We start from the raw sequence: 55,308 nt of genomic DNA, 5'->3' as shown, positions 1-55,308 counted from the left end.
ACGAACCACGCCAGCACCGTGCACGCGAGCGTCGCGCCGAGGGCCACGACGGCGGCGGTGCCGCGCACGCTCGAGCCCGTCCGGCGGGTCGATCGCGCCGGCGCGGGAGCGACGTCGGGGTCCACGAGGGTCATGCCTCCTACGATGACGGACAGGGTCAACTGCGTCGCGGCGCGCCAACGGGCCTCAGACGCCCGAACGCCCCCCGGGGACGATCGGGGCATGGGGCCCCACCCCGCGCGGCGCTCCTGGAGGGGCTGCGAGCCCGCTCAGCACTACTCTGGACCCGCCGGGCCCGCGGTGACACGAGGGCAGGTGCGCTGGGAGCCACACAATCGCCCGTATACTGGAACAGTGACCACCTCTCCTGACGACGAGACCACGCCCGAGCCCATCGCGGAGGAGCTGGTCTCCCGCTCCCAGGTCGAGGGTTCGTACGACGCGAGCAACATCCAGGTGCTCGAAGGTCTCGAGGCCGTCCGCAAGCGTCCCGGCATGTACATCGGCTCCACGGGCGAGCGCGGTCTGCACCACCTCGTCTACGAGGTCGTCGACAACTCCGTCGACGAGGCGCTCGCGGGCCACGCCACCCACATCGAGGTCGTGCTGCAGGACGACGGCGGCGTACGCGTGGTCGACGACGGTCGCGGCATCCCCGTCGACATGCACCCGACGGAGAAGATCCCGGCCGTCACGCTCGTCATGACGTCGCTGCACGCGGGCGGCAAGTTCGGTGGTGGCGGCTACAAGGTGTCCGGCGGTCTGCACGGCGTCGGCATCTCCGTCGTCAACGCGCTGAGCACCACGATGCACACGGTCATCAAGCGCGACGGCTTCGTCTGGCGCCAGACGTTCGACAACGGCGTGCCCACCGGCGAGCTCGAGCAGGGCGAGGCGACCGACGAGACCGGCACGACGCAGACCTTCTACGCCAACGCCGACATCTTCGAGACGACGGACTACTCCTTCGACACCCTCAAGAGCCGCTTCCGCGAGATGGCGTTCCTCAACAAGGGCCTGGAGATCCACCTGCGCGACGAGCGCGACCTCGGCAGCGACGACGAGGACGGCGCCGACGACCTCGAGCGCGAGGTGCGCTTCCGCTACGACGGCGGACTCGTCGACTACGTGCACCACATCAACGTCGGCACCCGCTCGCCGATCCACAACGACGTCATCTCCATCGAGCGCGACGACGAGGAGAACGGCCTCTCCCTCGAGCTGGCGATGCAGTGGAACGACTCCTTCAGCGAGTCGGTACACACGTTCGCCAACACGATCAACACGCACGAGGGCGGCACCCACGAGGAGGGCTTCCGCACCGCGCTCACCACGACCGTCAAGCGGTTCGCCGACACCAACAACCTGCTCAAGGGCAAGGAGGAGCTGTCGGGCGAGGACATCCGCGAGGGTCTCACTGCGATCATCTCCATCAAGCTCGCCGAGCCGCAGTTCGAGGGCCAGACGAAGACGAAGCTCGGCAACTCCGAGGCACGCAGCTTCGTCCAGAAGGTCGTCAACGACGAGCTCGCCGCCTGGCTGGAGCGGAACCCGGCCGAGGGCAAGGTCGTCATCCGCAAGGCCATCGACGCCGCCTCCGCCCGGCTCGCCGCGCGCAAGGCCCGCGACCTCGCCCGCAACCGCAAGGGCTTCCTGGGCGGCGGTGGCCTCCCCGGCAAGCTGGCCGACTGCTCGAGCCGCGACCCCGAGAAGTGCGAGCTGTTCGTCGTCGAGGGCAACTCCGCCGGCGGCTCGGCCAAGAACGGCCGCGACCCGGGCACGCAGGCGATCCTCCCGCTGCGCGGCAAGATCCTCAACGTCGAGAAGGCGCGGATCGACAAGATCCTGCAGAACGCCGAGGTCCAGGCGATCATCAGCGCGCTCGGCACCGGCGTCCACGACGACTTCGACATCGCCAAGCTGCGGTACCACAAGATCGTGCTCATGGCCGACGCCGACGTCGACGGCCAGCACATCTCCACCCTGCTGCTCACGCTGCTGTTCCGCTTCATGAAGCCGCTGATCGACAACGGCCACGTCTACCTCGCGCAGCCGCCGCTGTACAAGATCAAGTGGACCAACCACGCCCACGAGCTCGCCTACTCCGACCGCGAGCGCGACGCGCTGCTCGCGGCCGGCGACGAGGCCGGCTACCGCCTTCCCAAGGAGGCGCCGGTGCAGCGGTTCAAGGGTCTGGGCGAGATGAACGCCGGCGAGCTGTGGGAGACCACCATGGACCCCGACGCGCGTGTGCTGCGCCAGGTCACCCTCGCCGACGCCGCCATGGCCGACGAGATCTTCACGATCCTCATGGGCGAGGACGTCGAGCAGCGTCGCAGCTTCATCCAGCGCAACGCCAAGGACGTCCGCTTCCTCGACATCTAGGCCGTCCGGCCGCCAGCCCGCTCCCGCGACGCCTTCCTGAAACGAGAACCGACACATGACCGACACCCCCATCGAGCGCGACCGCATCGAGCCCGTCGAGCTGCAGGACGAGATGCAGCGGTCCTACATCGACTACGCGATGAGCGTCATCGTGTCGCGGGCCCTGCCCGACGTGCGCGACGGGCTCAAGCCGGTGCACCGGCGCGTGCTCTACGCGATGTTCGACGGCGGATACCGTCCCGACCGCGGCTTCTCCAAGTGCAGCCGCATCGTCGGTGACGTGATGGGTCAGTACCACCCGCACGGAGACACGGCGATCTACGACACCCTCGTCCGGCTCGCGCAGCCGTGGGTCATGCGGGCGCCCATGATCGCCAGCCAGGGCAACTTCGGCTCCGTCGGCGACGACCCGGCGGCCGCCATGCGGTACACCGAGTGCAAGCTCGCGCCGATCGCCATGGAGATGGTGCGCGACATCGACGAGGACACCGTCGACTTCAAGCCCAACTACGACGGCCGCTCCTCCGAGCCGACGGTGCTGCCCGCGCGCATCCCGAACCTGCTCGTCAACGGCTCGGCCGGCATCGCGGTCGGCATGGCCACCAACATCCCGCCGCACAACCTGCGCGAGGTGGCCGACGGCGTCCAGTGGGCGCTCGCCCACCCCGACGCCGGCAAGGCCGAGCTGCTCGAGGCGCTCATCGAGCGGGTCAAGGGTCCCGACTTCCCGACCCACGGCCTCATCGTGGGCACGCGCGGCATCGAGGACATGTACCGCACGGGCCGCGGCTCGGTGCAGATGCGTGCCGTGGTCAACATCGAGGAGGACACGAAGGGCCGCATCCAGCTCGTCGTGACCGAGCTGCCCTACCAGGTGAACCCCGACGCACTCATGCGCAAGATCGCCGACCTGGTCAACGCCGGCCGTGTGCAGGGCATCTCCGACCTGCGCAACGAGTCGTCCGACCGTGCCGGCATGCGGATCGTCATCGAGCTGCGTCGCGACGCCGTGGCCCGGGTGGTGCTCAACAACCTCTACAAGCACACCGACCTGCAGTCGAACTTCAGCGCCAACATGCTGGCGCTCGTCGACGACGTCCCGCGCACCCTCACCCTCGACGGGTTCGTGTCGCACTGGATCGCCCACCAGATCGAGGTCATCCAGCGGCGTACCGCCTACCGTCTCAAGAAGGCCGAGGCCGAGGCCCACATCCTGCGTGGTCTCGTGAAGGCGCTCGACGCGCTCGACGAGGTCATCGCACTCATCCGCCGCAGCCCCACCGTCGAGGAGGCGCGCGACGGCCTGATCGCGCTGCTCGAGATCGACGAGCTGCAGGCACGCGCCATCCTCGACATGCAGCTGCGCCGCCTCGCGGCCCTCGAGCGGCAGAAGATCATCGACAACCTGGCCGAGCTCGAGGCCAAGATCGCCGACTTCAAGGCCATCCTGGCCAGCGAGGAGCGTCAGCGGGCCATCGTCAGCGAGGAGCTGGCCGAGATCGTCGACAAGTACGGCGACGACCGCCGCACGCCGATCGTCCCCGGTGACGGCGACCTCTCGATGGAGGACCTCATCCCCGACGAGGACGTCGTGGTCACCATCACCCGCGGCGGCTACGCCAAGCGCACCCGCACCGACCAGTACCGGGTGCAGGGTCGCGGCGGCAAGGGGGTGCGCGGCGCGCAGCTGCGCGACGGCGACTTCGTCGAGCACCTGTTCCCCACCACGGCGCACCACTGGATCCTGTTCTTCACGACGGCCGGCCGCGTGTACCGCACCAAGGCCTACCAGCTGCCCGAGGCCGGACGCGACGCCAAGGGTGGTCACGTCGCCGGGCTGCTGAGCTTCCAGCCCGACGAGGAGATCGCGCAGGTCCTCGCCATCCGCGACTACGACCAGGCGCCCTACCTGGTCCTCGCCACCCGCAAGGGCCTGGTGAAGAAGACGCGGTTGGCCGACTACAACAGCCCGCGCCAAGCCGGTGTCATCGCGATCAACTTCCGCGACGAGGACGACGCCCTCATCGGCGCCGACATCGCCGGACCCGACGACGACCTCCTGCTCATCAGCAAGAAGGCGCAGGCCATCCGGTTCCGGTCCGACGACGACCAGCTGCGGCCCATGGGTCGCGCGACGTCCGGCGTCACCGGCATGAAGTTCCGCGACGACGACGCCCTGCTGTCCATGACGGTCATCCGGCACGAGCACGCAGACGTCGCCCTCGAGGACGTGCCCGAGGAGGACCGCCTCTACGTCTTCACCGTCACCGACGGCGGCTACGCCAAGAAGACCTCGATCGACGAGTACCGCCTGCAGGGTCGCGGCGGCCTGGGCATCAAGGCCATGCAGATCACCGAGGCCCGCGGCGAGCTCGTCGGCGGACTGGTGCTGAAGGACTCCGACGACGTCATCTCCGTCACCGCTGGAGGCCAGGTCACGCGCAGCCAGGTCGCGGGCGTGCCGGCCAAGGGTCGCGGCACGATGGGGGTCACCTTCGTCAAGTTCAAGGGTGACGACCGGGTGGTCACGATCGCACGGAACACCGACCTGAGCGGCGCGGCGGAGCCTGACAGCGAGGCCGACGACGCCCCGGCCGGTACGGTGGACCCGGTGACGCCCGACGACGCGGGCACCGAGGTCACTGACACGACTGACGAGGGGCACGACGAGTGAGCGACCAGCAGAAGCCTCAGGACCGGGCACCCAGCTCGGGCGCCGGTGACGCCGCGCGGACGCAGCAGATCCCGCGCCTCGACCGTGACGGCAAGCCCGTCGGCGGCGGCAAGGACGCAGCGCAGGGCGGCGCGAACCGCCGTCCCGCCGGTCCCGCCCGCCCGGCCTCCGGCCGTGGTCGCCCGAGCGGCTCGACGTCGGGGAGCGCCACGCCCGCGAAGCCTGCGGCGTCCAAGCCGTCCACCGACGGTCCCAGCACGGCGAAGAAGGCGACGCCGAGCCCGGTCGGCCGGCCCGACCCTGCCAAGAAGTCCGCTCCCGCCAAGAAGGGCGCGGCTGCGCGCGAGAAGACCCCGACGGCTGCCGACTACGCCGGCACCACGTCGCAGTCGCCCGACAGCACCGCGGTCATCCCCGCCGTCAAGGACGAGCCGAAGGCTCCGGCCGCCCCTGCCTCGCCGGCAGCGGCGTCGGCGTCCGGTCGTCAGGCACGGCTGCGGCTGACGCACGTCGAGCCGTGGTCGGTCACCCGTCTGGCGTTCGTCGTCTCGGTCGCGCTGATGATCGTCTCGGTCGTCGCGGTCACCATCTTCTGGGTGGTCCTCGACCTCACCGGCATCTGGGACCAGCTGAACGGCACGGTCTCCAACGTGCTGTCCGACAGCGCCGGCAGCTTCGACCTCACCGACTACCTCGGGCTGGGTCGCCTGGTCGGCCTCACACTGATCTTCAGTGCGGTCAACGTCGTGCTGATGACGGCGATCGCCACGATCGCCGCGCACCTGTACAACCTCGCCGCCCAGCTGCTGGGCGGCATCGAGGTGACGTTCACGGATCACTGATCCGCGAACTGCGGCGGTGCTGCCCCCGGTTCGCCCGGTCACCCGGGCGTGGGGTAGAGTTCATCGCTGTTGCGGGCCTATAGCTCAGCTCGGTTAGAGCGCTTCCCTGATAAGGAAGAGGTCGCTGGTTCAAGTCCAGCTAGGCCCACCACCGGACGCCCGAGGAGGACGGCGATGAAGAAGCTTCTCGCGGTCGTCCTCGCCGCGCTCGGGGTGCTGTGGGCCGTGGCTCGTCGCGACGACGGGACCGCCGCCACGCGCACCACCTGGGAGCAGGCCACCGACTCGGTCTGATCCCGCGAGGGGCTGTGGCGCAATTGGTAGCGCACCTGCTTTGCAAGCAGGGGGTTAGGGGTTCGAGTCCCCTCAGCTCCACCGAAGGTGGTTCGCGCGACGCCGACAGCTCTGCGCCTCGTCCACCGCCCGGACGAACGGATCGCCCGCACCGCGTGGGCGGTACGGGCGATCCCTTCGGTCGCCTGCCTACATCCGCGTCGCGGTCACGACCTTGCTCACCTGCTGGCAGTCGGTCGACGTGAACCCGGCGGTCCCGCCCGAGGCGAGGGCCGAGCAGGAGGACTTCAGCGTCTGGCCGAGCTGGGCGTAGTTCGACGAGCTCGTCAGTGCGTTGAGCGTGCGCCAGTAGAGCTGCTCGGCCTTGGCCTGGCCGAGACCCGTGATGGTCTGGCCGTTGAACGTCCCGCCGTCGGTGATGAGGTACGCCGCCTTGTTGCCCACGCCCGAGTTGGTGTGGACACCGCCGTTGTCGCTCGAGCCGCTCTGCCAGTACTGGCCGCGGTAGCTCGACGGCTGGCTGCCGCGCTCCGGGGTCTTCATGTCGCGGATCGCGCCGATGGGCAGGTCCTCACCGAGCAGCCACCGCGCCGAGGACGTGTCGTTCCCGGTGCCGTTGTCGAGGTCCTCGAACTCGCCGAACACGTCGGCCATCGACTCGTTGATGGCCCCGGGCTCGTAGGAGTACACCAGGTCCGCGGTGTTCTGGATGACACCGTGCGTCAGCTCGTGGGAGACCACGTCGTCGGCCGAGGCGAAGCCCTGGCCGAAGACCATGCTGCGTCCCGTCCAGAACGCGTTCTCCATCGGGCAGCCGTAGTCGCCGCCGGAGTCGCGGTAGCACGCGCGCACGGTCGCGCGAAGCGCTCCGCCACCGATCTGCGTCGACAGGTCGTACCCGAACCGGCTGGTGTAGAACGACGACGTCGCGCCGAGCTGGTCGTAGGCCACGTTGACCTCCGAGACGCTGCTCGCCGCGGACCCCTCGGTCCGCACCGGGCTCGGGCAGTCGAGGTTGGTGACGTACTGGTTGCGGGCGTCGCACACGCGGCGGTTGGTCGCGTCACGCTGCGTGGTCTCGGTGTAGACCGGCGTGCCGTCGTTCGCGTCGACGAGCACCCGACCGCCGACGGCGTCGACCGCGGTCGGCGTCACCTCGACGTCGTGCACGAGCGTCACGGCCCCCTTCGACGCCGCGCCCTTGAACAGGCCCGCGTCGTACCAGGCGAGGTCGGTGGCGGCCGCTGCGGTCGCGTCGACCTCCGGGGCGCCGGCCTTGCGCAGCGACGCCTTGGCCGTCGTCTCGGCGCTCGCCTCGGTGCGTGCGGGTGCCGCCGTGACGCTGCGCGGCGCCGACGTGACGGCGCCGGTGGTGCCGTGGATCTTCCCGCGGGCGTCGAGCTGGACGACGACCTCGGCACCGATCACCGGCTTGCCGGCGAGGTACTGCTGGAAGTGCGCGACGCTGCCGCCCGGCACCTGGACGGTGCGGTCCAGACGCAGGTCCGCTCGCGGTGCACCGTGCTGCCGGGCGTAGGAGTCGGCGGCGGCCACCGTCGGCGCCTCGCCGCGTGCCGACGCACTCGTGCTCCCGAGACCGACGATCCCTGCTGCTGTCGTCGCGGTCACGAGGGCCGCGACGCAGCCCATCATCTTTCGTGTCATGAGTTCCCCCGAACTGTGGGTGCCGGGCGTGTCCCGGCACCGCTGGCGACACTCTAGGACTCCGGCCTGGCGAAGGTCGACGTTCTCGACCTGTGCTGGCCGACACGTCCGGCGACCGCTCCGCGGCGCAGTGACTCAGAGACGCTTGCGCATCTGGAGGATGGTGACCTCGAACCCCATCTGCTCGTACAACGCCCGGGCGCCGGAGTTGAACCCGAAGACCGACAGCCCGACCTCGACCACCCCGCGGTCGCGACAGACCTGCTCGGCCGCCTCCATGATGGCCCAGCCGTAGCCCTGACGGCGTCGGTCGGAGGTGACCAGGAAGTCGTACCCGAAGGCGACCAGCCCGTCCGACCTCTCGGTGAACCCGAGCCACAGCATGCCGACCTCGAGGTCGCCGTCCCGCGCGGTCCAGAGCTCGTGGTCCGCGGTGTCGACGCCGTCGGGCAGGGAGCTCGCGAAGTCGTCGGCGGCCTTCCGCCGGGCCTCGGTCTCGGGCATCATCCCCGCCGCCACGATGTTCTCCGCGTACTCCCGCTCGGCCAGCTCGCGATAGGCGGGGAACTGCTCGGCGGTCATCGGGACCAGGCGCACGGAGGGGGACACACCGCGATGCTACGAGCAGTGCGCGGTCTTGAAGGTCACCGCTGCGGGACGGCGTCGCGCGGGGTGTCGTTGACGGGGGTACCGCCCGCGCCGGCATCGCCCGTCTCCCGGTCGACGGCCCTGTCCACGGCGCTGTCGACGTCGCGGTGGGTGAGGGCCAGGTAGGTGACGAGCCCGGCGAACAGCACGAGACCGGCGAGCGTCACGGACCCGGTGCCCCAGCCGACCCCGCCGTCCTTCGTCCCCTTGCCGAGCCAGTCGGCCACCGACGCGCCGAGCGGGCGCGTCATCACGTAGGCCGACCAGAACGTGATGGTCGGGTTCAGGCCCGCGCGCCACAGGCCCCAGGGCACGAGGATGGCGGCCCCGAAGACGAGGATCGACCAGACGAAGCCGAGGCCGGCGTCGACGGCGGCTGCGTCGCCGAGCGCGGTGCCGAGGCCGAACGTCAGCAGCACGACGCCCCAGTAGAAGCGTTCGCGTCGGGCCGTCGTGATCGAGTGGACCGAGATCGTGCCCTCGCTGCGCCGCCACCACGCGAGCACCACGCTGAGCAGCGCGAGGTAGACCAGCGAGTCGACCCAGTAGGGCGTGCCGAGGACGACGTGCGGACCGTCAGCGATCATCGTGCCGAACACCGCGACGGCGAGGACCGTGGTCCAGTAGCGGACCGGGTGGTACCGGTCTGCCCGCAGCTGCGTCCACAGCGCCAGGGCGAAGCCGCCGATGCCGATGGCTGCGGCGAGCGCGATGCTCACCGTGCCGAGGTAGTCCGACCCGGTCTCGCCGATGCCGGTGGTGAGCAGCTTCACCACCCAGAACGTCGCCAGGACGGAGGGGACCTTGGAAGCGGCGAAGGTTCGCGTCGTCATGGGTGGGACCGTAGGGACGCGAACCTGCCGACAACCTGAACAGGGCGCGGCGCAGGCTGCCGCGCGCCGTCGTCGACCGTGCGGCCCGGGCTGGTCTACTGCCGTCATGCGTCTGCGTCGCCCCGCCCGTGTCCGCGTCGTCGTCGCGGGTGCCGCACCGCTGCTGGCCGCAGGCGTACTGGCCGGGTGCAGCCTCGGCGGCCCCGACCCCGACGACGCGGCCCGGACGCTCGCCGCGGGACTGTCGAAGGGCGACGTCACGTCGGTGCCGACGACGGGCGACGGGACCCGCAACCAGGCCGACCTCGAACGGGTCGTCGGCGACGTCGGCGGGACGCAACGGGTGCGGGTGACGTCGGTGGAGGAGGACGACGGCGTCACCACCGCCGAGCTCCGGCACCGGTGGACGATCGGCGGGGCCAGTTGGACGTACGACACCGCTGCGACCCTCGTGGAGCAGGACGGGGCCTGGCGCGTGCGCTGGGAGTCGTCCGTCGTGGCGCCCGTCGAGGAGGGCGAGACGCTCGGCGTGCGCACGACGCCGGCCGAGCGAGGCGACGTGCTCGGCGCCGACGACGCCGTCCTCGTCACCGCACGACCGGTCGTGCGGGTCGGGATCGACAAGACCGACGTCGACCCCGACGCTGCCGGGACGTCGGCCGAGCGGCTGGCGCGACTGCTCGGCATCGACCCCGGGGCCTACCGCCGGCGGGTCGAGGCGGCCGGCGACCAGGCGTTCGTCGAGGGGCTCGTCCTGCGTGCCGACGGTGACGTGCCCACCCGGCAGGAGCTCGCCGCGATCCCCGGGTCACTGGCCGTCGAGGGCACGCTGCCGCTGGCCCCGACGCGGGCGTTCGGGCAGCCGCTGCTCGGAACCGTCGGCGAGGCCACCGCAGAGGTCGTCGAGGCGTCCGACGGTGCCGTCCGCCCGGGCGACCCGGTGGGGCTGTCCGGGCTGCAGGCGCGCTACGACGAGCAGCTGCGCGGCACCCCCGGCGTGGAGGTGCTGGCCGTCGACGACGACCCGGACACCGAGTCCCGGCGACTCTTCTCCAGCGACCCGAAGGCCGGGAAGCCGCTGCGCACCACGCTCGACCCCGACCTGCAGGGCGCGGCGGACCGGATCCTCACCGACGTCGGCCCGGCCAGCGCGATCGTCGCGATCCGGCCGTCGACGGGTGCGCTGCTGGCGGTCTCCAGCGGCCCCGGCGGCGACGGCGCCGACACAGCGTTGACGGGTCGGTACGCACCGGGCTCGACCTTCAAGGTCGCAACGGCGCTGGCCCTCCTGCGCTCGGGCCTCACCCCGGACAGCCAGGTGCCGTGCACCCCCACCCTGACGGTGGACGGCCGACGGTTCACGAACTACTCCGACTACCCCGCCTCGGCGGTCGGCGACGTGCCCCTGCGGACCGCCTTCGCGCAGTCCTGCAACACGGCCATGATCGCCGAGCGGGATCGGGCGTCGCAGGAGGAGCTCGCGGCCGCGGCAGCCGGGCTCGGGCTGGGCCGCGACGTCGACCTCGGGATGCCTGCCTTCCTCGGGCAGGTGCCGACGCAGGCCGACGGCACCGAGCGCGCCGCCTCGGTCATCGGCCAGGGCCGGGTGGAGGCCTCCCCGCTGGCCATGGCCGTGGTCGCCGCCTCCGTCGCCCACGGCGGCACGGTGACCCCGGTGCTCCTGCCCGACCGCCGGGCGAAGGAGGCGCCGGAGCCCGAGGAGCCGGTGACCCGGGCGCAGGCCACGAGCCTGTCCGGACTGATGCGGGCGGTCGTCACCGACGGCAGCGGTGCGTTCCTGCGCGACCTGCCGGGCGGCCCGGTGGGGGCCAAGACGGGAACCGCCGAGTACGGCGACGACCAGCCGCCCCGCACGCACGCCTGGATGATCGCGACGCAGGGCGACCTCGCCGTCGCCGTGCTCGTGGTGGACGGCGACTCCGGCTCAGGCACCGCCGGCCCGCTGCTCGAGCGGTTCCTGCGCCGCTGACCCGATGGCGCGACCCCTGACATCCGTCACGGCGAGGTCGTGACGCGCGATCCGGGGCCGGACCCGCCGTGCGGGCCATGCTCGAGGCATGAACCAGACCAGACCCGACGCGGTGCGCCTGCAGCAGGTGCGTCGCTCCTTCGGCGACGTCGAGGCCGTGCGCGGCATCGACCTCGTCGTCCGCCCCGGTGAGGTGGTGGCCTTCCTCGGCCCCAACGGCGCCGGGAAGACCACGACCCTCGACATGGTCCTCGGCCTCGGTCGACCCACCTCCGGCACGGTCCACGTGCTCGGCCTCGAGCCGCGCGAGGCCGTCGCCCAGGGTCGGGTCGCCGCGGTCATGCAGAGCGGCGGGCTGCTGAAGGACCTGACGGTCGCCGAGACCGTCCGCTACGTGCGCAGCCTCTTCACCCACGTGCGCGACGTCGACGACGTGCTCGAGCGTGCCGGGCTCACGCGCCTCGCGGACCGGCGGGTCGGGCTGTGCTCCGGTGGTGAGCAGCAGCGCCTGCGGTTCGCGCTCGCCCTGCTCAGCGACCCCGACCTGCTGCTGCTCGACGAGCCCACCACCGGCATGGACGTCGAGGGGCGCCGGACCTTCTGGAGCGCGATCCGTGACGACGCGCGGCACGGTCGCACCGTCATGTTCGCGACCCACTACCTCGAGGAGGCCGATGCCTACGCCGACCGGATCGTTCTCGTCAGCGGCGGTCGCGTCGTCGCCGACGGGACGGCGGCCGAGATCAAGGCCCGTGCCGTCGGCCGCACCGTACGAGCGACCTGCCCCGACGTCGACGACGCGACGGTGGCCGAGATCGCCGCGCTGCCCGGCGTGGACGGCGTCGACGTACGAGGCAGCAGCGTCGTCGTGCACGCCACCGACTCCGACGCCGTGGCGCGTCACCTGCTCACCCGCACTACCGCACACGACCTGGAGATCGTCGGACGGGGCCTGGAGGACGCGTTCCTCAGCCTCACCGGCACCGACGAGAGGACCCCCGCATGAGCACCCCCGCCACCCCGTTCGACACCGCCACCCCGGTCGACGGGGCCACCCCCGGCACCCGCCGGGCCCCTCGCCTCGGAGGCTTCAACCGGGTCCTCCTGTCGCTCGAGCTGCGCCGGATGCTGCGCAACCGACGCACCGTCTTCTTCTCGCTGCTGTTCCCCGCGGCGCTGTACTTCGCCTTCGCGGGCAGCAGCGGCAGCGACGAGCGGGTGGGTCACGGCAACGTGGCGGCCTACGTCATGGTCTCGATGGCGCTCTACGGCGCCGCGCTGACCACCGCGTCGGCGGGCTCGTCGGTCGCGCTCGAGCGGTCGGTCGGCTGGTCGCGGCAGCTGCGCCTGACGCCGCTGCACCCGCTCGCCTACATCGCCACGAAGGCGGCCTGCGCACTGGTGCTCGGCGCCCTGGCGGTCGCGGTCGTCAACGGCGCGGCGCTGCTGCAGGGTCGGGCCGACCTTCCGGCCGGCCGGTGGCTGGCCTGCGCGCTGCTGGCCCTGCTCTGCTCCTTCGTCTTCGCGGCGCTCGGCCTGTTCGTCGGCTACGTCGTGCCCGGCGAGAACGCCATGCAGCTGCTCGGGCCCGGGCTCGCGCTGTTCGCCTTCCTCGGCAACCTGTTCATCCCCATCACCGAGGGCACGACGCTGTGGCACGTCGCGTCGGTGACCCCGATGTTCGGCGTGGCGGAGATCAGCCGCGCACCGCTCACGGGCGAGCTGCCCTGGTACGCGGTCGTCAACGCCGTCGCCTGGCTGGTCGTGTTCGTCGCCGGCGCGGCCTGGCGGATGAGCAAGGACACGGCCCGCGGGTGAGCCGTACGCTGCCCGACATGAGCGCGCCACGGACCGTCGCCGTCCCCACCGGACGCTACGGTCCGTGGTTCGCGCTGATCTGGCTGTTCTTCCTCGGCGACCCTCTGCTCGCGGCGTGGGCGCGCCGCGACGAGGCGGCCGGGATCGGCGGACTGGTCGTGACCGTCCTGTTCGCCGCGCTCTACATGCTCATCTGGTGGCAGGCGCGTCGGGAGCGCTGGATGGCCGACCGGACGCCGCCGCCGGCGCGCGCACTCGGTCTGTTCGTCGGGCTGGTCGTGCTGTGCGCCGCCGACGTGGCCCTGCTCGGCGAGGTCGGGACGGCATGCGTCGTCTACGTCGCGATCTCCGCGGTCCTGCTCTTCCGGCTGGTCGTGGCTGCCGCCCTCGTCGTGCTCGCGGTGGTCGGGTCTCTCGGACTCGGGGCTGTCGAGGGCTGGGGCAGCCAGGCCGGGCTCGCCTTCGCCGTCCTCGCCGGGTCGGTCGCGATCTTCGGTGTCCGTGCCCTGATCAGCCGCAACGCCCAGCTGCTCCTCGCGCAGGCCGAGAACGCCGAGCTGGCCGTGGAGAACGAGCGCACGCGCTTCGCCCGCGACCTGCACGACATCCTCGGCCACTCGCTGACCGTCATCACCGTCAAGGCCGAGCTGGCCCGTCGGCTGCTGGAGTCCGGCGACGACGCCGACCGGCCCCGGGCGCTCGCCGAGGTGGGCGACCTGGAGCGGCTCGGCCGCGACGCGCTCGCCGACGTCCGTCGCGCGGTGGAGGGCTACCGCGAGATCACCCTGCCGGGCGAGATCGCCCGGGCCCGCACGGCGCTGGCCGCGGCGGACGTCGAGGCGTCGCTGCCGGGCACGGTCGACGACGTCCCCACCGACCTGCGCGACCTCTTCGCGTGGACGGTCCGCGAGGGGGTCACGAACGTCGTGCGCCACGCCGCTGCGCGTCGGTGCACCGTCACGGTGGACGCCCGAGCGGTGGAGGTGCGCGACGACGGGCGCGGGTGGGACGAGGGCGGGTCCGACGGCGGCCACGGACTGGCCGGCCTGCGAGAACGCGCCGCAGCGGTGGGCGCGACCGTCGTCGTGCGCTCGCTCGACCCCGGGCTCAGCCTGCGCGTGGGACGGGAGGCGTCGTGACCATCCGTCTGCTGCTCGCCGACGACCAGGCGCTCGTCCGCGGTGCGCTCGCCGCGCTGCTGTCGCTGGAGCACGACCTCGAGGTCGTCGCGGAGGTCGGCTCCGGTGCCGACGTGCTCGACGCCGTCCGGGAGCACCGCCCCGACGTCGCGCTGCTCGACATCGAGATGCCGGGCCTGGACGGCATCGAGGCCACGCGCGCGGTGGTCGCGGCGGGCCTCGGGACGCGGGTGCTGGTCGTGACCACCTTCGGCCGGCCCGGCTACCTGCGGCGGGCCCTGCAGGCCGGTGCGTCGGGGTTCGTCGTGAAGGACGTGCCCGCCACGCAGCTCGCCGACGCCGTGCGCCGGGTGCACGCGGGCCTGCGCGTCGTCGACCCGACCCTGGCCGCGGACAGCCTCGTCAGCGGCGACTCACCGCTCACCGAGAGGGAGACCGACGTGCTGCGCGCCGCTCGCGACGGTGCGAGCGTGGCGGTCGTCGCGCAACGCCTCCACCTGTCGCAGGGCACGGTCCGCAACCACCTGTCGGCCGCGATCGGCAAGACCGGGGGCGAGAACCGCGCCGCCGCGGTGCGCGTGGCCGAGGCCAACGGCTGGCTCTGACGGGACCCGACGCGACGCGTGTCAGTCCTCGTCCTCCTTGGCCGACGACGTGAGCCCGGCCTTGACGATGTAGATCAGCAGGCCGGAGGAGATGACGAGGAAGCCCATCACCCACAGCGGCGCCCACTTCTGGGAGGGGTCGTCCTCGACGTCGGTCACGGTCACGTCGTCCTGGGAGCCCGGCGCGGAGTCGGAGCCCGAGGTACCGGCGCCGTCGGTCGAGGGCTTGACGGTGAAGGGGATCTCGCCGCTGACGGGGTGCCCGTCGGCCGACACGACGCGGTAGACGACCCGGTAGGAGCCGGCGGCGGCCTCGCCCGGCCGGACCCCCACGAGCACGCGACGTCCGGCCACGGTCACGTCGCCGTCGTCCAGACGGGTGCCCGAGGAGCTCAGCACGCGCAGCACGGCGCCGCTGCCCACGTCCTCGCTGAGCGTGATCGACACCGTCTCGGGCAGGGCCGTCAGCGCGGCGCCGTCCTGCGGGTCCGACGACTCGACCGACGCGTGGGCCAGGGCGGGCGACGGAGCGGCGAACAGGGCGACGGTCGCGACGAGACCGAGGACGAACGAGCGCACGGGAGACCTCCTGGGGCGACCGCAGGATGCGGTCGACGGCTACGACGCATCGTAGTAGCCGTCGCCTGAGCGCCCGCGCGCGCCGGCGGGGGTCTCGCCAGCAGCGCCGGTCGGCGTTATCATCGACGAATGGCGATCAATCACCACAGTGGCGACGGCCACCGCGCCCGCGGGCACGACGCACCGCGCGAGCACGAGGGGCACCGTCACCCCGAGCTCACGGGGGCTGACGGGTCGGTCGTCGCCGCTCGGCTGTTCCACGGCCTGGCCGACCCCGGTCGGCTGCGCATCCTGCGCCACCTGCAGCTCGGCGAGCACCGGGTGGTCGAGCTCACCGCCCACCTCGGTCTGGCGCAGTCGACCGTCTCGGCGCACGTCGCCTGCCTGCGCGACTGCGGCCTGCTCGACGTCCGTCACGAGGGCCGCTCCTCCTACTACCGGCTCGCGCACCCCGAGGCCACGGACGAGCTGCTCGCCACCGGGGCCCGGCTGGTCGGGCTCGCCGCACCGGAGGAGGTCGGCTGATGGGCCACGGTCACGGTCACGGCGGACCCGCCAGCCAGCGCCACCGCGGACGGCTCGCGGTGGTGTTCGCGCTCGTCGCCGCCTTCTTCGTCGTCGAGCTCGTGTACGGGTTGCTCGCGTCGTCGCTGGCGCTGCTCTCCGACGCCGGCCACATGGCCGCCGACGTCGTCACGCTCGGCGCCGCGCTGGCCGCCACGCGCATCGCCACCCGCACCGACCGCACCGGACGACGCACCTTCGGCTCCTACCGTGCCGAGGTCTTCGCGTCCGGGTTCGCCGTGCTCGTCATGCTCGGCGTCTCGGTCTACGTCGTCGTCGAGGCGGTCTCGCGGATCGGCTCGCAGGTCGACGTGCAGACCGGCCCGATGATCGTCGTCGGCGTCCTCGGTCTCCTCGTCAACGTCGTCTCGCTCGTGCTGCTGAACGCGGGCGCGGGTGAGTCGCTCGTCGTGCGCGGCGCCTACCTCGAAGTCGTGGCCGACGCCGCCGGCTCGGTCGGGGTCGTCGTCGCCGGCGTGCTGGTCGCGACGACCGGCTCCGCGCGGTGGGACACCGTGGTGGCGCTGGCGATCGGCGTGTTCGTCGCCGTCCGCGCGGTGGTGCTGGCGCGCCAGGTGCTCGCCGTCCTTGGCCAGCACGTGCCCGACGGCATGGACGTCGACGCCGTCGTCGCCGACCTGCGCGCCGTCGAGGGAGTCGACGACGTGCACGACCTCCACGTCTGGGTGCTCACCTCGGGCATGAACGTCGCGACGGCCCACCTGGTGGCCGCCGGCGCGAGCACCGGCCCGGCCGCGCTCGACCGTGTGCTCGCCGACGCGCGCTCGGTGCTCCGCGAGCGGCACCACGTCGAGCACGCCACCCTCCAGGTCGAGGGGTGCCGCGCGCCGGAGTGCCACAGCGTCGACTGGTGACCGCAGCGCCGGCATCGAGGTCTACGCAAACGAGGCGCCGAAGTACGGATGTCTGCGCCGGGCTGTCCGGTGGGTGCGGCACGCCGTGCGACGGTCGAGACGTCGGACGGTGCGGTCTCGCACTCGGGATCGTGGACGAGACTCCCAACCGCACCGTCCGACGCCCACCGGGCCCGACGCCTTCCGACGGGCCCGGTGTCGTGGTCAGGGCCAGGGGTTCTTGACGCAGCCCTGGAGGCCCTTGCTCTGCTGCAGCATCACGGGCGCCTTCGCGCCCGGCGCGGGGCACCCGACGTGGTACTTGCCGAGCGCGTGCCCGACCTCGTGGTTGACGAGGTAGGTGCGGTAGCCGGTCAGGTCGTCGCCGTAGTAGGTCACGCCGCGGACCCACCGCTTGACGTTGAGCACCACCCGGTCGCCGCTGCGGCACGACACCTCGCCGCGCGTGAGCAACGGCGCGCACAGCCGGTCGACCGTGTCGGGGCTCGCGAGCATGACGCGCACGTCGGGGTCCCGTGCCACCTGCGTGAACGACCAGCCGTCGGTGCGCCAGCCGCGCTCGTGCCCCAGCACGCGGGCGACGTCGCGCGCGAACGTCGCCCGGTCCTGCAGCAGGCCGTTCTCGACCTCGACGGTGTAGGTGCGGTCGCGGCCGCCGCCCGAGCCGGCCACGTCGACGACGGCTGCCGTGCGGAACGTGCCGGCCCCGGTCTGCGGGAACGTCGTGGGCTCCACCTCGGCCGTGCGGCGCGCGCCCTGCGACGAGCGCGGGGAGGGCGACGGCGTCGCCGACGGGGTGACGGTGGGCAGCGCGGCCTCGAGACCCCAGGTCGACGCGGTGTCCTCGGTCGCCACCCGCTCCTCGGGCGACGGCCGGACCGCCGAGAGCACCACCACGACGAGCGTCACGAGCAGCGACGCGGCGAGTGCGGCCACGCGTCCGCGACGCACGGTGCGGGCACGCGAGACCCGGTGCCGCCCGGCCGCGTCAGGGTGGGGGCGACGCGGGGGTCCGGGATCACGCTGCGTCACCCGTCCAGCCTACGCGGGGATACGCTGGCCGCGTCGGCTGCCGCAGGGTGGCCAGCCACCGCAGCAGGAGGGCCGGACCACCATGAGCAACACCGAGACCTCGCCCGACGAGATGGTCTGCGGCGCGGACGCGCCGGCCGGTCTGCAGGTGCTCACGCCGCGCGACGTGCCGCTCGGCGGACCCCGCGCGATGACGGTCCGGCGCACGCTCCCCCAGCGCGAGCGGTCGCTCGTGGGCGCCTGGTGCTTCCTCGACCACTACGGTCCCGACGACGTGTCCGAGACCGGCGGCATGGACGTGCCGCCGCACCCGCACACCGGGCTGCAGACCGTCAGCTGGCTGTTCTCGGGCACCGTCGAGCACCGCGACAGCGCCGGCTTCCACGCCGACGTGCGGCCCGGCGAGCTGAACCTCATGACGTCCGGACGCGGGATCAGTCACTCCGAGCGGTCCACCGCCGACACCACCGTGCTGCACGGCGCCCAGCTCTGGGTGGCGCTGCCGCAGCACGCCCGCTTCGTCGAGAAGACCTTCGAGCACTACGCGCCGCCGACCGTCGACGGCCGCACCGCGGAGGGCGCGTGGTCGGCGCAGGTCTTCCTCGGCAGCCTGCTCGGATCGACCTCCCCCGTCGTCACGCACACGCCGCTGCTCGGCGCGGAGCTGCGCCTCGACCGCGGCACCGTCCTCGAGCTCGACGTCGACCCGACCTTCGAGCACGGCGTGCTCGTCGACACCGGCGCCGTGCTGGCCGACGCCGACCCCGTCGCGAAGGACGAGCTCGGCTACCTGGCGCCGGGTCGCGACCGCATCACCCTGCGGGCGACCGAGGACAGCCGGGTCCTGCTCATCGGCGGGCCGCCGTTCGGGGAGCAGATCGTCATGTGGTGGAACTTCGTCGGCCGCAGCCACGACGACGTCGTCGAGTACCGCGCGGCCTGGCAGGCCGAGATCGACGGCAAGCAGGCCGGCGACGGCTCCGACGGACCGTTCGGGCTGCCCGAGGGCGACTCGGAGGCCCCGCTGCCGGCACCCGCCCTCCCGAACGCCCGCATCCGACCGCGCGGCTGACCGCGCACCCGACGAGAGGACCCTCGATGAGCCTGCCCCCCACCGAGCACCGCGACGACGAGGGACGCGTGGTCGTCGTCCGCCACGCCCCCGAGCAACAGCGCTACGAGCTCCTCGACGACGGCACCGTCATCGGCCACGCCGACTACCGCGACCTGGAGGGGAACGGCGCGGGCGCGCAGCGCGACTTCCTGCACACCGAGGTCGACGAGGCGTACGGCGGACGCGGCCTCGCGTCGGTGCTCGTCGCCTACGCACTCGACGACGTCCGCGCGTCGGACCTGCGGATCGTCCCGCACTGCCCCTACGTCGCGAGCTGGCTCCGCAAGCACGAGGGCAGGTTCGACGACCTCGTCGACTGGCCCGCCTGACCGGCCGGTCGGTCGACGCTCAGGTCTCGGCGATCTCGCGGCGCACGTCGTCCATCGAGCGGCCGCGGAAGCGACGGAAGCTGTAGACGATGGTCGCCAGGGCGATCAGCCCCGACACGATGAGCGTGGCCCCCGTGCCCCAGCCGCCCAGCAGCCACCACGAGTCGCGCAGCGGCCACCAGTCGGGCGCGGGAGGCTGCAGGCCCCACACGACGCCGAGGCCGACCAGCCAGACCACGCCGGCCAGCGAGGCGAGGATGCGCGGCCACGTCTGCACGCCCTGGGCGGCCGTGCGCAGGGCGGCGTCCTTGACCGGCTCCACGCGACGCCGTGCCCACTCGTAGCGCTGGGACAGCAGGGCGAGCCCGCCGAACAACAGGAGCAGTCCCGGCCCGGGCAGGAAGATGGCGGCGATGCCGAGCAGGACCATGACCCAGCCGAGGATCTCCAGCGCGATGGTCTTGCCGTGGTGGATGACGCCCATGTCGTCCTCTCGTCGTCGGTCGCCAGAGCCTACCGAGCGAGGGGAAACATCGGTCAACGCTTCTTCAGGACCAGCTGCGCGACGTAGATGATCGCCAGGATGACGAGGATGATCAGGAGGATGCGCATGGTGGGCCCCTTCGCCGGACGCGCGGGTCGCGTCGGTGCCTGAACGGTAGGTCCAGCCGCGCCCGTCCGCACCCCGAGCAGGTGTCCGCGCGACCCGATAGCGTCGTGGTGTCCGCACGTCAGCACCAGGAGGACCGCATGCCGCAGACCGTCAAGGCCGTCGTCGCCCGCAGCAAGGGTGCGCCCGTCACCGTCGAGGACATCGTCGTCCCCGACCCGGGCCCCGGCGAGGCGGTGGTCGCGGTCCAGGCCTGCGGCGTCTGCCACACCGACCTGCACTACCGCGAGGGTGGCATCAACGACGAGTTCCCGTTCCTGCTCGGGCACGAGGCGGCCGGTGTCGTGGAGTCCGTGGGCGAGGGCGTCACCGAGGTGGCGCCGGGCGACTTCGTCGTCCTCAACTGGCGGGCCGTGTGCGGCGACTGTCGCGCGTGCCGACGCGGACGCCCGCAGTACTGCTTCGCCACCTTCAACGCTGAGCAGAAGATGACGCTCGTCGACGGCACGGAGCTCTCCCCCGCGCTCGGCATCGGCGCCTTCGCCGAGAAGACCCTCGTCGCCGCTGGGCAGTGCACGAAGGTCGACCCCGAGGCCGACCCAGCCGCCGTCGGCCTGCTCGGCTGCGGCGTGATGGCCGGCATCGGCGCCGCCATCAACACCGGCGGCGTGGGTCGCGGCGACTCGGTCGCGGTGATCGGCTGCGGCGGCGTGGGCATCGCCGCGGTGGCCGGCGCGAGGCTCGCCGGCGCGGCCAAGATCATCGCCGTCGACCTCGACCCGCGCAAGCTCGAGCAGGCGAAGGCGCTGGGCGCCACGCACGTCGTCGACGCCTCGAAGGACGACGTGGTCGAGACCATCCAGGAGCTCACCGACACCTTCGGCGCCGACGTCGTCATCGAGGCCGTCGGGCGCCCCGAGACGTGGGAGCAGGCGTTCTACGCCCGCGACCTCGCTGGCACCGTCGTCCTGGTCGGCGTGCCCACCCCTGACATGAAGATCCCCGAGGTGCCGCTCATCGACGTGTTCGGGCGCGGCGGCTCGCTCAAGTCGAGCTGGTACGGCGACTGCCTGCCGAGCCGCGACTTCCCGATGCTGGTCGACCTCTACCGCCAGGGTCGTCTCGACCTCGACGCCTTCGTCACCGAGCGCATCGGCATCGACGACGTCGAGGCGGCGTTCGACAAGATGCATCGCGGCGACGTCCTCCGCTCGGTGGTGATGATCTGATGGCGCCAGCAGCACGGGTGCAGAAGGTCGTCACGTCGGGCCAGTTCGAGCTCGACGGCGGCAGCTGGGACGTCGACAACAACGTGTGGCTGGTCGGCGACGACAGCGAGGTCGTGGTGGTCGACGCCCCGCACGACGCCGACGCCATCGCCGCGGCCGTCGACGGTCGCTCGGTGCTGGCCATCGTGCTCACGCACGGGCACAACGACCACCTCAACGCCTCGGTGCGGCTGCGCGAGCTCACCGGCGCACCGATCTGGTTCCCGCCCGCCGACACCATGCTCTGGGAGGCCGAGCACGGCCGGGAGGTCAAGCCCGACCACGACCTCGTCGACGGCACCACCTTCTCGGTCGCCGGCAGCACCCTGCGAGCCATCGCGACCCCGGGCCACTCGCCCGGAAGCACGTGCCTCTACGCCGAGGACCTCGGGGTCCTGTTCAGCGGCGACACCCTGTTCCAGGGCGGCCCGGGCGCGACGGGCCGCAGCTACTCCAGCTTCGAGACGATCGTCGCGTCCATCCGCGACCACCTGCTGACGCTGCCCGACGACACCGTGGTGCACACCGGGCACGGCGACGACACGCGCATCGGCGACGAGGCACCGCACCTGCAGGAGTGGATCGACCGGGGGCACTGACACGTCGGCCGGTCAGGCGCCGTCCTCCGGCCAGTGCCGGAGCGCGACGTCGAGGGCGTCGACGGCTCGCCGCCAGCTGACGTCGGCCTCGGGGTTGCTGTGCTCGAACGCCCCGGAGGCCTGCAGCGCGGTGAAACCGTGCACCGTCGAGCCGACGAGCCGGACGGCGTGCACCCGCTCGCGCTCGGGCACGGGGTAGCCGCGCAGCACCGCCGTCACCAGGTCCGTGTGGCGGCGGCCGGCGGCGAGGGCGGGCGAGTCGGCGTCGACCGCACGTCGGGTCGCGGCGTACCGACCGGGGTGCTCGGTCGCGTACGTCCGGTAGGTATCGGCGAGCGCCTGCAGCGCGTCGCGGCCGGACCGGCCGGCGAGGGCCGCCCCCACCCGGTCGGCGAGCTCGTCGAGCGCCAGGGTCGTCACGCCCTCCCGCAGGGCCTCGGCGCCCGCCACGTGGGCGTAGAGGCTGGGTGTCCGCACGCCGACCGACCGGGCGACGGCCGAGGGGGTCACCGCGTCGAGGCCTTCGCGATCGGCGAGGTCGGCCGCCGCGGTCAGGACGGCGGCGGTGGAGAGTCCGGCTCGGGGCACGGCACGACCCTACCAGCACGCCTGAGTATGTTAGGTTGATGCCTAACAGCATTAGGCAAAGTCACGACGCGAGGAGGGACCATGCAGCCGCTCGACCCGCGCCAGGTGCGCGCCAGCATCGTGAACAGCTCGCGGAGCAGGATCGCGACGATGACGCTGCCCGCGCCGTGGCCGCCGGACCGCCTCGACGAGCGCGACTACCTCGGCTGGATCGACCCGAAGGCGCCGCTGCGCGCCTACGTCGTGCTGGGCGAGGAGATCGTCGCCGAGCCGGTTGGCGTGGAGCTGCGGTTGGCCGACTCGACAGGACCGGCACGCACCACGCTGTGCGACTGGTGCCGCACCGACGACGGCACGTCGACCGCACGTCTGGTGGTGGCGCGCCGTGCCGGGCCGCGCGGACGCGCCGGCGACACGGTCGGCCAGTACGTCTGCGGTGACCTCGCCTGCTGGACGCGGGTGCGCCGGCCGCTCAAGGCGCACGAGAAGTCGGTCACCGGCGCGCCGGACCTGCGCGTCGACGACCTGCGTCGTCGCGTGCTGGAGTTCGTCGACCGGGTGCGGGCGGGCTGAGCCTCAGCCGCGACGCAGGAGCACGATGCCGACGACGGCCGCCACGGCGGCGCCGACAAGGATCGCGATCCGACCCTTGTCGGCCTCGGCGACGGCCTCCTGGGCCCGTCCCTTGACGTCGAGCTTGTCGCCGAGCGCGTCGACGGTCTCGGCGAGGTGCTCGCGGGTCGCGTCGATCTCGGCCTCGAGGCGGGCGCGGTCGCTCATGGGTGGTCTCCCTTCGCGGCGGCCACGTCGGCCTGCACGCTCTCGACCCTGGCGGCCGGCGCCTGGGTCACCTTCGTGACGTTCCGCTTGCCGACGAGGGCGGCGACTCCCGCGACCGCGAACAGCACGACGGCCACGATGAGCGCGGCGAGCCACGGGTCGGTGACGTTCGCCAGGCCGAGCACGGCGGCGCTGATCAGCACGCCCAGCCCGTACAGGGCGATGACGCCCGCGGCTCCGAAGAGTCCCGCGCCGACGCCGACGCGCTTGCCCGCCTGGGCGAGGTCGTCCTTGGCGAGCTGCATCTCGGCGCGGATCAGCGTCGAGATGTCCTCGGTGGCCTGCGCGATGAGCCGTCCGGTCGACTCGTCCGACGGGGAGGTCACAGGCGCCTCGTGCGCGGCTCGGCGAGGTCGGCGGCGGTCGGCGGGTTGTTGGCCGGTCGCGTCGACGTGACCTCGGTGTCGGCCTCCGCGAGGGCGGCGTCGACGTCGTAGGAGGCGTCGGCCGGGTCGGTCGAGACGCGAGCGTCGTCGGAGCCGTGGCCCTTGACGACGTCGGCGACCTTGGAGCCTGCGGCGCTGGCGGCGGACGAGGCCGCGTCGGCGGCGGCCGAGCCGGCTGCGCTGGCGGCGCTCTTGGCAGCGTCGGCCGCGTGGTCGACACCGCTCTGGACGGTCGGTGAGTTCCAGACCTTCTGGGTCTGGGTGCGGATCTGGTCGTAGCGCTCGCGGCCGGCGCGCGTGCCGAGCACGTAGCCGGCGACGCCGGCAGCCGCGATGAACAGCTTGTTCACGTCAGGTTCCCCTTCGCAGACGACTCCCCCATGGTGGAACACACAGAGGTCCACAGCATCCCGGGAGTCGCCACGTCCCGCAACCGCAGGGAGGGATCACGAAGCCGGCGGACGCTCCGGCGGCGTCATGGCCCAACGGATCGACCGCGTGACGACCTCGCCCCCGATCCGCACGGCGCTCGCCTCGGCGACGGGCAGGTACGGCAGACGCAACGGCCAGCGCGTCCAGCGCGGCATGAGACCGACGGCCGCCGCCGCGAGCACGCCGTACGGCACGCGTACGGCGAGCGGCACCGGCGGGTGCACCAGCAGGTAGCGCGCCGTGCGCCGTGCCGCCGCCGTGCTCGCGAGCTCCGGACGGAACGCGGCGAGTGCTGCCTCGAGCTCCGCGACCGTCGTGGGCACGTCGCTCGCCCCGAGCTCGCGGGCCACCACGGCCGCCTCGGCCACGTACGCGTCGCGGCCGGCGGTGTCCAGCGGACGTCGGCCGTACCGGTCGTGCGCCCGCAGGAAGCTGTCGACCTCGGCGACGTGCACCCACCGCAGCAGCTGCGGGTCCGATGCGCGGTAGGGGCGGCCGTCCGGCGCCACCCCGGTGATCGTCTCGTGCACGGCACGCACGCCTCGAATGGCGCGCGTCGCGTCGGCGTCGGTCCCGAACGTGGTCACGGCGAGGAACCCGCTCGTGCGCTGCAGCCGACCCCACGGGTCGCCCCGGAAGCCCGAGTTCTGGTCGACCGCCGCCATCGCCAGCGGGTGCAGCGACTGCAGCAGCAGCGCCCGGATGCCGCCCACGAACATCGACGCGTCGCCGTGCACCGTCGCGATCGCCGAGTCCGGCCCGAACCGGCGCGGTCCGGGAGCGAACATGATCCGCTCGCGCCGGGCCGGGCCCTCGTCGCCCGCCACGCGGGCGAAGATCATCCGCCCCAGCCGGTCCCGCACGTCGAGGTCCATGCCCTCCAGTCTCGCCGAGCTGACGAAGTTCGCACGGGAATCTCCGCTAGGCCCGGAAAGCTCCCCGGGCGAACCGCAGGAAACCGTGTGCGGTGAGAGATTCCCAGGTCGACCTGGGAATCTCCTTGCACGTCAGCCATGCACGGAAATCTTCGATAGGCCCGGAAAGCTCTCCGGGCCAATCACGGGAAACCGTGCCTGGGTGGGAGATTCCCAGGTCGACCTGGGAATCTCCCACGGCGTCAGGCGGTGGGGGCGGCGCGCCGGCGACGCTGCTCGGCCGGGTCGGGCACCGGGACGGCGGCGATGAGGCGCTGCGTGTACGCCTCCTGTGGGCGCCGCAGGACGTCCTCGCGCGACCCCTGCTCCACCAGCCGACCGTGCTGCAGCACTGCCACCCGGTTCGCGAGCGAGTCGACGACGGCCAGGTCGTGGCTGATGAACAGGCACGCGAACCCGACCCGCTGCTGCAGCTCGGCGAACAGCTCGAGCACCGTGGCCTGCACCGAGACGTCGAGCGCCGACGTCGGCTCGTCCGCGATGAGCAGGTCCGGGTCGAGCGCGATCGCGCGGGCCAGGCTGATCCGCTGGCGCTGACCACCGGACAGCTCGTGACCGAACCGCGCCGCGTACGACGCCGGTAGCTGCACCGACTCCAGCAGCGACGCCACCTTCGCGTCGACCTGCGCCGCCGACAGATCCGTCTGCACCCGCAGCGGCTCGGCGATGCAGTCGCCGATGCTCATCCGCGGGTTCAACGACGACGCCGGGTCCTGGAAGACGAACCCGAAGCGCGAGCGCAACGGCCGCAGCCGTGCGTCCGACAGTCCCGACACGACCGTCCCCGACACCGAGACCGTGCCGCTCGTCGGCTGCTGCAGCCCGACCGCCGTGCGACCGATCGTCGACTTGCCCGACCCCGACTCCCCGACCAGGCCGAGCACCTCGCCGCGACGCACCTGCAGCGACACGTGGTCGACCGCCGTGAACGCCGGCTGGCCGAGCCGACCGGCGAACTCCACGACGAGGTCGTCGACGTCGAGCACCACCTCGTTCGACAGGTCGACCGGCTCCGGCCCGTCCTCGCGGCCAAGGTGCGGCACCGCGTCGAGCAGCGCCCGCGTGTACGGGTGCCGCGGCTCGGCGAACAGCCGGTCCACCGGCGCCGTCTCCACCAGACGGCCGCGGTACATCACCACCACCCGATCGGCCACGTCGGCCACCACGCCCATGTTGTGGGTGATCAGCACGATCGCCGTCCCCAACCGGTCGCGCAGGCTCAGCAGCAGGTCGAGGATCTGCGCCTGCACCGTCACGTCGAGCGCCGTCGTCGGCTCGTCGGCCACGATCACGTCCGGGTCGCACGCGATCGCCATCGCGATCACCACCCGCTGCTTCTGCCCGCCCGACAGCTGGTGCGGGTAGTAGTCGACCCGCTGCTCCGGGTCGGGCAGCCCGACCAGCTCCAGCAGCTCCACCGCCCGCGCCCGCGCCTCCTTCCCGCTCACCGACCGGTGCGCGCGGATGCCCTGCACGATCTGCCAGCCGACCGTGCGCACCGGATCGAGCGCCGTCGACGGCTCCTGGAAGACCATCGACACCTCGTCGCCACGGACCGAGCGCAGCTCCCGCTGGCTCCGCCCCACGAGCTCGCGCTCTGGCAGGGACGGATCGCCCGGACCGCTGCCCCGCCCCTCGCCCGACCGCAGCACCGCCGACCCCTCGACCGTCGCGGTCGAGGGCAGCAGCCCGAGGACGGCGCGAGCCGTCACCGACTTGCCCGAGCCCGACTCGCCCACCACGGCCAGCACCTCGCCCGGCGCCACGTCGAACGACAGGTCCCGCACGGCACGCACCCGCCCGCCGTCGGTGCTGAACGAGACCGACAGGTCCGACAACGACAGCACCGCCGCACGGCGCACGTCCGCCGGCACGTCCTCGGCGACCGTCGCTGCGGCGTCGTCGTCGAGCTGGATCTCGCTCTCGGTCCCGTCGCCCGCGCGCGTGCGCAGCAGCGGGTTGAGCACGTCGTTGAGGCTCTCGCCCACCAGCGTCACGCCGAGCACGACCAGCACGATCGCCAGGCCGGGGAAGACGCCGGTCCACCAGATGCCGTTCGTCGCGTCCGGCAGCGCCTTGTTCAGGTCGTAGCCCCACTCCGCCGCCGCCGACGGCTCGATGCCGAACCCGAGGAAGCCCAGACCCGCCAGCGTGAGGATGGCCTCCGACGCGTTGAGCGTGCCGATGATCGGCAGGTTCTGGGCCACGTTGCTGAACACGTGCCGGAACATGATGCGGGGGGTCCGCACTCCTACGACGCGTGCCGCGTCGACGTACGGCTCGGTCTTCACCGACAGCGTCGCGTTGCGGATGACGCGGAAGTACTGCGGCACGAAGATCACGGTGATCGAGATCGCCGCCGACATGATGCCGCCGAACGCTCCGCTCGACCCGCCCGAGAGCACGATCGAGACGACGATGGCGAGCAGCAGCGACGGGAACGCGTAGAGGGCGTCCATGACGAGCACGAGCACGCGGTCGAGCCAGCCGCCGAGGTAGCCCGACACGAGCCCGAGCGGCACGCCCACGACGCTCGAGAGCACCACGGCCAGGGCGATGACGATCATCGCCGTCCGCGTGCCGTACACGACCCGCGAGAACACGTCGGTGCCGCCGACGGTCGTCCCGAACCAGTGCGCCGACGACGGTGCCTGCTGTGCGCCGAACACGACGCCGTCGGTGGTGCGGTCGGCGTCGAAGCCGTAGGGGGCGATCCACGGTGCGAACACGGCGACGACGACGAACAGCAGCACCAGGCCGAAGCCCAGCAGCAGCATGAACCGCTGCAGACCGTGGCTCTGCCGCACGACACCCGGCACGAGACGCTGCACTCCTGCGCGCGCCATCAGAACCGCACCCTCGGGTCGACGAGCGCGACGATCACGTCGATCAGGAAGCTCGCCACGCACACCACGAGCGCGATCACCGTGACGATGCCCTGCACCGCCAGGAAGTCGCGGGCCTTCAGGTACTCCGCGAGCGCATAGCCGATGCCCTTCCACTCGAAGGTGGTCTCCGTCAGCACCGCACCCGCCAGCAGCATCGCGACCTGCATGCCCATCACTGTCACCACGGGCACGAGGGCGTTGCGGAACGCGACCTTGCGGATCACGCGACCCTCGGCCATGCCGCGCGCCCGAGCCGACGTCACGTACTCGGCCCGCATCGTCTGCAGCAGGTTGATGCGCACGAGGCGCAGGAACACGCCACCGGTCAGCAGGCCCAGCGCGAGCGCGGGCAGCAGCGCGTACTGCAGCACCTCCAGCACGTACCGCGGGTCGCCCCACAGGATCGCGTCGACGAGCAGGATGTTGGTGCGCGGTCGGACCTGCTCGAGCGTCAGGAGCGTCGAGGTCGACGCCCGTCCCGACGACGGCCAGCCGAACGGCGTGAACGCCAGCTTCAGGAGCAGACCGACGAAGAACACCGGCGCGGCGTACGCGACGATCGCGAACAGCCGCAGGGCCACGTCGGGCAGCCGGTCGCGGTAGCGCGCCGCCAATCGGCCGAGCGGCACACCGACGGCGAACGCGACGACGAGCGCGTAGAACGACAGCTCCAGGGTCGCCGCGCCGTTGACGCGCAGCACCTCCGAGATCGGCTGGTTGTCGGTCAGCGACCGACCGAAGTCACCGTGCAGCAGGCCCGACAGGTACTCCCAGTACTGCACGAGGAGCGGGCGGTCGAGGCCGGCCTCGGCCTTGCGCTCGGCGATCTGCTCGGGCGTCAGGCGCCCGCCCTGCGCCGCCGTGATCGGGTCGCCGATCACCCGCAGCAGCACGAACACGAGGGTGACGAGCACCCAGATCATCGGCACGACGAGCGCCAGCCGGACGAGCAGGTAGCGCGCCAGCGGTGGCAGGCCCCGACGCGAGCCCGACGGTGCGGCCGGGACGGGGGTGGGCGGCTCGCCGGCGGCGAGCACCTCGGCGGAAGACATGCGGCTCCTCAGGAGTGGAGGGAGGTCGGACGGGCGGGCACGCGAGAGGGGGTGGGTCCGACGGACCCACCCCCTCCTCCTGCGTCAGCCCTTCGACAGGGACGCGAAGCGGAACTTGAACGACGCGTCGAGCGTGTCGTCCACGCCCTCGACGTCGTCGCCGGAGACCGCCACCTGCGAGCCGGTCAGCAGCGGCAGGATCGGCACCTGCTGAGCCACTCGCTCCTGGACCTCGCCGAGCGTCTTCGCCCGGGCCGAGGCGTCGGACTCGGTGCGCTCGGTGTCGAGCAGCTTCGTCGTCGTCGTGTCCTCGTAGTGCGACTGGAGGAAGTTGTTCGGCGCGAAGAACGGCGTCAGGTAGTTGTCCGGGTCCGGGAAGTCCGGGAACCAGCCGAGCTGGTACATCGGGTAGGCGTCCTTGACCCGCTCCTCGGAGTAGGTCGTCCACTCCGTCGACTGCAGGTTGACCGTGAACAGCTTCGTCGCCTCGAGCTGGCGCTTGACCATCGCGTACTCCTGGTCGGAGTTCGAGCCGTAGTGGTCGGGGTTGTACTGCAGGTTCAGCTCGACCGGGGTGGCCACGCCGGCCTCGTCGAGGAACGCCTTCGCCTTGTCGACGTCGGGCTTCTCGCCGTAGAGCTCCTTGAACGCCTCGGTCGCGGCCGTCTGGCCCTCCGGCACGGCCGAGTACGCCGGCGTGTAGGTGCCCTTGTAGACCTGCTCGGACAGCTCGTCGCGGTCGATCGAGCTCGCGACGGCCTGGCGGATCGCCGTCTTCTGGGCGTCGTCGTCACCGGGCATGGTCTTGAGGTTGAAGACGATGTAGCGCAGCTCGCCGCCGTCGCCCTGGTGGACGGTGACGCCGTCGGCCTTCTCCAGGCTGGCGATGTCGGTGGGCGTCAGCGAGCGCCACGCGACGTCGATCTTGCCGTTCTGGACGTCGAGCTTCAGGTTGTTGGCGTCGGCGTAGTAGGTCAGCGTCACCGCGTCGTTCTTCGGCGTGCCGAACGCACCGTCGTAGTCCTTGTTGCGCGTGAACTCGGCCAGCTCGTTCTTCTTGTAGCTGCCGATCGTGTACGGGCCGGAGAAGCCCTGCGCCTTCACGGCCGCGGCGTCGTCGAGCACCTTGTCGGCCGGGTAGGTCTCCTCGTCGACGATCGGTCCCGCCGACGTCGCGAGCACCTGCGGGAACGTGACGTCGTTCGGCGCGGCGAGCGTGAACACGACCGTCGAGTCGTCGCGCGCCTCGACCTTCTTCATGGCGCCGAGCAGCGAGGCCGGGCCGTTGGGGTCGTTGATGTCGACGATCCGCTGGAAGGAGAAGGCGACGTCGGACGCGGTCAGCTCGTTGCCGTTCGCGAACGTCAGGCCGTCCTTCACGGTGCAGACGTACTCCGTGGGCGTCTCGAAGTCACAGGACTCCGCGGCGTCGGGCGTCAGGTCCGTGCTCCCCGCGGGGAAGTTCATCAGGTACTGGTAGGCCTGCGTCTGGACCTGCGTGGAGCCGTTGTCGTACGAGCCGGCCGGGTCGATCGAGACGACCTTGTCGGTGGTGCCGACGAGGATGCCGGCGTCCGTGTCGCCGGTGTTCCCGGCGCCGCACGCCGCGAGCGCCAGGCCGGCGAGAGTCGTGGCAGCCACGGCGGCCGCCCCCCGATGGATGTGCATGCGCTGCCTTCCTGAGCAGGTGTGACCGGGCCGTCGAGGGCCCGGGCGTCGTGTGCTGGCACGCTAGCCGCGTCCGACGGTGACGAGAAGCCCTCCACAGGTTGCGTTTCGGTGACGACCGCGACGTCCGGCGTCATGGTCCGCGTCGTCGTGACTCGTGTCTCTCGTGTCCATCCGGTTCTCGTCAACTCGCCCCACGAAGCCGGTCCCGCCCCTATCCTCGCTCGGGAGGGAGTCGTCCATGCGTGAGTCCGGAGTCGGGGCCGAGCGTCAGAGCCACCTGCTCGACGCGGTGGTCGGGCTGTCCCAGGACCTGTCCTTCGACAACGTGCTGCAGCGCATCGTCGACTCCGCGAGCGAGCTGGTCGGCGCCACCTACGGCTTCCTCGGCGTGCTCGACTCGCCGTCGTCGCACCGCATGGGCACCTTCGCCGTGCACGGACTGGACCAGGAGCACCAGGACCTCATCGGCCGCCTGCCGGAGGGCAAGGGGTTGCTGGGCCTCGTGATCGACCATCCCGAGCCCGTCCGGCTCGAGCACCTCGGCGACCACCCCGAGAGCATCGGCTTTCCGAACCTCCACCCCGCGATGACGTCGTTCCTCGGCGTGCCCATCCGGGTGCACGACACCGTCTTCGGCAACCTCTACCTCACCGACAAGATCGGTGGCGGCGGCTTCACCGCGGAGGACCAGGAGGTCGCCGTCACCATCGCGGCGGCCGCCGGTGTCGTCATCGAGAACGTGCGTCTCTACGAGGAGAGCGAGCGGCAGCGTCGCTGGCTGAGGGCCACCACGGAGGTGGCCAACGCGCTCCTGCGGCCCATCTCGCGCCAGGCCACCAGCCAGCTCATCGTCGACCGCATCTGCGAGGTCTCCGAGGCCGGGGCCGCCGCTCTCGTCGTGCCGACCGAGGAGCACCTGTTCGTCGTGGCGGCGTCCACCGGCATCGAGCCCGACCCGAGCGGGCACCACGTCGACATCCCGTTCCTGCGCGAGGTCGTCCGCACGCACGCCCCGGTCGTGCTCGACGACGTCCTCGACGACACCCGCATCGACGACGAGACGCTGGCGGCCTTCCCGGGCCTGCAGGCCGTGCAGGCGCACCCGCTGCACTTCGACGACGGCACCGCCGTGATCGTCATGGGCTGGTTCGCCGAGCAGCCGCCGTCGTCGTGGAGCCTCGACCCCGAGCTGCCGTACGGCTTCACCCAGCAGGCGGCGCTCGTCATGCAGGTCGTCCGGGCGCGCGAGTCGCAGGCGAAGCTCGCCATCCTCGAGGACCGCGAGCGGATCGGTCGCGACCTGCACGACCTCGTCATCCAGCGGCTGTTCGCGATCGGCCTGTCCCTCGACAGCATCTCCTCCTCGGTGACGCCGCAGGTCGGCGAGCGGCTGTCCGACGCCGTCGACGGCCTCGACCAGACCATCAAGGAGATCCGGCGCACGATCTTCGACCTCAGCTCGCCGTCCGTGCCCGCCAACCTGCGCCTCGAGATCGACGCGATCGTCGGCGAGGCGGAGCGGATGCTCGGCTACCGTCCGGTCGTCGACACGCACGGCCCCGTCGAGAGCGTCGTGCCCGACATCGTCGCCGAACAGCTCACCGCCGTGCTGAAGGAGATGCTGTCGAACATCGTGCGGCACTCCCACGCCGGCGAGGTGACGATCGACCTCGACGTCACCGACGGCATCGTGCTCACCGTCACCGACGACGGGCTGGGTCTCGACCCCGAGCAGCCCTTCGGCAACGGCCTGCGCAACATGCGCCACCGGGCGCAGAACCTCGGAGGTACCTGCGAGTTCTCCGAGCCCTCGCACGGCGGTCTGCAGATACGCTGGAGCGTCCCCCAGGAGATGTCGTGACGTCCGCGACGGAAGGTAGTGAACCTGTCATGTCCGAGCCGATCCGGATCTTCCTGCTCGACGACCACGAGATCGTGCGCCGCGGCATCCGCGACCTCCTGGAGGCGCAGGAGGGTCTGACGGTCGTCGGCGAGGCCGGCACGGCCGCCGACGCGCTGTCGTCCATCCCCCGTCTGCTCCCCGACGTCGCCGTCCTCGACGCGCGTCTGCCCGACGGCTCGGGCATCGAGGTCTGCCGCGACGTACGGGCCGCGCACCCCGAGGTCAACGTCATCATCCTGACCTCCTTCGACGACGACGAGGCCCTCTTCTCGGCGATCATGGCCGGCGCCGCCGGCTACGCGCTCAAGCAGATCCGCGGCAACGACCTCGTCCAGGCCGTCCGCCAGGTCGCGGCCGGCGGCTCGCTGCTCGACCCGGCGGTCACGGCGCAGGTGCTCGAGCGCATCCGCAACGCGCCCGCGCCGAAGGACCCGCTCGCCGAGCTGACCCCGCAGGAGCGCAAGATCCTCTCGCTCATCGGCCAGGGCATGACCAACCGCCAGATCGCCGCCGAGATGTACCTCGCCGAGAAGACGGTCAAGAACTACGTCTCCCAGCTGCTCTCCAAGCTCGGCCTGCAGCGCCGCACCCAGGCCGCCGTGCTCGCCGAGAAGCACGGGCTCGCCGGCGACGCCTGACCCCCACCCGCGGTCCCCCCGTTTCGTGGGGTTGGCGACGGCTTCTCGCCCAGAAACCGTCATCAACCCAACAGAACGCGGGGAGGGGACGGCCGACTACCCTGGTACCCATGGACCACAACCAGTCGCTCGCCTCGTTCGACCCCGACGTCGCGCGTCTCCTCGACGCCGAGCTCGCCCGTCAGCAGACGACGCTCGAGATGATCGCGTCGGAGAACTTCGCGCCGGTCGCCGCGCTCGAGGCGCAGGGCAGCGTCCTCACCAACAAGTACGCCGAGGGCTACCCGGGCAAGCGCTACTACGGCGGCTGCGAGGTCGTCGACGAGGTCGAGCAGATCGCGATCGACCGGTTGAAGCAGCTGTTCGACGCCGAGTACGCGAACGTCCAGCCGCACTCGGGCGCCAGCGCCAACGCCGCCGTCCTGCACGCCATCGCGCGCAAGGACGACACGATCATGGGTCTGGACCTCGCCAACGGCGGGCACCTGACGCACGGCATGAAGATCAACTTCTCCGGGCGCCTCTACAACGTGGTCCCGTACCACGTCGACGACTCCGGCCTGGTCGACATGGAGGAGGTGCGCACGCTCGCCCGTGAGCACAGCCCCAAGGTCATCATCGCCGGCTGGTCCGCCTACCCGCGCCAGCTCGACTTCGCCGCCTTCCGCGCGATCGCCGACGAGGTCGGCGCCTACCTGTGGGTCGACATGGCGCACTTCGCCGGTCTCGTGGCCGCCGGCCTGCACCCGTCGCCGCTGCCGCACGCGCACGTCGTGTCCAGCACCACGCACAAGACGCTCGGTGGGCCCCGCGGCGGTGTGATCCTGTCCAACGACCCCGAGATGGTCAAGAAGCTGCAGTCCGCGGTCTTCCCGGGCCAGCAGGGCGGTCCGCTCGAGCACGTCATCGCCGCCAAGGCCGTCGCGTTCAAGATGGCGCTCGAGCCGGAGTTCAAGGACCGTCAGCAGCGCACCATCGAGGGCGCGCAGATCCTGGCCGAGCGTCTGCTCGCCGACGACGCCCGCAAGGCCGGCATCCAGGTGCTGTCCGGCGGCACCGACGTGCACCTCGTCCTCGTCGACCTGCGCGACAGCGAGCTCGACGGCCAGCAGGCCGAGGACCGCCTCCACGAGGTCGGCATCACCGTCAACCGCAACGCGGTGCCGAACGACCCGCGTCCGCCGATGGTCACGTCGGGCCTGCGCATCGGCACGCCCGCGCTGGCCACCCGCGGCTTCGGCGCCGAGGAGTTCCGTGAGGTTGCCGACGTCATCGCCGAGGCGCTCACGCCCGGCGACCTCGACGTCGAGGGCCTGCGCAAGCGCACCACCGCCCTCGCCGAGCGGTTCCCGCTGTACCCGCACCTCACGCCGTTCACCTCCTGACCGTGCCCGAGCCCGCCGCAGCCACCAGCCCGCCGTCGACGGCGCGACTGTGGCTGCGGCTCACGCCGCTGCACCTGTTCGCGGTCGTCGCCGTCGCGCTGTGCGTGGCCGGCGGGTTCTGGCAGCTCGGCGCGTACGAGTCGCGCCAGGGCGACGCCGTGCGAGAGTCGGCCGCCGCCGCGCCGGCGCCGATCGAGCAGGTCTGGGGTCTCGGACGTCCGTTCGCAGCAGACCTGCAGGACCGCCGGGTCACGGTGCAGGGACGGTTCGCCCCCGCCGACCAGCAGGTGTGGGTCCGCGGCGAGATCAGTAGCGGTCGCACCTGGCTCGTGGCGCCGTTCCTGGTCGACGGGTCCGACGGCGCCCTCCTCGTCGTGCGCGGCTCGAGCGACGCCCCGGGCGCGCTGCCGCCGGTGCCGTCCGGTGACGTCAACCTCGGCGTGGTGCTGCAGCCGAGCCAGGGCGGCGGCCTGCCCCTCGACGCCGACCGCGTCACGACCTCGATCACGACGCCGTCGCTGGTCAACGAGCTGCCCTACCGGCTGTGGTCGGGATACGGGCTCGTGCAGGAGTGGACCGCGTTCGCCGGATCGGGCGACCCCACCCCCGGCTTCGGCGCGCCCGTCGACCCGCCCGACCCCGACGTGTCGTGGACGGTCGGGCTCAAGAACCTCGCCTACGCGCTGCAGTGGTGGGTCTTCGCGGTGTTCGCCGTCGCGCTGTGGTGGCGGATGTGTCGCGACCAGGTCGAGGAGGCGCGGGAGCGACACACGACGGCGCGTCAGGCCGACGACCACCCCGTCGATAGCCTGACCCCGTGAGTCGCATCGCTGTCGCCTACCGGGTGCTCGCCTGGGTCGTGGGCGTGAACCTGCTCGTCGTGTTCGCCGGGTTCTTCGGCAAGATCTTCACCGACGAGGGCTCCTGGTGGAACCGTCACCAGGACGTCTTCCTCGTCATCGACCAGGTGCACGGCTTCCTGTTCATGGCGCTGCTCGTGCTGGTCGCGATCCTGGCCAGCCGGCACCGCTGGTCGCCGACGTTCACGATCACGACGATGCTGCTCGCCACGATCCCGTTCGTCAGCTTCTGGGCCGAGCGCCGCACCACGCGGGTGCTGCGCGCCGAGCACGACGGCCTCGCCGCGCCCCGCTGAGCCTCAGCGGCCGGTGAAGCTGGCCCGACCGGGGCCGTCCTGCAGGAACGACTCCATGCCGTGCTGCAGGTCCTCGGTCGCGAACAGCGCCGACGCGATCTGCGTCGTCACCTCGTTCGCCCCGGGCACGCCGCCGGTCTCGTAGGCGCGCAGGATCCGCTTGGCCGCGCCGAAGGCCTGCGTCGGACCCACCGCGACCTGCCGCACGACGTCGAGCACCGCGTCGTCGAACCCGTCGACCGGGAGGACCCGGTTGACCACGTTCCAGCGCTCGAAGGTCGCGGCGTCGAACAGCTCGCCCGTGAGCACGACCTCCTTGGCCCGGCCGACGCCCGCACGCTGCGCGAGACGCTGCGTGCCGCCCATCGTCGGGGTCAGGCCGATGACCCGCTCCACGAGGCCGAACTTCGCCTTCTCGCTGGCAAGCACGACGTCGCAGGCGAGCGCGACCTCCAGCGCCCAGGTGAGCGTCAGCGCGTGGGCCGCGAAGAACGTCGGGACGTCGAGCGCCGCGATGCGGTCGGGCAGCTCGAGCATCCGGTCGTAGAGGTCCTTGGTGTCCTCCTGCGTCTTCCGGGCGTGGAACTGGGCGACGTCGACCCCGCCGGAGACCAGCTTGCCCTCGGCTCGGACCAGGACCGCTCGGGGCAGGTCGGCCTCGACCGCGTCGAGCGCGGTGTCGAACGCGTCGTGCAGCTCGAGGGAGTACAGGTTCACCGGTGGGGCGCTGAACGTCACGACGGCGATGTCGTCGACGCGCGTGACGTCGACGCGGGGCGCGCTCACCGGCCCGCCTCGGCCGGGTCGTACACGCCACCGCGGTCGGCGGTGAGGTTCCGCGCGACGACGATGCCGGCGACGACGGCGAGCAGGGCCAGGACCAGTCGGACGGGGTGCTCTCGCATGGGCCCACGCTAGCGGGCGGCAGGCCGTCTCGCGTCGCGGTGCGTCGACCGGCCGCAGTTGTCGGGTCGTGGGAAGATGTCAAGGTCCCGTCCCGCACGATCCCCCCGAAGGACTGACGTGTCTTCCCCGCTGAGCGCTACCCTGCACACCAACCACGGCGACGTCGTGGTCCGGCTGTTCCCCGACCACGCCCCCAAGACCGTCGAGAACTTCGTCGGCCTCGCCGAGGGCACGAAGGAGTGGCTCGACCCCGCCACCGGCCAGGTCGCCACGCGCCCGTTCTTCGACGGCATCACGTTCCACCGCATCATCAGCAACTTCATGATCCAGGGCGGCGACCCGCTCGGCACCGGCACGGGTGGCCCCGGCTACACGTTCGAGGACGAGTTCCACCCCGACCTGCGCTTCGACAAGCCCTACCTGCTGGCGATGGCCAACGCGGGACCGGGCACCAACGGCTCGCAGTTCTTCATCACGGTCGTCCCGACGGACTGGCTGAACCGCAAGCACACCATCTTCGGCGAGGTCGCCGACGAGGCCGGCCAGAAGGTGATCGACGCGATCGCCGCGGTGCCGACGGACGGCTTCGACCGTCCCGTCGAGCCCGTGGTGATCGAGAAGGTCACCATCGACCGCGGCTGACATGACCGGAACGGCACCGGGGTCGCGCCCCGACGGCGCGCCCCGGTGCTACCGCCACCCGGACCGCGAGGCGCTCATCAGCTGCCAGCGGTGCGAGCGGCCCATCTGCACGCAGGACATGAACGAGGCGTCCGTCGGCTTCCAGTGCCCGGAGTGCGTCAACCGCGGCGCGAAGTCGGTGCGCCTGCCACGCACGGTCGCCGGCGGTGCGCTGCAGACCCGCGAGGGTGCGGTCTCGCTGGTGATCATCGGGATCAACGTCGTCGTGTACGTCCTACAGCTGCTCACCGGCGACCTGCGCAGCCCGCTGTACCAGCAGGGCGCGATGTTCCCGGTCGGCGTGGCCGACGGTCAGTGGTGGCGGCTGCTCACGTCGGCGTTCCTGCACCTCGGGACGCTGCACATCCTCTTCAACATGTACGCGCTCTACCTGTTCGGCCCGCTCGTCGAGCGGAAGCTGGGCACGGTGCGCTTCATCGCCGCCTACCTCACCACCGCCGTGGTCTCCGGCGTCTTCGTCATGTGGCTGTCGGCGCCGTTCAGCGGGACGGCGGGCGCGTCGGGTGCGGTGTTCGGCCTGTTCGGCATGGCGCTGCTGTTCATGCTCCGGGCACGCGAGGACGTGCGCGGCCTGCTCGCGCTGCTGGCGGTCAACGTGGCCATCGGCTTCCTCGGCCCGATCAGCTGGCAGGGCCACCTCGGCGGCTTCGTGGCCGGCGTGCTGCTGGGCGCGGTGTTCGCCTACGGGCCGCGGACGCGCCGCACGCTCGTGCAGGTGGCGGCCTTCGCCCTCGTGTGGGCGGCCGTGGTGGTCGCGGTGCTGGTGCGCTCCCAGCAGCTGCTGGGCTGAGTGCGCTGAATCACACGTCTGTCGTTCTCCCCAGCGTTGCCCACAGCTGTGAACAACACGCGTGTAACTCGCGCACAGGCGTGTCCACACCTGTGAACAACACGGGTGTAACTCGTGCACAGGGCCGTCCACACCTGTGCACCGTGGGGGCCCGGCGGGCCGGGTCGTGGACGACGAGTTTCGGATACCGTTAGTATCTGAGCATGTCGATCTTCGTCCCGGGCACGCGCGTGCTCGTCACCGGCGCGGCCTCCGGGCTGGGCCTCGCCCTCGTCACCCAGCTGGCCGAGCAGGGGTGTCGCGTGCTCGCCACCGACGTCCACGCCGAGGTCCCGGAGGTGCTGCAGGCGCTCGCGGCCGCCCACCCCGAGGTGTCCTACCGGACCCTCGACGTGACGTCCGACGTCGACTGGAGCACCGTGCGAGACCACGTCGTCGAGACGTGGGACGGGCTCGACGTGCTCTTCAACAACGCGGGCGTCGCGGCGGGTGGCCGGATCGAGCTGTCGGAGATGGACCAGTGGCAGTGGATCGTCGACATCAACCTGCTCGGCGTCGTGCGCGGCTGCCGCACGTTCGTCCCGCTGCTGAAGCAGCAGGGTCGGGGCACGATCGTCAACACCGCGTCGGCGGCCGGGCTCATCCACCCGCCGCGCATGAGCGAGTACAACTCCGTCAAGGCCGGCGTCGTCGCGCTCAGCGAGACCCTGTTCCACGAGCTCAAGCCCTCGGGCATCCAGGTCAGCGTCGTCTGCCCCACCTTCTTCAAGACCAACCTGACCTCCTCGCTGCGCGGCAAGGACGAGTCGGCGCAGAAGTCGGCGGCCAAGCTCATCGACGGCTCCAAGCGCACCGCGGCCGACATCGCCGCCATCGTCATCGCCGAGGTCGAGAAGGGCCGGCACATCGTCCTGACCGACCGCGAGGGCAAGCTGGCCTACGCCGCCAAGCGGTTCCTGCGGCCGCTGTACTACCGCGAGATGGCCAAGGCGGCCGTGCGCATGGGCCGGAGGGACTGACGTGCGCACGAACGTGCTCATCACCGGTGCCAGCTCGGGGCTCGGCGCCGAGATGGCTCGCCAGCTGGCGGCACAGGGTCACTCCCTGGCGCTGACCGCGCGGCGCGTCGACCGGCTCGAGGCCCTCGCCGCGGAGATCACGGCGGCGCACCCCGACGTCCAGGTGGTCGTGCACGCGCTCGACGTGAACGACCACGAGCAGGTCTTCGACGTCTTCGCCCGGGCCATCCAGGACCTCGGCGGCCTCGACCGCGTCGTCGTCAACGCCGGGCTCGGCAAGGGCGGACGCATCGGCACCGGCGCGTTCGCCGCGAACCGCGAGACCGTCGAGACCAACGTCGTCGCGGCGATGGCGCAGTGCGAGGCCGCCATGGCGCACTTCTACGAGCGCAAGGCCGGCCACCTCGTCGTCATCTCCTCGATGTCGGCCATGCGCGGCATGCCCGGCTCGATGACGGCGTACGCCGCGACCAAGGCAGCGGTCGCCCACCTCGCGGAGGGCATCCGGATGGACCTCGTCGGTCGCCGCGGGCTCGACATCGCCGTGACGACGCTGTTCCCGGGCTACATCGCCTCGGAGATGAACGAGCAGGTCGAGCAGGAGCAGCGACTCATGGTCGACACCCCCACGGGGGTGCGCTCGATGGTGAAGGCCATCCAGAAGGAGGTCGACACCGCCGCCACGCCCGGCTGGCCGTGGGGCCCCCTCGGCCAGGTCCTGCGGTACGCGCCGCGCGGCGTGGTCCGCAAGCTCGTCTGACCCTGACGCTCGTCCCGTCGTGGACCGCCATCGCCCCCTCGGTGCTCAGGGACGGGCGACGGTGCTCCGCGACGCCGGGTCGACGACGGCTGCGGCGGCGACGTCGAGGGGAGTGGCCGGCATGATCGTCGCGCCCTCGTCGACGAGCAGCGGCTCGGTGAAGAGGTAGGACATCTCGGCCATCGCCCGGACGTCGGCGTTGACGACGCCGCCGGCTCGCAGCGCCCAGGCCGGCACGGCCCGCACGCGGACGTCGTCGCGGCCGGCGGCGCGGGCGTAGGCCAGTGCCAGCTCGTGCTGCGACGCGTGCACGACCGGTGCGAGCACGACGTCGGGCCCTGCGGTGGCGTCGGCCGCCGCGACCATGGCGGCGGCGAGGTCGGGCAGGTAGGTCCAGGCGTGCGGGAGGTCGACGCGGCCGAGCGGGCGCACCGTCCGGCCCGACGCCGCGGGCCCGACCATCCGGTCGCCGCCGTGCGCCATCGCCGCGCCGGGGCCGTAGAAGTCGGAGGCCACGACGCTCGTGGTGCGCGCCGTCGACGCAGCTCGACGTTCCAGCAGGGTGGCGCGCACCCGCCCCATCGCCGAGCGCGGTGCGATCCTCGGCGCCGCTCCGAGCACGCCGGAGGTGTCGAACGCGTAGACGCTCTCCGGGTAGACCACGTGCACGTCGTGGCGCTCCGCGGCGGCCAGCACGGCCCGCTCCAGCGGGGGCAGCTCGCGCTCCCAGACGTCGGGGCGGTAGGCCGACGCGTGCACGCAGAGGTGCACGACGTCGACGTCGGCGAAGGCGCGGTCGAGCGCGGAGGCGTCGGTGGCGTCGAGGCGGGTGCGGGTGACGAGCGGGTGCTCGGGACCCGACCCGGACCGGGTGGCGACGGTGACCGCCTCGCCGCGCTCGGCGAGGAGGGTGGCGACGTGCGGGCCGATCTGACCAGCGCCGATGACCAAGATACTCATGGTGACTCCTGACGTTGAGAGAGCACTGCTCTCTGTTGGTTGTGCGTCCAGGGTGCGCGCGTACCGCCGCGCTGTCAAGAGCAGTGTTCTCTGTATCGACATGTCGATGTCGTGAACGGTAGGGTGGCACCGTGCCCACGCCCCGTCAGGTCGCCCGCGAGCAGACCCTGCGCGACATCGTCCGCATCGGCCGTGAGCAGCTCGCGACCACCACGCCCGCAGAGCTATCGCTGCGAGCCGTCGCGCGGGAGCTCGGCCTGGTGTCGTCGGCCGTGTACCGGTACGTCAAGGACCGTGACGCGCTGCTGACCCTCCTGATCGTCGACGCGTACGACGAGCTGGGCGCCGAGGTCGAGGCGGCGGTGGCGGCGTCGTCACGGCGTACCTCCGTCCGTCGCCTGCAGGCCGCGGCCCAGGCCATGCGGTCGTGGGCGCTGCGCGAGCCGTCGCGGTTCGCGCTGCTGCACGGCACGCCCGTGCCGGGCTACGCGGCACCCCCGGACGCGACGGTCGAACCGGGCACCAGGGTCGTCGTCGCGCTGCTCACGGTGCTGGAGGACGCACACCGACGGGGCGACCTGCGCGAGGTCGACGGGTCGCTGCCGCGCAGCCTGCGCACCGACCTCGAGCGGATCCGCACCGAGTACGCGCTGGCGCTGCCCGTGACGAACCTCGCCCGCGCGCTCGGCCTCTGGTCGGCCCTCGTCGGCGCCGTGGCCTTCGAGGTGTTCGGCCAGTACGGGCCCGACACCCTGCACGACCCCGCCGCGTTCCTCGACGTCCACGTCGCGACCCTCGCCGGCACGGTCGGCCTCCCCACACCCTGATCACCCCCCACGATTCGTCACGTCATCGCCCACTTCTCGCCCCGAGAGGGGCGATGACGTACCGAATCGTGGGGACTACTCAGCGAGGGCGCGTCGGGCGAGGGCGCCGACCTGCTCCTGCTCGACGAGGAACCCGTCGTGCCCGTGCACCGAGTGCACGACGTCGAGCCCGTCCGCACCCGGCACCAGGTCGGCCAGCTCCTGCTGCTGGTGCAGCGGGTAGAGGCGGTCGGAGTCGATCCCCGCGACGACCGTCCGTGCCGTCACACGGCCGAGCGCCGCGGCGACCCCGCCACGGCCGCGCCCGACGTCGTGGGAGTCCATCGCCCGCGTCAGGGCCAGGTAGGAGCCGGCGTCGAAGCGGCGGGTGAGCTTCGTGCCGTGGTGCTCCAGGTACGACGCGACGCTGAACCGACCGTCGGGCTCGCGCTCGCGACCGAAGCGCTGCTGGAGCTCGGGCTCGCTGCGGTAGGCCACGTGCGCCACCCGTCGCGCGAGGTCGAGCCCGTTCGTCGGGCCGCGACGCTCGGCGTAGTAGTCGCCGCCGTGGAAGTGCGGGTCGGTCGTGATCGCCGCCTGCTGCACCGACGACAGGGCGAGCTGCTCGGCCGACGCCTGCGCCGACGTCGCCAGCAGGAACAACCGCTCCACCCGCGACGGGTGCCCGACCGCCCACTCCAGACCGCGCATGCCGCCGGCCGAGCCGCCCACGACGGCGTACCAGCGCTCGATGCCCAGGGCGTCGGCCAGCAGCACCTCCGCGGTGACCTGGTCGCGGACCGTCAGGTCGGGGAAGCGGCTGCCCCACGCGCGACCGTCCGGGGCGACGGAGGCGGGACCCGTCGAGCCCTGGCAGCCGCCCAGGATGTTGGCGCAGACCACGAGGAAGCGGTCGGTGTCGATCGGCAGGCCGGGCCCGACGAGCGTGTCCCACCAGCCTGGGCTGGCGTGCCCCGGTCCGGCCGGGCCGACCACGTGGCTGTCGCCCGTCAGCGCGTGCAGCACCAGCACCGCGTCGCGGCCCGGCGTCCCCCACGTCTCGTAGGCCAGGCGGACGTCGGGCAGGACCGACCCGCTCTCGAGCGCGACGTCGCCGACGTCGGCGAAGCGTCGGGAACCGACAGGATCTCCCTCCCGCCACGCGCCGGTGACGGAAGGGAGATCCTGGCTGGTCAGGTGCGGTGAGGTCACTTGGCCGCGCGCAGTCCCGCCTCGAGGTCGGCGAGGATGTCGTCGATGCCCTCCAGGCCCACCGCGAGGCGCACCAGACCGGGGGTGACGCCGGTGGCGGCGTGCTCCTCGGGCGTGCCCTGCGAGTGCGTCGTGCTGGCCGGGTGGATGGCCAGCGAACGCACGTCACCGATGTTCGCGACGTGGCTGAACAGCTCGAGCGCGTCGATGAACCGTCGGCCGGCGTCGATCCCACCGGGCAGCTCGAAGGTCAGGACGGCGCCGGCGCCCCGCGGGACGTACTTGTCGGCGAGCTCCTTGTAGGGGTTGCCCTCGAGCGACGCCCACGTCACCGTCGCGACGTCGTCGCGGGCCGACAGCCACTCCGCGACCTGGCGGGTGTTCTCGACGTGACGCTCCACGCGCAGGCTGAGCGTCTCGAGGCCCTGCGCGATGAGGAACGCGTTGAACGGCGAGATCGCGGCGCCGACGTTGCGCAGGTACTGCACGCGCAGCTTGGCGATGAAGGCCGCCGGCCCGAGCGCCTCCGCGAACACGAGCCCGTGGTAGCTGGCGTCGGGCTGGGTGAAGCCGGGGTACTTGTCGCCGTGGGCGCCGTAGTCGAAGGTCCCGCCGTCGATGACGACCCCGGCGATGGCCGTGCCGTGCCCACCGATGTACTTCGTGGCGGAGTGGATGACCGTGTCGACACCGTGCTTGAGCGGGTTGAGCAGGTAGGGCGTGGCGACGGTGTTGTCGACGAGGAACGGCACGCCGACCTCCTTCGCCACGGTCGAGATGGCCTCCAGGTCGAGCACGTCGCCCTTCGGGTTGCCGATGGTCTCGCCGAAGAACGCCTTGGTGTTCTCCTGCACCGCGGCGCGCCAGGCGTCGGGGTTGTTGTTGTCCTCGACGAACGTCACCTGGATACCGAGCTTCGGGAACGTGTGGCGCAGCAGCGAGTCGGTGCCGCCGTAGAGGCTGGCCGACGCGACGATGTGGTCGCCGGCCTCGGCGACGTTGGTCAGCGCGCCGGTCGTGGCCGCCTGGCCCGATGCGAACAGCAGCGCGCCGACACCGCCCTCGAGCGCGGCCAGCCGCTGCTCGACGGTGTCCTGCGTCGGGTTCATGATGCGCGTGTAGATGTTGCCCGGCTCCGCCAGGCTGAACAGGTCGGCGGCGTGCTGGGTGTCGCGGAACTGGTACGACGTCGTCTGGTAGATCGGCAGCGCGCGGGCACCGGTGGTCGGGTCTGGCGTCTGGCCGGCGTGGATCTGCTTGGTCTCGAACGACCACTGGTCACTCATGGTGTCTCCTCAGCTGTCGCGGCGGGTGTCGCGAGCGGGGTGTCGCGGGGTGGGTCTCCACCGTGGCACGGGGTCCGGGGACCGAGAAGACGTCTCAGGATCCGGGACGTGCGAGGATCGACGGATGGATCTGCGACCGGCCGCCGAGGGTGACGAGGGCCTGCTGGCCTCGATCGAGCAGGCCGCGAACACCGACGCGCTCGCGCACGTGTTCGCCCCGCCGTACCCCTGGGCCGCCGTCCGCGACCGCTGGGCCGAGCGCGTCGCGGCGACCAGCGTCGCGGCCTTCGTCGTGGTGGTCGACGGGGTGGGAGTCGGGTACCTCGCCCACGACAGGACGACGCTCCTGCACCTCGGCGTCGTCGCCCGCCACCGCGGGACGGGACTCGCCGACGCCGTCCTCGCGCAGGTCCCCGCGCACGTCGACCGGCTCTGGGTGCTCGAGGAGAACGTCCGCGCCCGCCGGTTCTACGAGCGGCACGGCTGGCGCCCCGACGGTCGCACCGGCACCAGCGAGTACCCACCCCACCCCGTCGAGCTCGGCTACACCCGCCGCCCCCGCCCGCCGGTCGAGTAGCGGAACCCTCCGCTGGTCGAGTGCCTCCACGAGCGCCAGCGGGGGGAGGCGGATCGAGACCACTCCAGGCCGTCACTGGGGGCTGGCCCGCGCTGGTCCGTTGCGGGGTGGTCTCGATACGTCCGAGCCTCGCAAGCTCGTCCCTGCTACTCGACCAGCGAAACCTTTCGCTGGTCGAGTGCCTGCACGAGCGCCAGCGAGGGGAGGTGTATCGAGACCACTCCAAGGTTTCGCTGGTGGCTGGCCCGCGCTGAGCTGTTGCCGGTGGTCTCGATACGCAGGGACCTCGCAAGCTCGTCCCCGCTACTCGACCAGCGAAACCTTTCGCTGGTCGAGTAGGTCGACCGGCGACGGAGGAGCTCGGTCGGGCGTATCGAGACCATTCCGGGCGGTCGCTGGCGGCTGGCTCGCGCTGGTCCGTTGCGGGGTGGTCTCGATACGTCCGAGCCTCGCAAGTTCGCTCGGACTACTCGACCAGCGAACCCCTCCGCTGGTCGAGTGCCTCCACGAGCGCCAGCGAGGGGAGGTGTATCGAGACCACTCCAAGCCGTCGCCGGGGGGTTGGTCTGCGCTGAGCCGTTGCCGGTGGTCTCGATACGCAGGGACCTCGCAAGCTCGTCCCTGCTACTCGACCAGCGGAACGCGGCGCTGGTCGAGTGCCTCCACGAGCGCCAGCGGGGGGAGGCGTATCGAGACCACTCCAGGCCGTCGCTGGAGGCTGGCCCGCCCTGGTCCGTTGCCGGGTGGTCTCGATACGCACCGACGAGCTCGCTGGCGCTCGCCGTCGCTGCTACTCGACCAGCGGAACGCGCCGCTGGTCGAGTGCCTCCACGAGCGCTAGCGAGGGGAGGTGTATCGAGACCACTCTGGGTGGTCGCTGGGGCTCGGCCCGCGCTGAACCGTTGTCGAGTGGTCTCGATACGCAGGGACCTCGCAAGCTCGTTCCCGCTACTCGACCAGCGGAACCCTCCGCTGGTCGAGTGCCTCCACGACCAGCGGAACTGGTCGAGTGCCTCCACGAGCGCCAGCGAGGGGAGGTGTATCGAGACCATTCCAAGCCGTCGCTGGGGGTCGGGTCGCGCTGATCCGTTGCCGGGTGGTCGCGCCGGGGTGGTCAGCGCATGTCGAAGGGCTGGGCGGTCGACTCGAGGACGCTGAGCCAGAGGTCGCCGTCGGGGGAGACGTGGTGGGGGCGGTGGGTCACGTAGCTGATCGGCACGTGCACGAACCGGTGGCGGCGGCGTCCGACGACCATGTCGGTGCGGCCGGCCATGGCCGCGTGCACGGCGGTCTGCGCGAGGCGCGAGCAGTACACCGAGTCCGACGGCTCCGCCGGCACCGAGCGGATGAAGTAGCCGGGGTCGAAGTAGCGGAACAGCACCTCCTCGCCGCGCGACGTGAAGTCGTCGGTGATCCGCTCGCGCAGCAGGCGACCGATGTCGGCGAGGCGGGCGTTGCCGGACGCGTCGGTAGCGCCGTCGTGCGGCAGGTGCTCCTGACCGGCACCCTCGGCCACCACCAGGACGGCGTGACCCTGCGCGGCGACCTTGCGCCGGACGTGCTCCAGCAGGCCGTTGTCGCCGTCGAGCGCGAACGGCACCTCGGGGATGAGGACGAAGTCGGCGTCGTGGCCGGCCAGGGCGGAGTAGCAGGCGATGAACCCGGCGTGGCGACCCATCACCTTGACCAGCCCGACGCCGTTCAGCGACGCCTCGGCCTCGATCTTGGCGGCCTTGATCGACTGCGCCGCCCGCGAGTAGGCCGTCTGGAAGCCGAAGCTCTGCCCGATGTGCGGGATGTCGTTGTCGATCGTCTTCGGCACCCCGACGACGGCGATGTCGGCGCCCCGTGCGGTCGCCTCCTCGGCGATGCGGTGGGCGCCGCGCATCGACCCGTCGCCGCCGATGACGAAGAGGATGTCGATGCCGCGGGCCTGCAGGGTGTCGACGACGACGCCGACGTCCTGCGCGCCGCGGGACGAGCCGAGCACGGTGCCGCCGCGCTCGTGGATGTTGGCGACGAAGTCGGGGGTCAGCGCGACCGGCTCGAGGCCGAGACCCGGCACCAGCCCGGCGTACCCGTTGCGGAACCCGACGACGTCGCGCACGCCGTAGTGCTCGTGCAGCTCCATGACGATCGCCCGGATGACGTCGTTCAGGCCGGGACACAGGCCACCGCAGGTCACGACGCCGACCCGCACGGATCCGGGGTCGAAGAACAGGCGGGCCCGGGGACCGCCGGTCTCGAAGGTCGGCAGCTCCTCCAGCGGCAGGCCGCGACGCTGGATCAGCTCGACGGTGTCGTCGAACAGCACGCGGTCGTCCTCGCCCACGTAGTACTCGTTGGTCGCGCGGCCGCCGACGTAGTGCGACAGAGGTGAGGGCACCGTGCACGGACCGAGGGAGCGGACCTGGAGGTCGGCGAGCGTCACCATGTCCTCATCCTAGGGTGAGGGATCCCTCAGGTGCGGGGTCCTCGACGAGCCGCTCGCAGGCCGGTCGACCGCATCCGGTTGGGGCGAAAGTCCGCGCGCGTCGGCGATCGTGGGGAGAATGTCCGGATGGGAGTGCAGATCACCGTGCGCGGCGTGGCCGAGGCGCGTCATCCGGCCGAGCGCGCCCTCGTGCGGCTCGAGGCCGTCGTGGAGGGGACCGACCGGGCCGACGTCCGCGACCGGGCGGCGGCGCTGCAGGAGCCGCTCGCGGGACACCTGCGCGACCTCGCCGCCCTGGGCGCGGTCGACACGTGGTCGAGCGACCAGGTGACGGTCCACGGCAGCCGCCCCTGGGTCGGTGACCGACGGTCGGAGGAGGTCGTGCACACGGCCTCGGTGCAGCTGCGGGCCGAGTTCGTCGACTTCGAGCGCATGAACGGCTTCCTCGACCACTGGGCCGGCGTGGCCGGGGTGGAGGTGCTGCCGATCGAGTGGGACCTCGGCGTCCGCAGCCGACGGGTGCTGGAGGCGGAGGTCCGCAAGGCCGCCGTCGACGACGCGGTGACCAAGGCGCAGACGTACGCCGACGCCGTGCGCCGTGGTCGGGTGGTGGCGCTGCAGCTCGCCGACCCGGGCATGCTCGACGGTCGCGGCGACGCGGTGGTCGTCGGTGCGGTGACGCACCGACTGGACGCCGGCGCCGACCGTTCGGGGCTCGCCCTGGTGCCGGAGGACGTCGTGGTCCGGGTCGAGGTCGACGCGCGCTTCCAGGCCGACTGACCTGCTCACGGCCGCCTGACCTGCGCATACCGGGAGTATGGTGACGGTATGTCCGTGCGTTCCGTCCTGCGTCGTCTGAGGGCGCTGCTCCCCGGCGTCGGCTCCGACAGCGACGCCAGCACCGCCGCCCCGGTGCGTCCGCGACCCCGCGTCGCCGTCGTGACGCAGCGGGCCCGCCAGGGCCTGCCGCTGCGTCACCGACCGATGCAGGTGGTCTACGACGAGGCCGTGGTGCACGAGGACGTCAGCCTCAAGAGCCGGGTCCTTGGTCGCACCACCCGGCTGGTCTTCAAGCCGCTGCTGCGCCTCGCGCCGCTCAACGACCGGACCCTCACGACGCTGCGCTCCCTCGACAAGCTCTCGGCCCGCGGTCCGCGGTCGCGCTTCGTCGAGCCGGTCTCCTTCGAGCTCGACGGCGTGCACGTGGAGTCGATGACGCACCGCTACGGCCCGACCAGCGAGATGACGCTGCTCTACCTGCACGGCGGTGGGTTCTTCTCCTGCGGCATCGAGACGCACCGCCGGATCTGCGAGCGGCTCGCCCTCTACACGGGCGCGACGGTGATCTCCGTCGAGTACGTGCAGCTGCCCGAGGGCTCGGTGGCGGACTCGGTCGACGACGCCATCCGCGCCTACGCGGCGCTCGTGGAGATGAGCGACCAGCCCGACAAGATCGTCGTGGCGGGCGACTCCGCGGGCGGCTACCTGACCATGAAGATCGCCGAGCTGGCGAACCGCCGGGGGCTGCCCGCGCCGGCCGCCCTGCTGACCTTCTCGCCGCTGCTGAGCCTCGACCCCGACCGCATCGACAAGGAGGGCGTGGCACGCGTGGCCCGGGTGCGCGACGCCTACCTGCCGATCGGGCGCGTCGCGGTGATCCGCGAGCGCTGGCTGCCCGAGGGCTCGGCCATCGAGGGTGAGGTCTCGCCGCTCGACGCGGCCGACCACATCACGTCGCCGACGTTCTTCGTCGCGGTGGAGGACGAGATGCTGCGGCCCGAGGTGGAGGCGATGGCGCTGTTGCTGTCCGAGCGCGGCGTGACCGTCGAGACGCACCTCTGGCGGGGCCAGGTGCACGCCTTCCCGGTGCTCGCCGACACGCTGCCCGAGAGCCGTCAGGCGCTGCGGCTCGCCGCCGACTTCGCCCGCCGGTCGGTGGGTGAGGAGTCGGTGACCTCCACCGAGGCCGACCCGCGGCGACACGACGACCCGACGCACGAGGAGCCCGTGGTCGGCGAGGTCGTGCCTGAGGAGCCCGCGACCCGCACCGACGACGCAGTGCTCGACGGCGAGCTGGTCGGCGAGGGACGCCGCCGCTGGTTCTTCGGCGCGGGCTGAGCCCGGCTCAGCCGCGCGGTCGTCGTTCTCTCCGCATCGGCAGTTCGGCCCATTCCTGAGACGCGGGTCGTCATGTGCGCTTGGCTGGGCGTGCGGACACCGACGGGAGGCACGAGACATGGTGAGCAGCTCGCTCGCACGGCACCATCCTGACAGCGCCTACGCCGCCGGGCTGATCGGGTTCGCGCTCCTGTGGGTCAACCCGTTCCTCAGCGCGCTCGTGCTCGCGCTCACCCTCCTGGGCTTCCGCCGCGCACACCGGACCGTCCGGCTCGTCGCGAAGGTCCTGCTCGTGGTGATGGTCGTGCGGGGGGTCGCCTTCCTCGTCGGCTGACCGACGGCGACCCGGACGAGGTCCGACGGGCTCAGGACCGGACGGGGGTCGCCACGACCACGACGGTCGAGCGGAAGTCGCTGCCGTCGTAGTCGCCGCACGTCATGAGGACGAGGCTGGTCGGGCCCGACGTGCGGTACACGGCCTGCGCGATGCGGCGGAACTGCTCGACGGGGACCGTGCGCACCGCGCGGACGACGAACGCCGCGCGCTCGCCGTCGCGCCGGCCGGCGACGCTGACGCGGTCGCCCGCGGCGAGCTCGCCGAGCCGGTCGAAGACCGCCGTGCCTCGAGAGGCGGTGTGTCCGACGATCGCGGCGCTGCCGGGGCCGTCGACCTGCGCTCCGTCGCGCCACCAGCCCGTGACGTCGAGCCGCTCGGGCACCTCCTGCGCGCCGTCGTCGCCCGTGCCGAGCCCGACCACCGGGGCGTCGACGTCGATGGTTGGGATGCGCACCCGTGCCGGGGTGAACCCGCTGGGCTCGTCCGGCGGCGCGGAGGAGGCGGACGCCGACGGGGCGGCCGACGTCGGGCCGGCTGTGGGGCGCGGCTCGACGTCGTCGCCGCGGGTCAGCAGGAACGCGACGACCGCCGCCACGCCCACGAGGAGCGCGGCGGCGGCCAGGGGGCGTGGATCAGCGCGACGCACGGCCGCGCGCGGCTCCGGCGGCGAGGCCCAGGACGACCAGGAGGCCGACCGGCAGCCAGGCCGGGGTGCCGTCGTGCTCGGCGACCGTCACGCCGGCAGCCGGGGCGTTGTTCGGGAACGGCCAGGCGCTTCCGCCGGCGCCCACGGCACCGCCGTCGCAGCCCGTCTGCGGGACCCTGACGTCGAGGATCTGGAACTCCGGATCCTCCTCGGCGTCGCCGACCAGGCCGATCGCCAGCAGGGCGGCGCGCGGGGTCTTCACGGTGCGCTGCTGGCCGGGCGCCAGCGTGAACTGGCCGTCGGCACGCTCGGCGTCGCCGTCGCCGTAGAGGAACTCGATGGGGCTGCCGGTGATGTTGCGCACCGTGAAGCTGCACGGCGCGGTGCTCACCGAGAACAGCTCGCTCTGGCAGTCCTCGCCGCTCGGGACGTCCCACGTGGTGACGGCGCCGTCGGCGACGGTCACGTCGGCGCGCGGCTCGGCGACGATCGTGACGTCGATGTTGCCGCCGAAGGTGAGGGAGGAGGCCCGGTAGGTACCGGCCTCGATGGGCTCGGTGTCCTCGGTGTCGCCGAAGTAGGCGAGCCCGTAGTCGAAGGAGTCCGAGCGCGGCACGACGACGGTGCAGCCCTGGACGACGACAGGCGGCGGCGTGACGCCGTCGGGCTCGTCCTGTGCGGTGACCGTGATCGTCGTGGCCGACGTGGTGCCGGTGGAGTCGGTGGTCTCCAGGCCGAACGTGAGCGACTCCCCGGCCTCCGGGCCGGCGACGCGCTGCGTGCCGGACGGGTCGAGCGTGCCCGACCAGCCGGTGCCCGTGGCGGTCACGGTGGGCGTCTCGGTGCTGGTGACGTCCCAGACGACGTCGAGCTCCTCACCGGGCTGCAGCGTCAGGTCGGTCGAGGAGCCGTTGACGGTGAACTCCTGGATCACCGGCGCGGCGGACGCCGGAGCGGCGAGACCGACGAGGCACAGCAGGGGTGCCAGGAGGAGGGACAGGACGAGTCGGCGCATGGGTCGGCTCACTTCGATCGGGGGACGGTGAGGACATCCGATCACATCGGCGCGATTCTTGGCCAATTCTTCAGAAAAATCTGGCTGGCAGGATGGCATCCGTGCGCCCCCGTCCGCTCCAGGCCGTCATCGTGCTGCTGCCCCTGGTGGCCCTCGCGCGCGGCATCGACCTGTTGAGCCTGGTGCTGCTGTTCGGGGTGGCGGCGTGGTTCGGGGTCCGCCGCGACGCGAGCTGGACCGATGCCGTGGGTCGCGCGATCGACCTGTCGCTGGCCGGCCTCGTCGGTGTCGCGGTGGTGCTCGGCACCGTCACGCTCCTGCCGCGCGCGGTGCACGAAGGGGTCACCGTCATGTTGGTCGGTGCGTGGGTCGTGGCGGTCGTGGTCACGGCCGGCCTGGCCCTCACGACCGTGGACCAGCCGCGGTGGCGCCCCCTGCTGCGCCGGGCGCTCGACGCCCGCACCTAGCCCACCCGCGGGCGCGGAGGCCGGGCTGCGTCAGGCCGTCTCGCCGGCGAGCTCCTCGGGGGAGCGCAGGACGCAGAACTCGTTGCCCTCGGGGTCGGCCAGCACGACCCAGCCCGACCCTGGGCCGTGGATGCCGCGCCGGTCGGCGACCTGCGTGGCGCCGGCCGCGACCAGCCGAGCCACCTCGGCGTCGCGGGTGCCAGTCCGGGGGCGCAGGTCGAGGTGCAGGCGGTTCTTCACCGTCTTGGTCTCGGGCACCTCGATGAACAGCAGCTGGTGGCCGGTCTCGGGGTCGAGGATCATGCACTCCTCGTGGCCGGGCTCGTTGGGGTCGTCGGCGACGTCGACGTAGCCGAGCACCAGCTTCCAGAACTCGCTGAGCTCGTACGCGTCGGAGCAGTCGACGGAGGTGTGGGAGACGAACGACGTCATGCCGTCATTCCTCCCACACCTCCACCCGGGTGTCGAGGACTACTGCTTCCGCTCGGTGAACGCGACCGACGCCGAGAACCCGGTGTAGCCGTCCTGCGGGCTCGTGCTGCTGAAGCCGACGGCCGCGATGTTGCGCAGGCTGGTGAACACGTCGTCCTGCTCGACAGCGGGCTCGGCCTTGGCGACGGCGTCGAGGATCGCGCCGACGTCGACGAAGAGGCCGCCGCCCTCGCCGTCGCCGTCGATCACCGAGGAGAAGAGGTCGGTGCCGGCGAGGTCGCCGTCCTCGACGAGCTCCTTCGCGACCTTCGGCGAGGTCGCGATCGAGACCGCGTCGTCGCCCGTCGACGTGGCGAGCTCGACGCCGGCCAGACGCTGCAGCGACGCCGTGAGGCGGTCGGCGAGGTCGGCAGCCTTCGCCTCGTCGCCCTCCGTCACGAGACCCACGGCCACGTCGGCCGGGTCGGCAGGACCCTGCGGTCCGGCGATGTCCTCGAGGCCCTCGCGACCCACGTAGACCGAGAAGGCGTCGCCGAGGAGCGTCACGAGGTCGTCGGGCAGCGTGACGTCGAGGGTCTTCTCGATCTCCTCGAGCGTCGCGTCGACGTCGGCGCTGCTCGCCGACGGCGGGGCCGTCTGCTGCTGCAGCTGGGCGAGGTACTCCTCCTCGTAGCCCTCGGGATCGGCCGCGTACGCCTCGGCGTCGAACTCCGGCTGCGGACTGGGCGAGCCGAGACCGGGCACCGTGAAGAAGTCCCGCAGGCTGAGCAGGTCGCCCAGGCTGGTCTTGATCTCGTCCCAGTTCTCCTCGACGGCCTTGCCGCCGCCCGGCACCGTCAGCCCGACCACGGTGTCGTCGGGCAGGGCGCCGAGACCGCGGACCTGCGGCAGCTTCGTCGGCTTGTCGCCCTCGTGGGCGACGGCGTCGAGGGTGAGCGACGTCGACGAGGCGGAGAGCGCGAACGCCAGGCTGCTGGTCTCGTCGGCGACTGTCTCCAGCTGGGCGGCGTCCGGGCCGAGCACGTCGTCGATGCCGGCCTTCTTGATCGCCGCGAGACCGTCCTTCACGTCGACCCACCCGGACAGGACGCCCTGCTCGTCGAGCGCGTCCTGGTCGCGTGCGAAGTCGGCGTCGTCGGCGAGGGACTTCGTCGACGCGGCCTTCACCGCAGCGTCGGCGCTCTTCTGGGTGGGCGTCACGATGGCGTAGCCGTCGAGGAAGCCGATGCCGAACTCCTCGCCGCTGCACCCGAAGAGCTTGCCGATGCCGGCCTTCGCGGCCGTCTCGTCCGTGACCTGCACGGCGATCCGCAGCGACTCCTCCTCGTCCTGCAGGTTCGGGCCGACGCCCAGGCCGACGCGCTCGCCGAGCCACGGCTCGACGTCCTTGGCGTAGTCGACGTCGTCACAGCCCTTCAGCGCGTCCTCCAGCACGATCTTGCGCAGGTCGTCGTCCTCGTCCTTGATGCCGAGCTCCTGCGACAGCTCGGGCACGCGGCGTGCGAGCCGGAAGAGGTCGATCTTCTGGCTGGCCGACGGGTCGAGGTCGAGCCGGACGTAGGCGATGGTGTCGGCCGGGAGCACGTCGTGGGGCTGGGTGCCGCCGCCGGACAGCTGGGTCCAGGCGTAGGCGCCTCCACCGACGGCAGCCACGGCGACGACCGCGCCGATGCCGAGCGCGACTCTCTTGCCGTTCCCGCCGCCGCTGGCGGGTGCGGCCTCGGGCGCTGCGGGTTGCTCGACGGTGGCGTCGGGGGTCGCCGCGCCGTCGGGCGCCGGCGGGGGCGGGGGGCTGGTGGGCGTCTCGTCGCTCATGGGTCCTCCGAAGAATGGGTGCGTCGCAGCGTACCGATCCTCGACCCCGCTGCGAACCAGAAGTGGGCAGGACGTACGAGACGTGTGCCACGTGGCGGGGCGTGCAGACCTCCGAACTAACCGTCAGACTTGCCTGTTTGTGCGCGGTGCGCCCATGATGCTCCCGTGACGACGACCCGGACGCCGCAGGCCGAGCGCACCGCGGCCATGCGGCTGCGGCTCATGGAGGCGACCGTCGAGTGCCTCGTGGAGCTCGGCTGGTCGGGCACGTCGACCACGGTCGTCTCGCAGCGCGCCGGGGTGAGCCGCGGCGCGCAGCTCCACCACTTCCCGAGCAAGCAGGCGCTGGTCGTCGGCGCGGTGGAGCACCTCACCGAGCGTCGCCGGCACGCGATGGCCGACGCGGTGCGCACGCTGCCCGACGTCGGGCGGACGCGCGCCGTCCTCGACGTGCTGGCCGCGCAGTTCACGTCGCCCGTCTTCTTCGCCGCGCTCGAGCTGTGGGTGGCCGCCCGCACCGACCCCGACCTGCGCGAGGCGGTCGCACCGCTGGAGCGTCGGGTGGGTCGGGAGACGCACGCGTACGCGCTCGAGCTGCTCGACGTCGACGAGCAGCGCGGTCGCAACCGCGAGCTCGTCCAGGCCACGCTCGACCTGCTGCGCGGGCTCGGGCTCGCCGGCACCCTCACCGACGACAGCCGACGCCGGGCCGCCGTGCTCGACGCCTGGGCGGTCACCCTCGACACCGGACTGGAGCGCTGACATGTCATCCACGAGCCCACGGGAACGACTCGAGCAGGTCCTCGCCGACCTCACCGCCGAGGGCGACCAGCTCGACGGGTGGGTCGCCGACCTCCCGGTCCAGGAGTGGGGTGCCGTCACCACGCCCGAGGGCTGGACCGTCGCCCACCAGGTCGGCCACCTGGCCTGGACCGACGAGACGTCGCTCGCGGCGGTCACCGACGCCGAGGCCTTCGGCGCGCTGCTCAAGGAGGCCGCGCAGGACCCCACCGGGTACGTCGACACCGCGGCCGACACCTGGGCCGCGAAGCCCGTGCCGATGCTCCTCGACGCCTGGCGCGCCGGTCGCGAGGCCCTCGCCGACGCGCTGCGCGCCGTGCCGGACGGGGAGCGCGTCCCGTGGTTCGGTCCGCCGATGAGCCCGACGTCGATGGCGTCGGCCCGGTTCATGGAGACGTGGGCGCACGCGCACGACGTCGCCGAGACGTTCGGCATCGAGGTGCCCCGGACCGACCGCGTCCGGCACGTCTGCCACCTCGGCGTCCGCA

At 72.1% G+C, this 55,308-nt stretch carries 57 protein-coding genes and 2 tRNA genes (2 of these 59 running past the window's edge); 34 read left to right on the top strand and 25 right to left on the bottom strand.

What is annotated here, in order from left to right:
- Positions 1–134, bottom strand: the 5' end (the start) of a protein-coding gene (locus A6Q81_RS03680; protein WP_286689578.1) for a phosphatase PAP2 family protein. 709 nt of this gene lie to the left of the window's left edge; the window shows 134 of its 843 coding nt (coding positions 1–134); it begins with the start codon at positions 132–134; the stop codon falls past the left edge of the window.
- Positions 135–354: 220 nt separating this feature from the next.
- Between A6Q81_RS03680 and gyrB the strand changes: the two genes are divergently transcribed.
- The 5 genes from gyrB (at position 355) to A6Q81_RS03655 (ending at position 6,276) form a co-directional block, all read left to right on the top strand.
- On the top strand, positions 355–2,385 hold the full coding sequence (gyrB, locus tag A6Q81_RS03675) for a DNA topoisomerase (ATP-hydrolyzing) subunit B (RefSeq protein ID WP_083516138.1): 2,031 nt from the start codon (positions 355–357) through the stop codon (positions 2,383–2,385).
- Between the two features lie 55 nt (positions 2,386–2,440).
- On the top strand, positions 2,441–5,059 hold the full coding sequence (gyrA, locus tag A6Q81_RS03670) for a DNA gyrase subunit A (RefSeq protein WP_067852980.1): 2,619 nt from the start codon (positions 2,441–2,443) through the stop codon (positions 5,057–5,059).
- On the top strand, positions 5,056–5,901 hold the full coding sequence (locus A6Q81_RS03665; protein ID WP_286689577.1) for a DUF3566 domain-containing protein: 846 nt from the start codon (positions 5,056–5,058) through the stop codon (positions 5,899–5,901). Before gyrA ends, A6Q81_RS03665 begins: the two co-directional genes overlap by 4 nt.
- 73 nt (positions 5,902–5,974) lie before the next feature.
- Positions 5,975–6,052 (top strand) — tRNA-Ile (locus tag A6Q81_RS03660).
- A 151-nt stretch (positions 6,053–6,203) separates the two neighbouring features.
- Positions 6,204–6,276, top strand: a tRNA-Ala gene (locus A6Q81_RS03655).
- Between the two features lie 108 nt (positions 6,277–6,384).
- Here A6Q81_RS03655 and A6Q81_RS03650 read toward each other — a convergent pair.
- The 3 genes from A6Q81_RS03650 to A6Q81_RS03640 all read right to left on the bottom strand — a co-directional run bounded on the left by A6Q81_RS03650 (position 6,385) and on the right by A6Q81_RS03640 (position 9,341).
- A complete protein-coding gene (locus tag A6Q81_RS03650) occupies positions 6,385–7,860 on the bottom strand; it encodes a M4 family metallopeptidase (protein WP_286689576.1) in 1,476 nt (491 codons plus the stop codon).
- A 135-nt stretch (positions 7,861–7,995) separates the two neighbouring features.
- A complete protein-coding gene (locus tag A6Q81_RS03645; RefSeq protein ID WP_286689575.1) occupies positions 7,996–8,469 on the bottom strand; it encodes a GNAT family N-acetyltransferase in 474 nt (157 codons plus the stop codon).
- Between the two features lie 35 nt (positions 8,470–8,504).
- Positions 8,505–9,341, bottom strand: a complete 837-nt coding sequence (locus A6Q81_RS03640) for a COG4705 family protein (protein WP_286689574.1) — start codon at positions 9,339–9,341, stop codon at positions 8,505–8,507.
- 106 nt (positions 9,342–9,447) lie between these two features.
- On the opposite strand from A6Q81_RS03640, the gene A6Q81_RS03635 reads away from it, so the two are divergent.
- The 5 genes from A6Q81_RS03635 to A6Q81_RS03615 all read left to right on the top strand — a co-directional run bounded on the left by A6Q81_RS03635 (position 9,448) and on the right by A6Q81_RS03615 (position 14,893).
- Positions 9,448–11,331, top strand: coding sequence for a penicillin-binding transpeptidase domain-containing protein (locus A6Q81_RS03635; RefSeq protein ID WP_286689573.1), 1,884 nt, complete (start codon positions 9,448–9,450; stop codon positions 11,329–11,331).
- 88 nt (positions 11,332–11,419) lie between these two features.
- A complete protein-coding gene (locus A6Q81_RS03630; protein WP_286689572.1) occupies positions 11,420–12,337 on the top strand; it encodes an ABC transporter ATP-binding protein in 918 nt (305 codons plus the stop codon).
- Entirely contained in the window at positions 12,334–13,149 is an 816-nt protein-coding gene (locus tag A6Q81_RS03625) for an ABC transporter permease (RefSeq protein WP_286689571.1), read from the top strand. Before A6Q81_RS03630 ends, A6Q81_RS03625 begins: the two co-directional genes overlap by 4 nt.
- A gap of 17 nt (positions 13,150–13,166) precedes the next feature.
- Positions 13,167–14,288, top strand: a complete 1,122-nt coding sequence (locus tag A6Q81_RS03620; RefSeq protein WP_286689570.1) for a sensor histidine kinase — start codon at positions 13,167–13,169, stop codon at positions 14,286–14,288.
- Positions 14,285–14,893 (top strand): response regulator transcription factor, encoded by a 609-nt coding sequence (locus tag A6Q81_RS03615; protein ID WP_286689569.1) that lies wholly within the window; start codon positions 14,285–14,287, stop codon positions 14,891–14,893. The genes A6Q81_RS03620 and A6Q81_RS03615 overlap by 4 nt, the downstream gene beginning before the upstream one ends.
- 21 nt (positions 14,894–14,914) lie before the next feature.
- Here the strand turns inward: A6Q81_RS03615 and A6Q81_RS03610 are convergent, their stop codons facing one another.
- Positions 14,915–15,472, bottom strand: a complete 558-nt coding sequence (locus tag A6Q81_RS03610) for a copper resistance CopC family protein (RefSeq protein ID WP_286689568.1) — start codon at positions 15,470–15,472, stop codon at positions 14,915–14,917.
- Between the two features lie 129 nt (positions 15,473–15,601).
- Here A6Q81_RS03610 and A6Q81_RS03605 point away from each other — a divergent pair, with 129 nt between their 5' ends.
- A complete protein-coding gene (locus tag A6Q81_RS03605) occupies positions 15,602–15,997 on the top strand; it encodes an ArsR/SmtB family transcription factor (protein WP_083516142.1) in 396 nt (131 codons plus the stop codon).
- Positions 15,997–16,911, top strand: coding sequence for a cation diffusion facilitator family transporter (locus A6Q81_RS03600; RefSeq protein ID WP_286689567.1), 915 nt, complete (start codon positions 15,997–15,999; stop codon positions 16,909–16,911). Before A6Q81_RS03605 ends, A6Q81_RS03600 begins: the two co-directional genes overlap by 1 nt.
- A 204-nt stretch (positions 16,912–17,115) precedes the next feature.
- On the opposite strand, the gene A6Q81_RS03595 is transcribed toward A6Q81_RS03600, so the two are convergent.
- The gene (locus A6Q81_RS03595) at positions 17,116–17,943 is read right to left on the bottom strand and encodes a DUF3152 domain-containing protein (protein ID WP_286689566.1); all 828 of its coding nucleotides are present in this window, start codon (positions 17,941–17,943) and stop codon (positions 17,116–17,118) included.
- Positions 17,944–18,025: 82 nt separating this feature from the next.
- Here A6Q81_RS03595 and A6Q81_RS03590 point away from each other — a divergent pair, with 82 nt between their 5' ends.
- Positions 18,026–19,015: a pirin family protein gene (locus tag A6Q81_RS03590; RefSeq protein ID WP_286689565.1), complete on the top strand. Its 990-nt coding sequence runs from the start codon at positions 18,026–18,028 to the stop codon at positions 19,013–19,015.
- Between the two features lie 26 nt (positions 19,016–19,041).
- On the top strand, positions 19,042–19,386 hold the full coding sequence (locus A6Q81_RS03585; RefSeq protein ID WP_286689564.1) for a GNAT family N-acetyltransferase: 345 nt from the start codon (positions 19,042–19,044) through the stop codon (positions 19,384–19,386).
- A 19-nt stretch (positions 19,387–19,405) separates the two neighbouring features.
- Here A6Q81_RS03585 and A6Q81_RS03580 read toward each other — a convergent pair whose 3' ends face one another.
- Positions 19,406–19,870, bottom strand: a complete 465-nt coding sequence (locus A6Q81_RS03580; protein ID WP_067853026.1) for a PGPGW domain-containing protein — start codon at positions 19,868–19,870, stop codon at positions 19,406–19,408.
- 266 nt (positions 19,871–20,136) lie between these two features.
- Here A6Q81_RS03580 and A6Q81_RS03575 point away from each other — a divergent pair, with 266 nt between their 5' ends.
- Together A6Q81_RS03575 and A6Q81_RS03570 are read left to right on the top strand one after the other, a co-directional pair.
- Positions 20,137–21,225: an S-(hydroxymethyl)mycothiol dehydrogenase gene (locus A6Q81_RS03575; RefSeq protein WP_067853030.1), complete on the top strand. Its 1,089-nt coding sequence runs from the start codon at positions 20,137–20,139 to the stop codon at positions 21,223–21,225.
- Complete coding sequence (locus tag A6Q81_RS03570) at positions 21,225–21,863, top strand: MBL fold metallo-hydrolase (RefSeq protein ID WP_067853031.1); 639 nt, start codon at positions 21,225–21,227, stop codon at positions 21,861–21,863. Before A6Q81_RS03575 ends, A6Q81_RS03570 begins: the two co-directional genes overlap by 1 nt.
- Positions 21,864–21,875: 12 nt before the next feature.
- Here A6Q81_RS03570 and A6Q81_RS03565 read toward each other — a convergent pair whose 3' ends face one another.
- Positions 21,876–22,451, bottom strand: coding sequence for a TetR/AcrR family transcriptional regulator (locus tag A6Q81_RS03565; protein WP_067853032.1), 576 nt, complete (start codon positions 22,449–22,451; stop codon positions 21,876–21,878).
- Positions 22,452–22,532: 81 nt separating this feature from the next.
- Between A6Q81_RS03565 and A6Q81_RS03560 the strand changes: the two genes are divergently transcribed.
- On the top strand, positions 22,533–23,024 hold the full coding sequence (locus tag A6Q81_RS03560) for an FBP domain-containing protein (RefSeq protein ID WP_067853035.1): 492 nt from the start codon (positions 22,533–22,535) through the stop codon (positions 23,022–23,024).
- A 3-nt stretch (positions 23,025–23,027) separates the two neighbouring features.
- Here A6Q81_RS03560 and A6Q81_RS03555 read toward each other — a convergent pair whose 3' ends face one another.
- The 7 genes from A6Q81_RS03555 to A6Q81_RS03525 form a co-directional block, all read right to left on the bottom strand.
- Positions 23,028–23,231 (bottom strand): DUF3618 domain-containing protein, encoded by a 204-nt coding sequence (locus tag A6Q81_RS03555; protein ID WP_067853038.1) that lies wholly within the window; start codon positions 23,229–23,231, stop codon positions 23,028–23,030.
- Positions 23,228–23,617 carry a phage holin family protein gene (locus tag A6Q81_RS03550; protein WP_067853040.1) on the bottom strand — a complete coding sequence of 130 codons (390 nt, stop codon included), beginning with the start codon at positions 23,615–23,617 and terminating at the stop codon, positions 23,228–23,230. Before A6Q81_RS03550 ends, A6Q81_RS03555 begins: the two co-directional genes overlap by 4 nt.
- Positions 23,614–24,027 carry a hypothetical protein gene (locus A6Q81_RS03545; RefSeq protein ID WP_067853043.1) on the bottom strand — a complete coding sequence of 138 codons (414 nt, stop codon included), beginning with the start codon at positions 24,025–24,027 and terminating at the stop codon, positions 23,614–23,616. Before A6Q81_RS03545 ends, A6Q81_RS03550 begins: the two co-directional genes overlap by 4 nt.
- A 96-nt stretch (positions 24,028–24,123) precedes the next feature.
- Positions 24,124–24,984: an oxygenase MpaB family protein gene (locus tag A6Q81_RS03540; RefSeq protein ID WP_286689563.1), complete on the bottom strand. Its 861-nt coding sequence runs from the start codon at positions 24,982–24,984 to the stop codon at positions 24,124–24,126.
- A gap of 242 nt (positions 24,985–25,226) precedes the next feature.
- The gene (locus A6Q81_RS03535) at positions 25,227–27,890 is read right to left on the bottom strand and encodes an ABC transporter ATP-binding protein/permease (RefSeq protein WP_286689562.1); all 2,664 of its coding nucleotides are present in this window, start codon (positions 27,888–27,890) and stop codon (positions 25,227–25,229) included.
- On the bottom strand, positions 27,890–28,984 hold the full coding sequence (locus A6Q81_RS03530; protein WP_286689561.1) for an ABC transporter permease: 1,095 nt from the start codon (positions 28,982–28,984) through the stop codon (positions 27,890–27,892). The genes A6Q81_RS03535 and A6Q81_RS03530 overlap by 1 nt, the downstream gene beginning before the upstream one ends.
- 84 nt (positions 28,985–29,068) lie before the next feature.
- The gene (locus A6Q81_RS03525) at positions 29,069–30,625 is read right to left on the bottom strand and encodes an ABC transporter substrate-binding protein (RefSeq protein WP_286689560.1); all 1,557 of its coding nucleotides are present in this window, start codon (positions 30,623–30,625) and stop codon (positions 29,069–29,071) included.
- Between the two features lie 268 nt (positions 30,626–30,893).
- Between A6Q81_RS03525 and A6Q81_RS03520 the strand changes: the two genes are divergently transcribed.
- The 5 genes from A6Q81_RS03520 (at position 30,894) to A6Q81_RS03500 (ending at position 35,737) form a co-directional block, all read left to right on the top strand.
- Positions 30,894–32,516, top strand: coding sequence for a sensor histidine kinase (locus tag A6Q81_RS03520; RefSeq protein WP_286689559.1), 1,623 nt, complete (start codon positions 30,894–30,896; stop codon positions 32,514–32,516).
- Between the two features lie 29 nt (positions 32,517–32,545).
- Positions 32,546–33,196: a response regulator gene (locus A6Q81_RS03515; protein ID WP_286689558.1), complete on the top strand. Its 651-nt coding sequence runs from the start codon at positions 32,546–32,548 to the stop codon at positions 33,194–33,196.
- 110 nt (positions 33,197–33,306) lie between these two features.
- Positions 33,307–34,581: a serine hydroxymethyltransferase gene (gene glyA / locus A6Q81_RS03510; protein ID WP_067853050.1), complete on the top strand. Its 1,275-nt coding sequence runs from the start codon at positions 33,307–33,309 to the stop codon at positions 34,579–34,581.
- A gap of 2 nt (positions 34,582–34,583) precedes the next feature.
- Positions 34,584–35,402, top strand: coding sequence for an SURF1 family protein (locus A6Q81_RS03505; protein WP_286689557.1), 819 nt, complete (start codon positions 34,584–34,586; stop codon positions 35,400–35,402).
- Entirely contained in the window at positions 35,399–35,737 is a 339-nt protein-coding gene (locus tag A6Q81_RS03500) for a DUF3817 domain-containing protein (protein ID WP_067853056.1), read from the top strand. Before A6Q81_RS03505 ends, A6Q81_RS03500 begins: the two co-directional genes overlap by 4 nt.
- A 3-nt stretch (positions 35,738–35,740) precedes the next feature.
- On the opposite strand, the gene A6Q81_RS03495 is transcribed toward A6Q81_RS03500, so the two are convergent.
- Complete coding sequence (locus A6Q81_RS03495) at positions 35,741–36,523, bottom strand: enoyl-CoA hydratase/isomerase family protein (RefSeq protein ID WP_286689556.1); 783 nt, start codon at positions 36,521–36,523, stop codon at positions 35,741–35,743.
- On the bottom strand, positions 36,520–36,642 hold the full coding sequence (locus A6Q81_RS03490) for a hypothetical protein (RefSeq protein ID WP_257721383.1): 123 nt from the start codon (positions 36,640–36,642) through the stop codon (positions 36,520–36,522). The genes A6Q81_RS03495 and A6Q81_RS03490 overlap by 4 nt, the downstream gene beginning before the upstream one ends.
- A gap of 118 nt (positions 36,643–36,760) precedes the next feature.
- Between A6Q81_RS03490 and A6Q81_RS03485 the strand changes: the two genes are divergently transcribed.
- The 4 genes from A6Q81_RS03485 to A6Q81_RS03470 all read left to right on the top strand — a co-directional run bounded on the left by A6Q81_RS03485 (position 36,761) and on the right by A6Q81_RS03470 (position 39,914).
- Positions 36,761–37,285 carry a peptidylprolyl isomerase gene (locus A6Q81_RS03485; RefSeq protein ID WP_067853058.1) on the top strand — a complete coding sequence of 175 codons (525 nt, stop codon included), beginning with the start codon at positions 36,761–36,763 and terminating at the stop codon, positions 37,283–37,285.
- 1 nt (position 37,286) lies between these two features.
- Entirely contained in the window at positions 37,287–38,135 is an 849-nt protein-coding gene (locus tag A6Q81_RS03480) for a rhomboid family intramembrane serine protease (RefSeq protein ID WP_067853061.1), read from the top strand.
- Positions 38,136–38,338: 203 nt separating this feature from the next.
- Positions 38,339–39,154, top strand: coding sequence for an SDR family oxidoreductase (locus tag A6Q81_RS03475; protein ID WP_067853064.1), 816 nt, complete (start codon positions 38,339–38,341; stop codon positions 39,152–39,154).
- Position 39,155: 1 nt separating this feature from the next.
- Positions 39,156–39,914 (top strand): SDR family oxidoreductase, encoded by a 759-nt coding sequence (locus A6Q81_RS03470; RefSeq protein WP_286689555.1) that lies wholly within the window; start codon positions 39,156–39,158, stop codon positions 39,912–39,914.
- Between the two features lie 45 nt (positions 39,915–39,959).
- Here A6Q81_RS03470 and A6Q81_RS03465 read toward each other — a convergent pair whose 3' ends face one another.
- On the bottom strand, positions 39,960–40,874 hold the full coding sequence (locus A6Q81_RS03465) for an NAD-dependent epimerase/dehydratase family protein (protein WP_286689554.1): 915 nt from the start codon (positions 40,872–40,874) through the stop codon (positions 39,960–39,962).
- Positions 40,875–41,005: 131 nt separating this feature from the next.
- Between A6Q81_RS03465 and A6Q81_RS03460 the strand changes: the two genes are divergently transcribed.
- On the top strand, positions 41,006–41,701 hold the full coding sequence (locus A6Q81_RS03460) for a TetR/AcrR family transcriptional regulator (protein WP_067853069.1): 696 nt from the start codon (positions 41,006–41,008) through the stop codon (positions 41,699–41,701).
- Between the two features lie 75 nt (positions 41,702–41,776).
- Here the strand turns inward: A6Q81_RS03460 and metX are convergent, their stop codons facing one another.
- Positions 41,777–42,892: a homoserine O-acetyltransferase MetX gene (metX, locus tag A6Q81_RS03455; RefSeq protein ID WP_286689553.1), complete on the bottom strand. Its 1,116-nt coding sequence runs from the start codon at positions 42,890–42,892 to the stop codon at positions 41,777–41,779.
- Complete coding sequence (locus A6Q81_RS03450) at positions 42,889–44,178, bottom strand: bifunctional o-acetylhomoserine/o-acetylserine sulfhydrylase (RefSeq protein ID WP_286689552.1); 1,290 nt, start codon at positions 44,176–44,178, stop codon at positions 42,889–42,891. The genes metX and A6Q81_RS03450 overlap by 4 nt, the downstream gene beginning before the upstream one ends.
- A gap of 124 nt (positions 44,179–44,302) precedes the next feature.
- Here A6Q81_RS03450 and A6Q81_RS03445 point away from each other — a divergent pair, with 124 nt between their 5' ends.
- Positions 44,303–44,755, top strand: a complete 453-nt coding sequence (locus A6Q81_RS03445; RefSeq protein ID WP_286689551.1) for a GNAT family N-acetyltransferase — start codon at positions 44,303–44,305, stop codon at positions 44,753–44,755.
- 1,114 nt (positions 44,756–45,869) lie between these two features.
- On the opposite strand, the gene A6Q81_RS03440 is transcribed toward A6Q81_RS03445, so the two are convergent.
- Positions 45,870–47,189: an ATP-dependent 6-phosphofructokinase gene (locus tag A6Q81_RS03440; protein ID WP_067853081.1), complete on the bottom strand. Its 1,320-nt coding sequence runs from the start codon at positions 47,187–47,189 to the stop codon at positions 45,870–45,872.
- 126 nt (positions 47,190–47,315) lie between these two features.
- On the opposite strand from A6Q81_RS03440, the gene A6Q81_RS03435 reads away from it, so the two are divergent.
- From A6Q81_RS03435 to A6Q81_RS03425, 3 genes are all read left to right on the top strand, one after another.
- Positions 47,316–47,969 carry an SIMPL domain-containing protein gene (locus A6Q81_RS03435; protein ID WP_083516148.1) on the top strand — a complete coding sequence of 218 codons (654 nt, stop codon included), beginning with the start codon at positions 47,316–47,318 and terminating at the stop codon, positions 47,967–47,969.
- A 48-nt stretch (positions 47,970–48,017) separates the two neighbouring features.
- The gene (locus tag A6Q81_RS03430; protein ID WP_286689550.1) at positions 48,018–49,307 is read left to right on the top strand and encodes an alpha/beta hydrolase; all 1,290 of its coding nucleotides are present in this window, start codon (positions 48,018–48,020) and stop codon (positions 49,305–49,307) included.
- 118 nt (positions 49,308–49,425) lie between these two features.
- On the top strand, positions 49,426–49,641 hold the full coding sequence (locus A6Q81_RS03425) for a hypothetical protein (protein ID WP_286689549.1): 216 nt from the start codon (positions 49,426–49,428) through the stop codon (positions 49,639–49,641).
- A 31-nt stretch (positions 49,642–49,672) separates the two neighbouring features.
- Here the strand turns inward: A6Q81_RS03425 and A6Q81_RS03420 are convergent, their stop codons facing one another.
- Both A6Q81_RS03420 and A6Q81_RS03415 read right to left on the bottom strand, forming a co-directional pair.
- Positions 49,673–50,290: a class F sortase gene (locus tag A6Q81_RS03420; protein WP_286689548.1), complete on the bottom strand. Its 618-nt coding sequence runs from the start codon at positions 50,288–50,290 to the stop codon at positions 49,673–49,675.
- A complete protein-coding gene (locus tag A6Q81_RS03415) occupies positions 50,277–51,305 on the bottom strand; it encodes a hypothetical protein (protein ID WP_286689547.1) in 1,029 nt (342 codons plus the stop codon). Before A6Q81_RS03415 ends, A6Q81_RS03420 begins: the two co-directional genes overlap by 14 nt.
- Before the next feature lie 101 nt (positions 51,306–51,406).
- Between A6Q81_RS03415 and A6Q81_RS03410 the strand changes: the two genes are divergently transcribed.
- The gene (locus tag A6Q81_RS03410) at positions 51,407–51,772 is read left to right on the top strand and encodes a hypothetical protein (protein WP_286689546.1); all 366 of its coding nucleotides are present in this window, start codon (positions 51,407–51,409) and stop codon (positions 51,770–51,772) included.
- 30 nt (positions 51,773–51,802) lie between these two features.
- Here the strand turns inward: A6Q81_RS03410 and A6Q81_RS03405 are convergent, their stop codons facing one another.
- Positions 51,803–52,204, bottom strand: a complete 402-nt coding sequence (locus A6Q81_RS03405; RefSeq protein WP_067853100.1) for a VOC family protein — start codon at positions 52,202–52,204, stop codon at positions 51,803–51,805.
- 39 nt (positions 52,205–52,243) lie between these two features.
- Positions 52,244–54,019, bottom strand: coding sequence for a DUF3352 domain-containing protein (locus A6Q81_RS03400; RefSeq protein WP_286689545.1), 1,776 nt, complete (start codon positions 54,017–54,019; stop codon positions 52,244–52,246).
- A 165-nt stretch (positions 54,020–54,184) separates the two neighbouring features.
- On the opposite strand from A6Q81_RS03400, the gene A6Q81_RS03395 reads away from it, so the two are divergent.
- Positions 54,185–54,781, top strand: coding sequence for a TetR/AcrR family transcriptional regulator (locus A6Q81_RS03395; RefSeq protein WP_286689544.1), 597 nt, complete (start codon positions 54,185–54,187; stop codon positions 54,779–54,781).
- A 1-nt stretch (position 54,782) separates the two neighbouring features.
- Positions 54,783–55,308, top strand: partial view of a TIGR03084 family metal-binding protein gene (locus A6Q81_RS03390; protein ID WP_286689543.1) — the 5' portion only. 284 nt of this gene lie beyond the right edge of the window; only the first 526 of its 810 coding nucleotides appear in the window; it begins with the start codon at positions 54,783–54,785; its stop codon lies off the right edge, out of view.

Origin of the sequence: Aeromicrobium sp. REDSEA-S38_B2, from assembly GCF_001628525.1 — a bacterium.
Taxonomy (GTDB): Bacteria; Actinomycetota; Actinomycetes; order Propionibacteriales; family Nocardioidaceae; genus Aeromicrobium; species Aeromicrobium erythreum.
This window is presented reverse-complemented; position numbering and strand designations above follow the sequence as displayed.

Bases quoted from the DNA above. Each gene is read 5' to 3' on its own strand.
- A6Q81_RS03465 (WP_286689554.1), bottom strand. From the start codon at position 40,874: ATGAGTATCTTGGTCATCGGCGCTGGTCAGATCGGCCCGCACGTCGCC.
- A6Q81_RS03560 (WP_067853035.1), top strand. From the start codon at position 22,533: ATGCAGCCGCTCGACCCGCGCCAGGTGCGCGCCAGCATCGTGAACAGC.
- A6Q81_RS03475 (WP_067853064.1), top strand. From the start codon at position 38,339: ATGTCGATCTTCGTCCCGGGCACGCGCGTGCTCGTCACCGGCGCGGCC.
- gyrA (WP_067852980.1), top strand. From the start codon at position 2,441: ATGACCGACACCCCCATCGAGCGCGACCGCATCGAGCCCGTCGAGCTG.
- A6Q81_RS03630 (WP_286689572.1), top strand. From the start codon at position 11,420: ATGAACCAGACCAGACCCGACGCGGTGCGCCTGCAGCAGGTGCGTCGC.
- A6Q81_RS03555 (WP_067853038.1), bottom strand. From the start codon at position 23,231: ATGAGCGACCGCGCCCGCCTCGAGGCCGAGATCGACGCGACCCGCGAG.
- A6Q81_RS03520 (WP_286689559.1), top strand. From the start codon at position 30,894: ATGCGTGAGTCCGGAGTCGGGGCCGAGCGTCAGAGCCACCTGCTCGAC.
- A6Q81_RS03515 (WP_286689558.1), top strand. From the start codon at position 32,546: ATGTCCGAGCCGATCCGGATCTTCCTGCTCGACGACCACGAGATCGTG.
- A6Q81_RS03575 (WP_067853030.1), top strand. From the start codon at position 20,137: ATGCCGCAGACCGTCAAGGCCGTCGTCGCCCGCAGCAAGGGTGCGCCC.
- A6Q81_RS03570 (WP_067853031.1), top strand. From the start codon at position 21,225: ATGGCGCCAGCAGCACGGGTGCAGAAGGTCGTCACGTCGGGCCAGTTC.
- glyA (WP_067853050.1), top strand. From the start codon at position 33,307: ATGGACCACAACCAGTCGCTCGCCTCGTTCGACCCCGACGTCGCGCGT.
- A6Q81_RS03480 (WP_067853061.1), top strand. From the start codon at position 37,287: ATGACCGGAACGGCACCGGGGTCGCGCCCCGACGGCGCGCCCCGGTGC.
- A6Q81_RS03450 (WP_286689552.1), bottom strand. From the start codon at position 44,178: ATGAGTGACCAGTGGTCGTTCGAGACCAAGCAGATCCACGCCGGCCAG.
- A6Q81_RS03650 (WP_286689576.1), bottom strand. From the start codon at position 7,860: ATGACACGAAAGATGATGGGCTGCGTCGCGGCCCTCGTGACCGCGACG.
- A6Q81_RS03425 (WP_286689549.1), top strand. From the start codon at position 49,426: ATGGTGAGCAGCTCGCTCGCACGGCACCATCCTGACAGCGCCTACGCC.
- A6Q81_RS03440 (WP_067853081.1), bottom strand. From the start codon at position 47,189: ATGGTGACGCTCGCCGACCTCCAGGTCCGCTCCCTCGGTCCGTGCACG.
- A6Q81_RS03590 (WP_286689565.1), top strand. From the start codon at position 18,026: ATGAGCAACACCGAGACCTCGCCCGACGAGATGGTCTGCGGCGCGGAC.
- A6Q81_RS03540 (WP_286689563.1), bottom strand. From the start codon at position 24,984: ATGGACCTCGACGTGCGGGACCGGCTGGGGCGGATGATCTTCGCCCGC.
- A6Q81_RS03530 (WP_286689561.1), bottom strand. From the start codon at position 28,984: ATGTCTTCCGCCGAGGTGCTCGCCGCCGGCGAGCCGCCCACCCCCGTC.
- A6Q81_RS03620 (WP_286689570.1), top strand. From the start codon at position 13,167: ATGAGCGCGCCACGGACCGTCGCCGTCCCCACCGGACGCTACGGTCCG.
- A6Q81_RS03640 (WP_286689574.1), bottom strand. From the start codon at position 9,341: ATGACGACGCGAACCTTCGCCGCTTCCAAGGTCCCCTCCGTCCTGGCG.
- A6Q81_RS03580 (WP_067853026.1), bottom strand. From the start codon at position 19,870: ATGGGCGTCATCCACCACGGCAAGACCATCGCGCTGGAGATCCTCGGC.
- A6Q81_RS03445 (WP_286689551.1), top strand. From the start codon at position 44,303: ATGGATCTGCGACCGGCCGCCGAGGGTGACGAGGGCCTGCTGGCCTCG.
- A6Q81_RS03535 (WP_286689562.1), bottom strand. From the start codon at position 27,890: ATGGCGCGCGCAGGAGTGCAGCGTCTCGTGCCGGGTGTCGTGCGGCAG.
- A6Q81_RS03435 (WP_083516148.1), top strand. From the start codon at position 47,316: ATGGGAGTGCAGATCACCGTGCGCGGCGTGGCCGAGGCGCGTCATCCG.
- A6Q81_RS03415 (WP_286689547.1), bottom strand. From the start codon at position 51,305: ATGCGCCGACTCGTCCTGTCCCTCCTCCTGGCACCCCTGCTGTGCCTC.
- A6Q81_RS03400 (WP_286689545.1), bottom strand. From the start codon at position 54,019: ATGAGCGACGAGACGCCCACCAGCCCCCCGCCCCCGCCGGCGCCCGAC.
- A6Q81_RS03605 (WP_083516142.1), top strand. From the start codon at position 15,602: ATGGCGATCAATCACCACAGTGGCGACGGCCACCGCGCCCGCGGGCAC.
- A6Q81_RS03490 (WP_257721383.1), bottom strand. From the start codon at position 36,642: ATGCGAGAGCACCCCGTCCGACTGGTCCTGGCCCTGCTCGCCGTCGTC.
- A6Q81_RS03405 (WP_067853100.1), bottom strand. From the start codon at position 52,204: ATGACGTCGTTCGTCTCCCACACCTCCGTCGACTGCTCCGACGCGTAC.
- A6Q81_RS03635 (WP_286689573.1), top strand. From the start codon at position 9,448: ATGCGTCTGCGTCGCCCCGCCCGTGTCCGCGTCGTCGTCGCGGGTGCC.
- A6Q81_RS03600 (WP_286689567.1), top strand. From the start codon at position 15,997: ATGGGCCACGGTCACGGTCACGGCGGACCCGCCAGCCAGCGCCACCGC.
- A6Q81_RS03430 (WP_286689550.1), top strand. From the start codon at position 48,018: ATGTCCGTGCGTTCCGTCCTGCGTCGTCTGAGGGCGCTGCTCCCCGGC.
- A6Q81_RS03585 (WP_286689564.1), top strand. From the start codon at position 19,042: ATGAGCCTGCCCCCCACCGAGCACCGCGACGACGAGGGACGCGTGGTC.
- A6Q81_RS03625 (WP_286689571.1), top strand. From the start codon at position 12,334: ATGAGCACCCCCGCCACCCCGTTCGACACCGCCACCCCGGTCGACGGG.